52 protein-coding genes, 5 tRNA genes and 1 pseudogene are annotated in these 51,654 nt (G+C 67.7%); 32 read left to right on the top strand and 26 right to left on the bottom strand.

Annotation, left to right across the window (positions count from 1 at the left end):
* Positions 1 to 64: 64 nt before the first annotated feature.
* Positions 65 to 138, bottom strand: a tRNA-Gly gene (locus ABN401_RS14870).
* Positions 139 to 213: 75 nt separating this feature from the next.
* Positions 214 to 297 (bottom strand) — tRNA-Tyr (locus tag ABN401_RS14875).
* A gap of 146 nt (positions 298 to 443) precedes the next feature.
* Between ABN401_RS14875 and rlmB the strand changes: the two genes are divergently transcribed.
* The gene (gene rlmB / locus ABN401_RS14880) at positions 444 to 1,340 is read left to right on the top strand and encodes a 23S rRNA (guanosine(2251)-2'-O)-methyltransferase RlmB (RefSeq protein ID WP_349685654.1); all 897 of its coding nucleotides are present in this window, start codon (positions 444 to 446) and stop codon (positions 1,338 to 1,340) included.
* 4 nt (positions 1,341 to 1,344) lie between these two features.
* Here rlmB and ABN401_RS14885 read toward each other — a convergent pair whose 3' ends face one another.
* Positions 1,345 to 1,800 carry a hypothetical protein gene (locus ABN401_RS14885; protein ID WP_349685655.1) on the bottom strand — a complete coding sequence of 152 codons (456 nt, stop codon included), beginning with the start codon at positions 1,798 to 1,800 and terminating at the stop codon, positions 1,345 to 1,347.
* Between the two features lie 52 nt (positions 1,801 to 1,852).
* Positions 1,853 to 2,101, bottom strand: a complete 249-nt coding sequence (locus ABN401_RS14890) for a hypothetical protein (RefSeq protein WP_349685656.1) — start codon at positions 2,099 to 2,101, stop codon at positions 1,853 to 1,855.
* 163 nt (positions 2,102 to 2,264) lie between these two features.
* Between ABN401_RS14890 and ABN401_RS14895 the strand changes: the two genes are divergently transcribed.
* Entirely contained in the window at positions 2,265 to 3,143 is an 879-nt protein-coding gene (locus tag ABN401_RS14895; protein WP_349685657.1) for a TerC family protein, read from the top strand.
* A 29-nt stretch (positions 3,144 to 3,172) separates the two neighbouring features.
* On the top strand, positions 3,173 to 3,622 hold the full coding sequence (locus ABN401_RS14900; protein WP_349685658.1) for a hypothetical protein: 450 nt from the start codon (positions 3,173 to 3,175) through the stop codon (positions 3,620 to 3,622).
* A 1-nt stretch (position 3,623) separates the two neighbouring features.
* Here the strand turns inward: ABN401_RS14900 and metG are convergent, their stop codons facing one another.
* From metG to ABN401_RS14945, 9 genes are all read right to left on the bottom strand, one after another.
* Positions 3,624 to 5,327, bottom strand: a complete 1,704-nt coding sequence (gene metG / locus ABN401_RS14905; protein WP_349685659.1) for a methionine--tRNA ligase — start codon at positions 5,325 to 5,327, stop codon at positions 3,624 to 3,626.
* 78 nt (positions 5,328 to 5,405) lie between these two features.
* A complete protein-coding gene (locus ABN401_RS14910; protein WP_349685660.1) occupies positions 5,406 to 6,773 on the bottom strand; it encodes an MATE family efflux transporter in 1,368 nt (455 codons plus the stop codon).
* A gap of 131 nt (positions 6,774 to 6,904) precedes the next feature.
* Positions 6,905 to 7,303, bottom strand: a complete 399-nt coding sequence (locus ABN401_RS14915; protein WP_349685661.1) for a DUF1489 family protein — start codon at positions 7,301 to 7,303, stop codon at positions 6,905 to 6,907.
* A 51-nt stretch (positions 7,304 to 7,354) separates the two neighbouring features.
* Complete coding sequence (locus ABN401_RS14920; RefSeq protein WP_349685662.1) at positions 7,355 to 9,250, bottom strand: acetyl/propionyl/methylcrotonyl-CoA carboxylase subunit alpha; 1,896 nt, start codon at positions 9,248 to 9,250, stop codon at positions 7,355 to 7,357.
* Between the two features lie 177 nt (positions 9,251 to 9,427).
* The gene (locus ABN401_RS14925; RefSeq protein WP_349685663.1) at positions 9,428 to 10,324 is read right to left on the bottom strand and encodes an enoyl-CoA hydratase-related protein; all 897 of its coding nucleotides are present in this window, start codon (positions 10,322 to 10,324) and stop codon (positions 9,428 to 9,430) included.
* Between the two features lie 14 nt (positions 10,325 to 10,338).
* The gene (locus ABN401_RS14930; RefSeq protein WP_349685664.1) at positions 10,339 to 11,931 is read right to left on the bottom strand and encodes a carboxyl transferase domain-containing protein; all 1,593 of its coding nucleotides are present in this window, start codon (positions 11,929 to 11,931) and stop codon (positions 10,339 to 10,341) included.
* Between the two features lie 226 nt (positions 11,932 to 12,157).
* Positions 12,158 to 12,577 (bottom strand): J domain-containing protein, encoded by a 420-nt coding sequence (locus ABN401_RS14935; RefSeq protein ID WP_349685665.1) that lies wholly within the window; start codon positions 12,575 to 12,577, stop codon positions 12,158 to 12,160.
* 12 nt (positions 12,578 to 12,589) lie between these two features.
* Positions 12,590 to 13,429 (bottom strand): division plane positioning ATPase MipZ, encoded by an 840-nt coding sequence (locus ABN401_RS14940; protein ID WP_349685666.1) that lies wholly within the window; start codon positions 13,427 to 13,429, stop codon positions 12,590 to 12,592.
* Positions 13,430 to 13,552: 123 nt separating this feature from the next.
* Positions 13,553 to 14,164, bottom strand: a complete 612-nt coding sequence (locus tag ABN401_RS14945) for an SPOR domain-containing protein (protein WP_349685667.1) — start codon at positions 14,162 to 14,164, stop codon at positions 13,553 to 13,555.
* A 91-nt stretch (positions 14,165 to 14,255) separates the two neighbouring features.
* Between ABN401_RS14945 and panC the strand changes: the two genes are divergently transcribed.
* Entirely contained in the window at positions 14,256 to 15,116 is an 861-nt protein-coding gene (panC, locus tag ABN401_RS14950) for a pantoate--beta-alanine ligase (protein WP_349685668.1), read from the top strand.
* Here the strand turns inward: panC and ABN401_RS14955 are convergent.
* Positions 15,113 to 16,297 carry a cation:proton antiporter gene (locus ABN401_RS14955; protein WP_349685669.1) on the bottom strand — a complete coding sequence of 395 codons (1,185 nt, stop codon included), beginning with the start codon at positions 16,295 to 16,297 and terminating at the stop codon, positions 15,113 to 15,115. The two genes, panC and ABN401_RS14955, sit on opposite strands and share 4 nt — an antisense overlap.
* Before the next feature lie 103 nt (positions 16,298 to 16,400).
* Here ABN401_RS14955 and ABN401_RS14960 point away from each other — a divergent pair, with 103 nt between their 5' ends.
* Entirely contained in the window at positions 16,401 to 16,919 is a 519-nt protein-coding gene (locus ABN401_RS14960; protein WP_349685670.1) for a cytochrome C, read from the top strand.
* Here the strand turns inward: ABN401_RS14960 and ABN401_RS14965 are convergent.
* From ABN401_RS14965 to rpiA, 5 genes are all read right to left on the bottom strand, one after another.
* On the bottom strand, positions 16,916 to 17,686 hold the full coding sequence (locus tag ABN401_RS14965) for a chorismate mutase (protein ID WP_349685671.1): 771 nt from the start codon (positions 17,684 to 17,686) through the stop codon (positions 16,916 to 16,918). The two genes, ABN401_RS14960 and ABN401_RS14965, sit on opposite strands and share 4 nt — an antisense overlap.
* A gap of 282 nt (positions 17,687 to 17,968) precedes the next feature.
* On the bottom strand, positions 17,969 to 18,556 hold the full coding sequence (locus ABN401_RS14970) for a prephenate dehydratase domain-containing protein (RefSeq protein ID WP_349685672.1): 588 nt from the start codon (positions 18,554 to 18,556) through the stop codon (positions 17,969 to 17,971).
* Positions 18,553 to 19,923: a class II 3-deoxy-7-phosphoheptulonate synthase gene (locus ABN401_RS14975; RefSeq protein ID WP_349685673.1), complete on the bottom strand. Its 1,371-nt coding sequence runs from the start codon at positions 19,921 to 19,923 to the stop codon at positions 18,553 to 18,555. The genes ABN401_RS14970 and ABN401_RS14975 overlap by 4 nt, the downstream gene beginning before the upstream one ends.
* 52 nt (positions 19,924 to 19,975) lie before the next feature.
* Positions 19,976 to 21,370: a glutathione-disulfide reductase gene (gor, locus tag ABN401_RS14980; protein ID WP_349685674.1), complete on the bottom strand. Its 1,395-nt coding sequence runs from the start codon at positions 21,368 to 21,370 to the stop codon at positions 19,976 to 19,978.
* Between the two features lie 122 nt (positions 21,371 to 21,492).
* Positions 21,493 to 22,176 carry a ribose-5-phosphate isomerase RpiA gene (gene rpiA / locus ABN401_RS14985; protein WP_432763570.1) on the bottom strand — a complete coding sequence of 228 codons (684 nt, stop codon included), beginning with the start codon at positions 22,174 to 22,176 and terminating at the stop codon, positions 21,493 to 21,495.
* A 5-nt stretch (positions 22,177 to 22,181) separates the two neighbouring features.
* Here rpiA and ABN401_RS14990 point away from each other — a divergent pair.
* Positions 22,182 to 22,268: pseudogene (locus ABN401_RS14990) on the top strand (hypothetical protein); the annotation flags it as partial.
* Positions 22,269 to 22,320: 52 nt separating this feature from the next.
* Here ABN401_RS14990 and glmU read toward each other — a convergent pair.
* Positions 22,321 to 23,658, bottom strand: coding sequence for a bifunctional UDP-N-acetylglucosamine diphosphorylase/glucosamine-1-phosphate N-acetyltransferase GlmU (glmU, locus tag ABN401_RS14995; RefSeq protein WP_349685676.1), 1,338 nt, complete (start codon positions 23,656 to 23,658; stop codon positions 22,321 to 22,323).
* Between the two features lie 198 nt (positions 23,659 to 23,856).
* On the opposite strand from glmU, the gene ABN401_RS15000 reads away from it, so the two are divergent.
* The 3 genes from ABN401_RS15000 (at position 23,857) to ABN401_RS15010 (ending at position 26,398) form a co-directional block, all read left to right on the top strand.
* Positions 23,857 to 24,570: an HAD-IA family hydrolase gene (locus ABN401_RS15000; RefSeq protein ID WP_349685677.1), complete on the top strand. Its 714-nt coding sequence runs from the start codon at positions 23,857 to 23,859 to the stop codon at positions 24,568 to 24,570.
* A gap of 56 nt (positions 24,571 to 24,626) precedes the next feature.
* Positions 24,627 to 24,701 (top strand) — tRNA-Val (locus ABN401_RS15005).
* Between the two features lie 101 nt (positions 24,702 to 24,802).
* Entirely contained in the window at positions 24,803 to 26,398 is a 1,596-nt protein-coding gene (locus tag ABN401_RS15010; RefSeq protein WP_349685678.1) for an FAD-dependent oxidoreductase, read from the top strand.
* Positions 26,399 to 26,410: 12 nt separating this feature from the next.
* On the opposite strand, the gene lipB is transcribed toward ABN401_RS15010, so the two are convergent.
* Positions 26,411 to 27,133: a lipoyl(octanoyl) transferase LipB gene (gene lipB, locus ABN401_RS15015; protein ID WP_349685679.1), complete on the bottom strand. Its 723-nt coding sequence runs from the start codon at positions 27,131 to 27,133 to the stop codon at positions 26,411 to 26,413.
* A gap of 31 nt (positions 27,134 to 27,164) precedes the next feature.
* Between lipB and ABN401_RS15020 the strand changes: the two genes are divergently transcribed.
* The 8 genes from ABN401_RS15020 to ABN401_RS15055 all read left to right on the top strand — a co-directional run bounded on the left by ABN401_RS15020 (position 27,165) and on the right by ABN401_RS15055 (position 33,370).
* Positions 27,165 to 27,461: a FliM/FliN family flagellar motor switch protein gene (locus ABN401_RS15020; RefSeq protein WP_349685680.1), complete on the top strand. Its 297-nt coding sequence runs from the start codon at positions 27,165 to 27,167 to the stop codon at positions 27,459 to 27,461.
* Positions 27,462 to 27,518: 57 nt separating this feature from the next.
* Positions 27,519 to 27,977 carry an Xre family toxin-antitoxin system antitoxin gene (locus ABN401_RS15025; RefSeq protein ID WP_349685681.1) on the top strand — a complete coding sequence of 153 codons (459 nt, stop codon included), beginning with the start codon at positions 27,519 to 27,521 and terminating at the stop codon, positions 27,975 to 27,977.
* Positions 27,974 to 28,456, top strand: a complete 483-nt coding sequence (locus ABN401_RS15030) for an RES family NAD+ phosphorylase (protein WP_349685682.1) — start codon at positions 27,974 to 27,976, stop codon at positions 28,454 to 28,456. Before ABN401_RS15025 ends, ABN401_RS15030 begins: the two co-directional genes overlap by 4 nt.
* A gap of 62 nt (positions 28,457 to 28,518) precedes the next feature.
* Positions 28,519 to 28,603, top strand: a tRNA-Leu gene (locus ABN401_RS15035).
* A gap of 203 nt (positions 28,604 to 28,806) precedes the next feature.
* On the top strand, positions 28,807 to 29,055 hold the full coding sequence (locus ABN401_RS15040; protein WP_349685683.1) for a GIY-YIG nuclease family protein: 249 nt from the start codon (positions 28,807 to 28,809) through the stop codon (positions 29,053 to 29,055).
* A 121-nt stretch (positions 29,056 to 29,176) separates the two neighbouring features.
* The gene (gene mgtE, locus ABN401_RS15045) at positions 29,177 to 30,580 is read left to right on the top strand and encodes a magnesium transporter (RefSeq protein ID WP_349685684.1); all 1,404 of its coding nucleotides are present in this window, start codon (positions 29,177 to 29,179) and stop codon (positions 30,578 to 30,580) included.
* Positions 30,581 to 30,658: 78 nt separating this feature from the next.
* Positions 30,659 to 32,158 (top strand): lysozyme, encoded by a 1,500-nt coding sequence (locus ABN401_RS15050; RefSeq protein WP_349685685.1) that lies wholly within the window; start codon positions 30,659 to 30,661, stop codon positions 32,156 to 32,158.
* Between the two features lie 42 nt (positions 32,159 to 32,200).
* Entirely contained in the window at positions 32,201 to 33,370 is a 1,170-nt protein-coding gene (locus tag ABN401_RS15055) for an isovaleryl-CoA dehydrogenase (protein WP_349685686.1), read from the top strand.
* On the opposite strand, the gene ABN401_RS15060 is transcribed toward ABN401_RS15055, so the two are convergent.
* On the bottom strand, positions 33,367 to 34,281 hold the full coding sequence (locus ABN401_RS15060) for a hypothetical protein (protein ID WP_349685687.1): 915 nt from the start codon (positions 34,279 to 34,281) through the stop codon (positions 33,367 to 33,369). The genes ABN401_RS15055 and ABN401_RS15060 overlap by 4 nt on opposite strands.
* Positions 34,282 to 34,368: 87 nt before the next feature.
* Positions 34,369 to 35,469 (bottom strand): OmpA family protein, encoded by a 1,101-nt coding sequence (locus ABN401_RS15065; protein ID WP_349685688.1) that lies wholly within the window; start codon positions 35,467 to 35,469, stop codon positions 34,369 to 34,371.
* Positions 35,470 to 35,594: 125 nt separating this feature from the next.
* On the opposite strand from ABN401_RS15065, the gene ABN401_RS15070 reads away from it, so the two are divergent.
* The 3 genes from ABN401_RS15070 (at position 35,595) to ABN401_RS15080 (ending at position 37,530) form a co-directional block, all read left to right on the top strand.
* Complete coding sequence (locus tag ABN401_RS15070) at positions 35,595 to 36,515, top strand: AraC family transcriptional regulator (protein ID WP_349685689.1); 921 nt, start codon at positions 35,595 to 35,597, stop codon at positions 36,513 to 36,515.
* Positions 36,516 to 36,570: 55 nt separating this feature from the next.
* On the top strand, positions 36,571 to 36,756 hold the full coding sequence (locus ABN401_RS15075) for a DUF3008 family protein (RefSeq protein ID WP_349685690.1): 186 nt from the start codon (positions 36,571 to 36,573) through the stop codon (positions 36,754 to 36,756).
* Positions 36,757 to 36,867: 111 nt separating this feature from the next.
* The gene (locus tag ABN401_RS15080; RefSeq protein ID WP_349685691.1) at positions 36,868 to 37,530 is read left to right on the top strand and encodes an exopolysaccharide biosynthesis protein; all 663 of its coding nucleotides are present in this window, start codon (positions 36,868 to 36,870) and stop codon (positions 37,528 to 37,530) included.
* 571 nt (positions 37,531 to 38,101) lie between these two features.
* Here ABN401_RS15080 and ABN401_RS15085 read toward each other — a convergent pair.
* The 3 genes from ABN401_RS15085 to flbT form a co-directional block, all read right to left on the bottom strand.
* Positions 38,102 to 38,932, bottom strand: a complete 831-nt coding sequence (locus ABN401_RS15085) for a flagellin (RefSeq protein ID WP_349685692.1) — start codon at positions 38,930 to 38,932, stop codon at positions 38,102 to 38,104.
* Between the two features lie 179 nt (positions 38,933 to 39,111).
* Positions 39,112 to 39,480, bottom strand: coding sequence for a flagellar biosynthesis regulator FlaF (gene flaF, locus ABN401_RS15090; RefSeq protein WP_349685704.1), 369 nt, complete (start codon positions 39,478 to 39,480; stop codon positions 39,112 to 39,114).
* A complete protein-coding gene (gene flbT, locus ABN401_RS15095; RefSeq protein WP_349685693.1) occupies positions 39,477 to 39,860 on the bottom strand; it encodes a flagellar biosynthesis repressor FlbT in 384 nt (127 codons plus the stop codon). The genes flaF and flbT overlap by 4 nt, the downstream gene beginning before the upstream one ends.
* Positions 39,861 to 40,000: 140 nt before the next feature.
* On the opposite strand from flbT, the gene ABN401_RS15100 reads away from it, so the two are divergent.
* The 12 genes from ABN401_RS15100 (at position 40,001) to ABN401_RS15155 (ending at position 51,632) form a co-directional block, all read left to right on the top strand.
* A complete protein-coding gene (locus tag ABN401_RS15100) occupies positions 40,001 to 41,809 on the top strand; it encodes a tetratricopeptide repeat protein (protein ID WP_349685694.1) in 1,809 nt (602 codons plus the stop codon).
* 36 nt (positions 41,810 to 41,845) lie between these two features.
* On the top strand, positions 41,846 to 42,289 hold the full coding sequence (locus ABN401_RS15105; protein WP_349685695.1) for a hypothetical protein: 444 nt from the start codon (positions 41,846 to 41,848) through the stop codon (positions 42,287 to 42,289).
* Positions 42,286 to 42,513 (top strand): hypothetical protein, encoded by a 228-nt coding sequence (locus ABN401_RS15110; RefSeq protein ID WP_349685696.1) that lies wholly within the window; start codon positions 42,286 to 42,288, stop codon positions 42,511 to 42,513. Before ABN401_RS15105 ends, ABN401_RS15110 begins: the two co-directional genes overlap by 4 nt.
* A 197-nt stretch (positions 42,514 to 42,710) precedes the next feature.
* Entirely contained in the window at positions 42,711 to 43,583 is an 873-nt protein-coding gene (locus ABN401_RS15115; protein ID WP_349685697.1) for an AAA family ATPase, read from the top strand.
* 122 nt (positions 43,584 to 43,705) lie between these two features.
* Positions 43,706 to 44,566, top strand: coding sequence for a methyltransferase type 11 (locus ABN401_RS15120; RefSeq protein WP_349685698.1), 861 nt, complete (start codon positions 43,706 to 43,708; stop codon positions 44,564 to 44,566).
* A 141-nt stretch (positions 44,567 to 44,707) separates the two neighbouring features.
* A complete protein-coding gene (locus tag ABN401_RS15125; protein ID WP_349685705.1) occupies positions 44,708 to 45,301 on the top strand; it encodes an HD domain-containing protein in 594 nt (197 codons plus the stop codon).
* A gap of 3 nt (positions 45,302 to 45,304) precedes the next feature.
* A complete protein-coding gene (locus ABN401_RS15130; RefSeq protein ID WP_349685699.1) occupies positions 45,305 to 46,246 on the top strand; it encodes an NUDIX hydrolase in 942 nt (313 codons plus the stop codon).
* A 96-nt stretch (positions 46,247 to 46,342) separates the two neighbouring features.
* Positions 46,343 to 46,432, top strand: a tRNA-Ser gene (locus ABN401_RS15135).
* Between the two features lie 92 nt (positions 46,433 to 46,524).
* Positions 46,525 to 48,252 (top strand): site-specific integrase, encoded by a 1,728-nt coding sequence (locus tag ABN401_RS15140; protein WP_349685700.1) that lies wholly within the window; start codon positions 46,525 to 46,527, stop codon positions 48,250 to 48,252.
* A 58-nt stretch (positions 48,253 to 48,310) separates the two neighbouring features.
* On the top strand, positions 48,311 to 49,150 hold the full coding sequence (locus tag ABN401_RS15145) for a hypothetical protein (protein WP_349685701.1): 840 nt from the start codon (positions 48,311 to 48,313) through the stop codon (positions 49,148 to 49,150).
* Positions 49,151 to 49,204: 54 nt separating this feature from the next.
* Positions 49,205 to 49,900, top strand: coding sequence for a recombinase family protein (locus tag ABN401_RS15150; RefSeq protein ID WP_349685702.1), 696 nt, complete (start codon positions 49,205 to 49,207; stop codon positions 49,898 to 49,900).
* Positions 49,901 to 50,258: 358 nt separating this feature from the next.
* Entirely contained in the window at positions 50,259 to 51,632 is a 1,374-nt protein-coding gene (locus ABN401_RS15155) for a transposase (RefSeq protein ID WP_349685703.1), read from the top strand.
* Positions 51,633 to 51,654: the final 22 nt, after the last annotated feature.

A 51,654-nucleotide genomic window follows, 5' to 3' on the forward strand; every position in this document is an offset into this window, starting at 1 on the left:
GGCCAAACTCCTGATGGCCCTGGCCCAGAAGTGGGGAAGCGGGGCGCGTGTGCTGTCAAAAACCTGGAGCGGGTAGACGGAATCGAACCGACATATTCAGCTTGGAAGGCTGCTGTACTACCATTGTACTATACCCGCACGGAGACGGCCTCGGCTGACTTGGCCTCGACCGCCGACCCTCATCGGGGCCCTCAACCGTCGTTCCGAAACGCGTGGTGGGGGAAGCAGGACTCGAACCTGCGAAGCTTACGCAGGGGATTTACAGTCCCCCCCCTTTGCCGCTCGGGACATTCCCCCGCACGCGCTGATCGGACCGTCGGAACGCCCGGAACCGGTCTTTCGACCCATCCCGGAACAAAAGACTTCGGGGTCGGGACACGCCTGCGATACAGGAAGCGTCAGACCCGAAAGCCCTAGGGCTCCAAATCGGAGGGCGTCTTATAGTGTCGAGAATTCCAGAACGCAACGACCGCAAATCGGGCGGAAAACCGGCCGGCGGGCGGGGCTTCAAGCCTCGGTCGGCGGGCCCCACCGGCGGCCCGGCCAAAGGCGGCTGGTCCCCCCGCGCCACCGAAGCCGACCCGACCGCGGCCCCGCGCGCCAGCCGCGGCAAGGTCGATGCGGACACCCTTCTGTGGGGTCGCCATCCGGTGCTCGCCGCCCTGGCCAATCCGGCGAGGAAGGGCATGGGCCGCCTGATGGCCACGCCCGACCGCGCCGCCGAGATCGAGCGCGACGGCCTGGCCCATGGGCACAAGGTCGAGATCGTCGAGCCCCAGCAACTGGAGCGTCTGCTGCCCCAGGGCGCGGTGCATCAGGGCCTCGTCTTCAAGGTCCAGCCGCTCGAGGGCGTGGCGCTCGAAGACATCGCCGAGCCGGCCAAGGGCGTCATCGTCATGCTGGACCAGCTGACCGACCCGCAGAACGTCGGGGCCATCTTCCGCTCCGCCCTGGCGTTCGGCGCGCGCGGGATCGTGGTGCAGGATCGCCATTCGCCCGTGCTGGCCGGGGCCCTGGCCAAGGCGGCGGCCGGGGCGACCGAGCGCCTGCCCTGCGCCCGGGTGACGAATCTGTCCCGCGCGCTCGAGACGCTGGCCGATCTGGGCTGGCGCGCGGTCGGACTGGACGGCGCCTCGGACGAGACGCTGGAAAACGCCCTGGATCACCGGCCGACCGTCCTGGTCATGGGATCGGAGGGCGACGGCATCCGCCGTCTGGTGGCCGAACACTGCGACGTCCTGGCGAAAATCCCCATGCCGGGCGGGTTCGAGAGCCTCAACGTGTCCAACGCCGCCGCGATCGCCCTCTATGAGGCGTCGAAGGCCCGGAGCCGCAGGTAAAGAACTAACCTTGATTCCTTGATGCTTCCACAATTGGGCTGATCTGCTCGCCAGCCCAGATAGCAAGTTGAGGAAACAACCAGAGAACAAGAAGAGAAAACAGAAAAACGCCCAAGGCACCTAGTATCCCAGATGCCATTTGCTTCAAAACGTACCTGACGAATGCTGGAAGAACAAGCCAGACCGCGCCCACAACATACGCAACGATGTAGCGCTTCTTGTAGGCCACCAGCGCGTTCACCGCTCTGACACGCATCTCCTCGAGATCATCTGCAGAATACGCGTCCCAGAGGTGAGCTGTCGTGGGTTCGTCGGCTTCGGTTAGAGGACGTCCTTTCAGGAGCGCATCCTCGGCGTGCCACGAGCAGCGAACATACTCGCCGACCTGAACCAGCCATTTTGCGTAATCGGTCGTGCCGTACTGGCTGACAAAGGTGGCGCGCGCGTCGGGGTAGGCCAAGGTAACTTGACCGTCCGGCTTCGGCCCTTTGCTACCCCCGACTTGCACCTATCTAAAGCAAGGCTTCTGCGTGACGCTGGATGCGCTGCTGTGTTTGCAACTCACGTTCCAGCAAACCCCTGTCACTGAGGAACTGCTTTGACGTTTCGGCCATCTTGAGCATATCCGCATGCTCGCCCGCTTCGATAGAGGCGTAAGTGTCGTCGGGGTCGTTCGCCATTCGCGAGACCCAATAGAGCACAATTCTGCGCGCTAGATCCGACACGGCACCACCAACGACGTCAAAGAACGGAGTTGTCATAGGTGGTCCGCCATCCCTCGATGTCAAGCCTATCCAATGCGACAAGGCGGGCGATTCTACGGCTTCATCGAGTCCCGATTGACCCATGGGACGGCAGCGGACGTTGTAGCTGTGGATGGATCGACGCTTGCCACGCAGACGCCGCCTGCCCTAACAGCGCCCCATGGAATTCCTCAGCTCTCCCGAATTCGCCAGCCAGCTGACCGCGCTCGGTCAGGTGCTGGCCATCGACCTGGTGCTGGCCGGCGACAACGCCGTGGCCGTGGGTCTCGCGGCGGCCGCCCTGCCGACCGAACAACGGCGCAAGGCCATCCTGATCGGCCTGGCCGCCGCCGTCGTCATGCGCATCGGCTTCGCCCTGATCACCGTGCAGCTTCTGGCCATCGTCGGCCTGCTGCTGGCGGGTGGCGTGCTGCTTCTGTGGGTCTGCTGGAAGATGTGGCGCGAGATCCAGGAGCAGAAGACCCACGACCAGGCCGAGGCCCAGGCCGAGCTCGAACTCGCCCTGTCGATCGAACACGGCCATGGACCGTCGCCCGAGGAGCTGGGCCTGAAGCGCAAGACCTTCGGCGCCGCCCTGCTGCAGATCATGATCGCCGACATCACCATGTCGCTGGACAATGTGCTCGCCGTCGCCGGCGCGGCCCATGACCACCCCTGGATCATGGTGTTCGGCCTGGTCCTGTCGATCGCCCTGATGGGTCTGGCCGCCACCTTCATCGCCCGCCTGCTGAACAAGTACCGCTGGATCAGCTACCTCGGCCTGGTGATCGTGCTCTACGTCGCCCTGCACATGATCTGGGACGGCTACCGCTCGGTCGTGGTGCGCACCGACAATGTGGATCAGCACAACGCCGCCGTTCCGGCCTTCCTGGACATTTCCGACAAAGAGGTCGCCAAGCACATGCGGGGCGTCCGGACCGAGGACAGCGAACTGCCGGGCGCGGGCGCGCCACTGACAGAGACTGACGCGGCGACCACGTCCGCTTCCGCCCCGGCACCGGTTGCCGTAGCCTCGCCCGAGGCGCCCACGACGGAATAGGTCCGGACCGGAGCCGCGAAAGATCGAACATGGCTCCTGTTCTTCTGGCCCTGCTGCTCGCCGGCCCCTTGCCCGCGACGGCTGAGCCCCTGGCTCCGGCTGTGGCGATCCAGAGCGCGCCGCGCGACATCGGCGTGGGCGATCCACTTCGCCGTCCTCTGCTGGACGCGCTTCGGCCCGCGATCGAGGATGACCTCGGCCAGCCCGTTCAGTTCATGGTCGATCGGCTGCGCGTTCAGGGCGACTGGGCTTTCTTCGCCGGCTCAGTCCAGCGGCCGGACGGCCGGCCCATCGACTTCAGCCGGACCCGTTACGCCGAGGCCGTGGAAGAAGGCTTCTTCGACGGGCCGGGCACCTACGGCCTGCTTCGCCGCGTGGGCGGTCGGTGGCGGGCCGAGGGCTTCTTCGTCGGCCCGACCGATGCGGCCTATCTATCCTGGCCCGACGAGCAGGGCGCGCCGGCGAGTCTGTTCGAGTAAGTCATCCCGCCCCGCCGAACCGCTCGCTCCACTCGGCGACCTGGCTGTCCTCGATCTTCTTGAACAGGACCTCGGCGGACGCCACCGGTTGACCGCGTGGCAGGCGGTCCAGCAGGGGCTGGTCCGCCGACGGCCACGACAGGTCGATTTCCCCCACCGTCGCGGCGATGGTCGGCGCGGTGAAGGGCATCACCGGCGCGGCGATCCGGGCGAACAGGGCGACCAGGTTCAGCCCCGTGCGCACCCCCACGGCCGATCGCGCGACGTCGGTCTTGAAGGCGGTCCACGGCGCGGCCTCCTGCAGATACTCGTTGCCCAGCACCCACACGGCCCTCAGCGCCTGACAGGCCTTTCGGAACTCCATCGCCTCGAAGGCCTCGGTCGCCTCGGCGATGCCGGCGCGGACGTCGGCCTCCAGCTTCGCCTCCAGCGGCCCCGGCTCGCCGCCGTCGGGCACGACGCCGTCGAACTTGGACTCCGCGAACTTGACAATGCGGTTGACGAAGTTCCCCAACACATCGGCCAGGTCCTTGTTGGTCGTCGACTGGAACTGCTCCCAGGTGAAGGCCGCGTCCGACCCCTCGGGCCCATAGGCGGTCAGGTGCCAGCGCCAGTAGTCGGCGGGCAGCAGTTCCAGCGCCTGGTCCATGAAGACGCCGCGCTTCTGCGACGTCGAGAACTTGCCGCCGTACCAGTTCAGCCAGTTGAAGGCCTTCAGCGTATCCACCGTCTTCCACGGCTCTTCGGACCCCAGCAGGGTCGCGGGGAAGACCACCGAGTGGAAGGCGACATTGTCCTTGCCCATGAACTGGACGTAGCGGACATCATCGGCGCCTTCGTCCAGACGCCACCAGTCGCGCCAGGTCCGGCCCGTGGCCTCGGCCCACTCCTCGGTCGCCCCGATGTATTCGATGGGGGCGTCGAACCAGACGTAGAAGACCTTGCCCTCCATGCCCGGACGCGGCCCGCCGTCGGGGCCCACCACCGGCACGCCCCAGGCCAGGTCCCGCGTGATGCCCCGGTCGATCAGCCCCTCGTCCAGATGTTTCAGCGCGATCGACTTCGCCAGGGTCTGCCAGCCCTCGCGGCTGTCGATCCAGTCCCGGATCCGGCCTTCCAGCCTGGTCTGCAGCAGGTACAGGTGGCGCGTATCGCGGACCTCCAGATGGGTCGATCCCGACACCGCCGAATAGGGCGCGATCAGGTCGGTCGGGTCCAGCAACCGCCCGCAGTTGTCGCACTGATCGCCCCGCGCCCCGACGTGGCCACAGTGCGGGCAGGTCCCCTCGACATAGCGGTCGGGCAGGAAGCGCGCGTCGTCGATCGAATAGATCATCCGATCCACCCGCGCCTCGATGAAGCCGTTCGCTTCCAGTTTCGCCGCGAAATGCTGGGTCAGGCGACGATTGGGAGCGCTCGAGGACCGGCCGAACCAGTCATAGCTCAGGCCGAACGCCTCACCCGCCCGCTTCTGGATCTCGTGCTGCTCGTCGCAATAGGTCCGCACGTCTTGCCCGGCGGCGGCGGCGGCCAGCTCGGCCGGCGTGCCGTGCTCGTCGGTGGCGCAGATATACAGCACCTCGTGGCCCTGCCCCCGCTTGAACCGCGCATAGACGTCGGCCGGCAACATCGACCCGGCCAGATTCCCCAGGTGCTTGATGCCGTTGATGTAGGGCAGCGCCGAGGTGATCAGAATGCGGGACATGGATGGCCGGGGCTGGAGGGTCGAGGGGGTGTTAGTGGCGACGGTTGATCGGCAGGACAAGGGTCACGGACGCGAAAGCTAGGCTGCCCTCGACCCTCGACCCTCGAGCCTCGACCCTCCCAATCGCCTCGCCACCCTGACGAACCGCCCCGTCAGCAGGCTGGCCGAGATCAGGCTGGCCACGATCACCGCCCACACCAGTCCGTCCACGCCGATGCGGTGCGCCAGCCACCAGCCCAGCGGCATCATCACCCCGCCATAGGCCGCGAAATGCATGATGGTCGGCCACCAGACGTCTCCGGCCGCCCGGTTGGCCTGTGACGCCACGACCTGGATCCCGTCGGCCACGAAGAACAAGGTCGCCAGGACCAGGGCGGGCACCGCGATGCCGAACAGGGCCGGGTCGCGATTGTAGGCCCCGATCAGCAGCGGCGCGGTCGGCCACACCACCAGGGCGACGACCAGCGTCAGGGCGGTGACCACGCCGATCCCGACCAGTCCGTTCCTCAGCACCGCGCGCGGATCGCTCGCCCCGTAGGCCCGTCCCACCACCACGGCCGTAGCCGACGACAGTCCCATCGGGATCATGAAGACGATCGCCGAGATGTTCAGCACGATGGCCCAGGCCGCCGTCTCCGCCGCGCCCAGTTGCCCGGCGATGATGGTCATCAGGGCGAACGCCCCCACCTCGATGAAGTAGGACGCGCCCGACCCGGCCCCGATCTTGATCTGCTCGCGCGCCGCGACCGGGTCCCGCTTCGGCTTGGCGAACACGCCCAGCGCCCGCGCCTCGGGCAGGCGCAGGATGTAGATCACCAGGAATACCGCCAAGGACACCCGCGCCGCGAACGTCGCCCAGGCCGAGGCCTCCGCCCCGAGCAGGCCGATCCCCAGCAGATCGGGCACCAGCAGCAGGTTCAGCGCCAGATTGACCCCGTTGGCCACCCACATGGCGATCATGCCGGGCTTGGGCTTGCCCAGCGCCTCCAGGAAGAACTGCGCCGCCACCGAGATCAGATAGGCGGGCATGGACAGGGAGAACACGATCAGGGCGGGCCGCGCCCCCTCGCCCAGCCCGTCGGCCAGGTTCAGCTGCGTGAGCGCCCACGGCCCGAACACGATCAGCGCCAGCATGGAGGCGACACCGATCTGGGCGGCATAGACCAGGCCGCGCCGCAGCACCGCCCCGGCCTCGTCGCGGCGTCCCTCGCCCAGCAGCCGGGCGGTCATGACCTGCACGCCCAGCAGAAGGCCGACCGCCGTCGTCACCACTACGGCCGTCGGTGCCCAGGCCAGCGAATGATAGGCCAGCTCCGTCGCCGAATACCGCCCCACCACGATGGCGTCGGTCAGCCCCATGGTCATGATGCCGATCCGCGCCAGGATCACCGGCCAGGCCAGGCTCAGCAGATCGCGCGTCGCGGTTCGGGTGGCGGGAGACAACATGAGAGGTCTTAGGGTTTAGGGCTTAGGGCTTAGGGCTTGGTCTTGGCTCGACCGGGCCGGTGCCTATAGCGGCTTCCCCGCCGCTCGTCCTGCTTTCCTAAGCCCTAAGCCCTAAGCCCTAAGACCTCAGCTCACCACGCCCCCATCTCCCGCAACTGCTTGGCCAGGTCCGCCGGCATGTCGCCGGTGTCCATGGACGACAGGTCCGGAGGCGCGTCCTTCGGTTCGAGGTATCGCCAGCCCTGGAACGGCCGCCGCGCCTGCGGGGCCGTGCGCACCACCTCGGGCGACAGCTTGATCAGGCACATCGACGCCTTGCCCTCGCCGCGCGTGGAGATATCGACGATCGGCATCCGGCACGTCACCGATCCCTTCATGACCCAATAGATCGAGCCCCCGTCCTCGATCTCTGCCGCGCGCTTGGGCGTCATCCGGGTATTGACCGTCAGCCAGTCGCCCTTAGCCGCCCGCCGTTCCAGCGTCTCGACCTTGGCGACGCCGACGCACAGCTTGATCATGTGAAGGGGCATGGGCCCCTCTAGCCTTTCCGCTCATCCCCGCGAAAGCGGGGATGAGCGGCATCATGAGTTCGCATCCACCACCGCCAGCACCGCATCCGCCGCCACCTGGTCCCCGACCGAGACGCCGACCTCGCCCACCACCCCGTCGAACGGCGCGACGAGGGCGTGCTCCATCTTCATCGCCTCCAGCACCACCACCGGCTGCCCCTTGGTCACCGCGTCCCCGGCCTTCGCCGGCGTCGCCACGATCTTGCCCGGCATGGGCGCGCGGAGGGAGCCGTCGGAGGCGGTGCCGGCGACGGCCGATGCCGAGAACTTCGGCCACTCGAACGCGTGGACGTCGCCTCGCTCAAAGTAGATCCAGCGGTCGCCATCGACGACGGGGTTCGAGATGAAAGCCAGTTCGACGTCCTCGGGGTAGCTGGCGACGACAGGGCTCCCGTTCAGCACCAGCCTGATGTCACGCTGCCTCGGCTGGTTCAGTCGAAAGCCGATGTTGTCGAGCGTGGTCCAGGGCGAAGGCCACTCCACGCCCTGAGCCATTATGCCGAGGTGCGTCAAAGCGGAGGCCTGAGCGTAACCAGATGGCGACGGCACCCTGGCCAGGACGTCCATCTCACTACCGATCAGGCCGGTATCCACATCCCCCGCCACGAACCGCGGATGCTCCAGAGACCGCACCAGGAACCCGGCATTGGTCCGCACCGGCCAGACCTCGACCGACCCGCACGCCTCCGCCAGCCGCTCCGCCGCCGCCTCGCGCGTCTCCGCATGGACGATGAGCTTGGCGATCATCGGGTCATAGAACTGGCTGACCTCGCCGCCCTGCTCCACGCCCGTATCGATCCGCACCCCGTTCGGCAGCACGAAGTGATCCAGCTGCCCGATCGACGGCAGGAACCCGTTCGCCGGGTCCTCGGCATACAGCCGCGCCTCCATCGCCCAGCCGGTGATCGACAGCTGGTCCTGCCGCAGCGGCACGGGCTCGCCCGCCGCCGCGCGGAACTGCCATTCGACCAGGTCGACGCCGGTGATCGCCTCCGTCACCGGGTGCTCGACCTGCAGCCGGGTGTTCATCTCCATGAACCAGATGCGGTCGGCCCGCAGCCCTTCCGTCCCGTCGGCGATAAACTCGATGGTGCCCGCACCGACGTAGTTCACGGCCTTGGCCGCCCGCACCGCCGCCGCCGTCACCGCCTCCCGCGTCGCCGCATCCATGCCCGGTGCCGGGGCCTCCTCGATGACCTTCTGGTGCCGGCGCTGCAGCGAGCAGTCGCGTTCGAACAGGTGGACGACCTCTCCGTGGCTGTCGCCGAACACCTGAACCTCGATGTGGCGGGGCGACAGGATGTATTTCTCGATCAGCACCCGGTCATCGCCGAAGCTGGACGCCGCCTCGCGCTTGCACGACGCCAGGGCCTCCAGGAAGGCTTCGCCCGCATCGACCCGGCGCATCCCCTTGCCGCCCCCACCCGCCACGGCCTTGATCAGGACAGGATAGCCGATGGCGTCCGCCTCGGTCTTCAACCGCTCCGGCGTCTGGTCCTCGCCCAGATAGCCGGGCGTCACGGGCACACCCGCCTCGATCATCAGCTGTTTGGCGGCGTCCTTCAGCCCCATGGCCCGGATCGCCGCCGGCGGCGCGCCGATCCAGACGATCCCCGCCGCCATCACGGCCTCGGCGAACTCGGCGTTCTCGGACAGGAAGCCGTATCCCGGATGGATCGCCTCCGCCCCGGTCGCCTTCGCCGCCGCCAGGACCCTGGCCTGGTCCAGATAGCTCTCGCGCGCCGGGGCCGGCCCGATCAGCACCGCCTCATCGGCCTCGCGAACATGCAGGGCCTGGGCGTCGGCCTCGGAATAGACGGCGATCGTGCGGATCCCCATCCGCTTGGCGGTGCGGAAGACGCGACAGGCGATCTCGCCGCGATTGGCGACCAGGACGGAGGTGAACATGACGCCGGTTTAGTGCGGGCCGATGCGGTTGTCTCCTCCCTGTCCGCCGCTTGGCGGATGGGGAGGTGGATGCGAGCCCTTGCGAGCAGACGGAGGGGTCCTTCGCCGCGTCCAGAGCCCCTCCACCGCTTCGCGGTCCCCCTCCCCATCGCCAAGAGGCGACGGGGAGGAGACAGATCACACCGCCCAGCTGGGATCGCGCTTGTCGAGGAAGGCGCGCACGCCCTCCTGCCCCTCGACGGAGACCCGTGCGCGGGCGATCCGCTTGGCGGTCTCCTCCATCAGGCCCCGGTCGATCTTCTGGCCCACCACGTCGTGGACCAGCCGCTTGGCCTCGCCCATGGCACCGGGCGCGTTGCGGGTCAGGCTGTCGGTCAGCATCGACACGAACTCGTCCATCGACCCCTCGGGCAGGACCATGTCGATGATCCCGGCATGGGCCGCGTAGTCGGCGTCGAAGATGTTGGCGGTCAGGAACAGCTGGCGCGCCCGCCGCGCGCCCACGGCCTCGACGACATAGGGGGCGATGGTCGCCGGGATCAGCCCCAGCTTGACCTCCGAGAAGGCGAAGCGGCTGCCCTCGACCGCCACGGCCATGTCGCAGGCGCAGACGATGCCCGCCCCGCCCCCCATGGCCGATCCCTCGACCAGGGCGACCGTCAGGGCCGGAATGTCGTGCAACGCCTTCAGCATCCTGGCCAGGCTCATGGCGTCGTCGCGATTGTCGCTCTCGGACCAGTCCACGGCGTCACGCATCCAGCCCAGGTCCGCGCCCGCGCTGAACGTCCCGCCCGCGCCCCTCAGGAAGACGACACGCACATGGTCGGCCCCGTGCAGGGTCTCGAACGCCTCGTGCAGGGCCGCGATGGTGGCGGCGTCGAAGGCGTTCTTCTTGGCCGGCCGGTTGATGGTGATGAACACCACCCCGTCGGCGGTGGAATCGATCTGCACCAGATCGTCGTTGGCGTCGGGCCCCGGATCGGCCAGCAAAGGATGCGAGATGGCGTTGATCTCGGCGGCCTCGGCATCGGTGATGTCGAGCGCGTTCAGGTTGGATGTCTTTGGGTCGGTCATAGGGAATTCTCCAATCACATCCGGAACACGCCAAACGTCGTGTCGGCTATGGGGGCGTTCAAACTGGCGCTGATCGCCAGGCCCAGCACGTCGCGCGTCTGGGCCGGGTCAATGACGCCGTCGTCCCACAGGCGGGCGGTGGCGTAGTAGGGGTTGCCCTCGTCCTCGTATTTCTGGCGCACCGGGGCCTTGAAGGCTTCGGCTTGTTCCGGGGTCCAGGTGTCGGCGTCACGGTGGACCGTGGCCAGGACGGCGGCGGCCTGTTCGCCGCCCATGACGCTGATCCGGCTGTTGGGCCAGGTGAACAGGAAGCGCGGTGAATAGGCCCGGCCGCACATGCCGTAGTTCCCGGCGCCGAAGCTGCCGCCGATCAGGACGGTGAACTTGGGCACGTTCGCGCTGGCGACGGCGGTGACCAGCTTGGCGCCGTCCTTGGCGATGCCACCGGCCTCGTATTTCCCGCCGACCATGAAGCCCGAGATGTTCTGCAGGAAGACCAGCGGGATCTTCCGCTTGCAGGCCAGTTCGATGAAGTGGGCCCCCTTCAGCGCGCTCTCGGAAAACAGCACCCCGTTGTTGGCCAGGATGGCGACCGGATAGCCCCAGATGCGGGCGAAGCCACAAACGAGCGTGCCGCCGTACAGGGGCTTGAACTCCTCGAACTCCGAGCCGTCGACCACCCGGGCGATGACCTCGCGCACGTCATAGGGGGCGCGCACGTCATCGGGGATCAGGCCGTAGAGCTCCTCGGCGGCCAGTGCCGGCTCCTTCGGCTCGCGCACGTCCAGATCGACCCGCTTGACGCTGTTCAGATGGCCGACGATGTCGCGGACGATCTCCAGCGCGTGCTCGTCGTTCTCGGCGACATAGTCGACCACGCCGGACTTCCTGCCATGCGTGTCGGCGCCGCCCAGGTCCTCGGCGGAGATGACCTCGCCGGTCGCGGCCTTCACCAGCGGCGGGCCGGCCAGGAAGATGGTGCCCTGGTTTCGGACGATCACCGTCTCGTCTGACATGGCCGGGACATAGGCGCCGCCGGCGGTGCAGCTGCCCATGACGCAGGCGATCTGGGGGATGTTCCGGGCGCTCATCCGCGCCTGGTTGAAGAAAATGCGGCCGAAGTGGTCGCGGTCGGGAAAGACCTCGGCCTGGTGCGGCAGGTTGGCCCCGCCCGAGTCGACCAGATAGACGCAGGGCAGATTGTTCTGCTCGGCGATCTCCTGGGCGCGCAGGTGCTTCTTGACCGTCATGGGGAAGTAGGCCCCGCCCTTCACCGTCGGGTCGTTGGCGACGATCATGACCTCGCGGCCCGAAACGCGCCCGATGCCGCAGATCATGCCGGCGCTGGGCGCCTCGTCGTTGTACATGCCGTTCGCCGCCAGCTGGCCGATCTCCAGGAAGGGCGAGCCGGGGTCCAGCAGCCGCTCGACCCGGTCGCGGGGCAGCAGCTTGCCGCGCGCGACATGGCGGTCGCGACTGGCGTCGGAGCCACCCCGCGCCGCCTTGGCCACCCTGTCGCGCAGCTCGGCGACCAGGGCGGTGTTGTGGGCGTGCAGCGCCCTGAACGACGGGCTGTTCGGATCGACGACGGAGGTCAGCTTCGGCATGGCGGGTGGTTTAGGGGGGAATGAGGCGATCGGGAAGTCAGACGGTTTCCTTCTCCCCTTGCGGGAGAAGGTGGCCGCGAAGCGGACGGATGAGGGGTGCGGCGACGCGACGGCGGTGCCCCGGGGGACGCTCCTCGGCGAAAGCGAGTTTCACCCCTCACCCGTCGGCGCAAGGACGATCGCTGCGCTCTCGTGCGCCGTCTCCCTCTCCCGCAAGGGGAGAGGGTCACTTTCTGAGCAGCCGATCCTTCGCCGCGTTCAGTTTGGCGGCCAGCCCCTCCGTGCCGCCCTGATCCGGGTGGGCCCTCGCCATCAGGCGACGCCAGGCGGCGGTGATGTCCTGGGACGTCGCGCCGACCGGAACGCCTAGCAGGCTGCGCGCCTCGGCGTCGGACAGGCCCCCGGCGCGCGGCGGGACCGCCCGGATGCGCGAGGCCAGCGTGAGCCACAACGCCGCTCCGCAAAGTCCCGCCCCGGTGATCCAGGCTCCGCGTGACAGGGCCAGCGCGCCCCCGGCCAGCATCACGGCAGAGATCAACGTCGCCGCGACCCGCCATTGCCCCCGACGAGGCCCCTCGGTCTGACGACCGAGGCGAACCAGGGCCCAGACGGCGACGCCCGCCAGCACGAGCCAGATCAGGCCCACGCGTTCATCCGATCAGGCGGCGGCATCGAGGGCGGGCAGGCTGACGTCCTCCAGCCCCAGGGACTGCATCAGGTTGCGCATCTCCTGGCGCGCCGCGACATGGGCCAGGGACACGGCGACCGGCCGCACCTCGTTGGACAGGTCCGCCACCGTCAGGCCGAAGGGGAACAGCTCGCGATAGATCACGCGGTCGCGCAGGCCCGGTCCGACGCGGAAACCGACCCGCTTGGCCAGCTTCAGCATGCGCTCTTCCAGACGGCGACGATTGCGCGCCTCGGCCACGGCCAGGCGGTTGGTGACAACGACCCAGTCGATGGCGGCGTGACGGCCTTCCTTGATGGCGCGGTGCTTTCGCGCCTCCCACACGCTCTCGGAATAGGTCGAGGGCTTGAGCAGATCCAGCGTGACCGGATCGACCGTGCCCAGCATGTCGAAATCGACGAAGCTGTCGTTCATGGGGGTCACGATCTGGTCGGCGCGGGCGTGAGCCGCCCGCGACAGAGGTGTGTCGCCGCCGGGCGTATCGATCAGGATGACCTCGGCGCCCGCGCCTTGGGCCTCGGCGAACGCGGCGTCGAAGCGGGCGATCTGCTCGGCCTCGTCGGCCCTGGCCAGCGCCTTGCCGTCCCCCAGATCGGGCTCGACCGGCATGGGCAGAACCACGTTGTTGGCGGCGGTCCAGGCGGCGCGGTGGGCGAAGAAGTGGCTCATCGACCGCTGGCGCAGGTCCAGGTCCAGGATCGCGACCCGCCGCCCGGCGTGCAGCAGGCCGCACACGATATGGATGGCCAGGGTGGACTTGCCCGCCCCGCCTTTTTCGTTGCCGACGACGATGACCTGGGCCTGACCCATGACGCGCTGCCTCGATGCTGCGCGGCCGACTCACATGCAGGCCGCTTCGATCCCAGACTCGCGGGCCCGGTCTTGAACGTCAACGAAAGGTTAAGCGCGATCTGTGGAACGCTTGTTCGCCGATCAGCCGCGACGAAAGCAGCCAAGCTCGGCCGCGTCGGCGGCGCGGCACACGGCGCGCGCGGCCTCGGCGGAGGCGACGACCTTCAGCCGCGTCAGGGTGCGGCCATCGACGGTGACGGCCTCGAAGGCCGGTGTCAGGCCAGAAACCGCGTCACCGGCGCCGGCGATCCGACCCCAGGCTGCCCGGGCGGCCGCCGGGCTGGAGAAGGCCCCGAGCTGCAGGGTCTCGCCACCCATGTCCGGCCGGATCGCCTCGACGCGCGTCGAGACCTGACGGACCATCGCCTCGGCGACCATAGGCGCGGCGGCCTCGACCATGGCGGGTGCCGCGCGTTCGACCGCGCCGCGCAGGCCCGCGTCTCGGGCGTCCCACAGGGCATGGGGGTCCAGCACCTCGATCCGCAGGGCCCCGGGAGAGGCCACCTGCGCGGCCGACACCATGGCCGGGCGTAGGCCGGCCTCGGCGGCGGTCCGCGTCGGCGCGGGACCTCCATCCAGCGGGATTTCGGCCACGGACCGGGCCAGGTTCTCGAACCGGTTGGGATCGCTCTCGACGAAGCCGCACGACGAAGTCGCGAGCCCGATAAGGCCGATCAGGACTGGACGGAGCATTCTGCCGGGCGTCATAAGCCGACCCTTAGCGCGGCACCTTTTGAAGCCCCGTGCACGAACACGCTTAAGTCGAAGGGTTAATCCGGTAAGCATGAACAGGCCCTCTCCCCTGCCTATCGCGCGAACCGCCGATGCGTTGCGCGAGACCGTGCGCGGATGGCGTCGTCAGGGACTGACCGTGTCCTTCGTGCCGACCATGGGCGCCCTGCACGAGGGGCACCTGACCCTGGTTCGCGAGGCGGGCCGGAGAGCCGACCGCGTCGTCGCCAGCGTCTTCGTCAACCCGACCCAGTTCGCCGCCCACGAGGACCTGGGCACCTATCCCCGCCGCGAGGCCGAGGATGCAGAGCTGCTCGCCGCCGCAGGTTGTCAGTTGCTGTTCGTCCCGACCGTTGAAGAGATGTATCCGGACGGCTTCACCACCAGCGTCAGCGTCGGCGGCCCGTCGCAGGGGCTGGAGACGGACTTTCGCCCGCACTTTTTCGGCGGGGTCGCGGTGGTGGTGGCCAAGCTGCTGAACCAGGTCCAGGCCGACGTCGCGGTTTTCGGGGAGAAGGATTATCAGCAGTTGCTGGTCGTCCGTCGGCTGGCCCGCGACCTCGACATCCCGACCGAGATCGTGGGGTCGCCGACCGAGCGGGACGGCCATGGCCTCGCCCTGTCATCGCGCAACGCCTACCTGTCCGACGACGACCTGGCGAGGGCCCGGCGGCTGAATGGCGTCCTGGCTGAGGCGGCCGTCAAGGCGGCGGACCGTCGGCCCCTCGCCGCAGTTGAACGTGCGGCCTACGCCGAACTTCTCAAGGCCGGGTTCGAGCGGGTCGACTATGTCGCCGTTCGCCGCGCCGAGGACCTCGCGGTGTTCGCCAACGGGGTGATGGACGCGCCCGCCCGCATCCTGGCCGCAGCGTGGCTGGGCAAGACGCGGCTGATCGACAACATGGCGGTCTAGGACGCCGCCAGCCGCGCCAGCCGCGGCTTGACCATCGGAACGGTCAGCATCGTCGAACCCACGGCCATGAGAAGCAGCGCCGTGAAGGTCTCGTTGGTGATGATCGCCTTGTCGAGCAGGATGTTGGCGAAGATGATCATGATGAGCGCCTTGGTCTGCAGCAGCCATCCGATCACGGCCGCCTCCCCCTTTGGCCACTTCAGGATGCGCCCGGCGAGGTGAACCCCGGCCAACTTGCCCGCGACCGCCGCGACCAGCAGCAGGGCGGCCGCGCCGAAGACGGCCACACCACCGACATCCCACTGGGTGCGCAGGCCCGTCGACAGGAAGAAGACCGGCATGATGGTCATCAGGACGATGTGGCGGAAGCTGTCCATCTGGCGCTCCTCGAACAGGTCCTTGTCCAGGACCACGCCCGCCAGAAAGGCGCCGACCATGTAGTGCAGCCCCGCCCAGTCGCCGACGAAGCCCATCGCCGCCAGCCAGATCAGGCCGACGTACCACCGGTCCGTCTGGGGGACGCGGCGCATCAGGGCGCGTATGGCGATCGAGGCGATGGGGAAGCCGACGAGGAAGGCGGCCTGCCGCCCCAGCCGGTCCCAGTCGAGGATGATCAGGGCGAGAACACCCCAGATGGCGATGTCGTCCAGGCTGGCGTAGCGCAGGACGCGCTGGCCGAGGTCGCTCCTGAGCACGCCCAGCTTGTCGAGGAACAGGACGAGGATCGGCAGCGCCGTGACCGCGCAAGCCATGCCCATACCCGCCAGCACCTGCCAGCTCTGGCCGCGCTCGCCCACCCAGCCGGGAAACTGGAGGAGCACTGCAGCGGCGGCGCAGCCGAACAGCAGAGGCGTGACAAGCGCCAGGCCCGCCGTCACCCCGGTCTCGGCGCGATTGGCCCAGGCGGCCTTCAGGTCGAGCTCGATGCCCGCCAGCCAGACGAAGATCATCACTGCCCACCAGGCGACACCGTTGAGGGACTGGATGACCTCGGGCCGGAAGACGAAGGCGTAGTAATCCGGGAACACCGCGCCCAGCACGCCCGGTCCCAGCAGGATGCCGCCGATGATCTGAACCACCACCAGCGGCGCGTAGTGATCCGTCCGGAACAGCCGCCAGACCAGATACGGGACGCTGAAGATGATCAGCATCGCGATGAGAAAGATCTCGGTCGTGTTCATGCCGGCCCCGGAAGCATCGCCCAGAGCATAGGCGATTCCGGCCAGGCTTGACCAAACATGGAGACTCCCCTTCCCTGCCGCTGGGATAACGGGGGACTGTCAAATGAACAGATCAATGACGGCGCTCGCCTGCGCGGGCTTGGCGATGCTGCTGGCGGCGTGTGACGGCAGCGTCACCAAGACCGACAGCGCGACGGCAGAGGTAGGCGCGACGCCGATGGTGCTGGCCGCCAGCGACATAGAGGCGGGGCGGTATCTGGTGCTGATCGGCGGCTGTAACGACTGCCACACGCCTCAGTACGCCATGACGAACGGGGCCCAGCCGCCGGAAACCGAGTGGCTGAAGGGCTCGACGGAGGGCCACACCGGGCCGTGGGGCACGACCTATGGCAAGAACCTGAGGCTGACGACGCAGCGGCTGAGCGAGGACCAGTGGGTGGAGTTGCTGGCCACCGGCTCCAGCCTGCCGCCCATGCCGTGGCCGAGCGTGCGCGCCATGTCGGAGGCCGATAAGCGGGCAATGTATCGCTACATCCGCCAGCTGCCGGGCGATGCCGGTGAGCAGGCACCGGAGCCCCTGCCGCCGGGTGCCCCGCCCGCTCCTGCCGCGCCGGCCGCCTAGGCGATCGCGCCGACGCAGCCCTCGGCGTCGCCGGGGGTCAGCCGGGCATCGGTCAGGGCCAGGGTCCAGCCGTGGTGGGTGTTGAGCCCCCAGCGGCGCGCACCGCCGCCGTCGCCTGCGTCGCCACCGGCAGTGACGATGACGCTGCGGCCGGTCGGAAGGGCGGCAGGGTCGATCTTGCCGACGGCCAGTGAGCTCGGCTGGCCGCCCGCCTGGCCGAAGCCGTCGAAGACGCTGAGGCTGGACCAGTCGCGACGCAGACCGACCCACCACGGATCGTCCGTGTTCACGGCCAGGACCGCGACGCCTCGGCCCTCGGCGGCGAAGGCGAGCGCGGCCTGGGGATCACGCACCATGCGGATGGACGCTGCCGTGCCGAAGCGATGGCGGGCCCCGTCGAAGGCGCGGGTGGGGTCCACCGGGGCCCAGACATGGACCTGAAGCTGGCCCTGCTGGGCCAGACCCCAGCCCACGATCTCGCGCCACAGCCCCTCGACGGCTGCGACCTTGTCGGGATCGGCGCGGGCGAGGACGCGGCTGAGGACCGTCTGCTCACGGTCGGGGCGCAGCTTGGTGTGAGGGCCGTGCGGCGCGTCCTTGGCCAGGCCCACCTTGGCGGCGATGGCCAGGCGCGTCTGGAACAGGGCCAGCATCTGGTCGTCGATGAGATCGATCTCGTGGCGCAGGGCGGCGAGCGCCATCTGCTCGGGAGACATCTCGGCGGGGTTCATCTCGGGCCAGACGGGCTGGAGGATGGATTTCGACATGGGATCAGGGCTTTCGATACGGTCATTTCGATGAGGGGTGCAAGAGCGCGCCGCCGCCCTGGATCAGGGCGGTCGCCGGCGAGGCTGTCAGGTGCGAAGGAGCGCGCCTGGCCTCAGCCGGCGTATCGAAAGCCGTAGAAGCGGTAGCCGAAATAGAGCGAGCCGGCCGCGCGCGAACGGGGCGAAAGGGCACGAAGGCAAGCGCGCGGGGACATGATCAGGCTCTGTTCGCGGGCCATGGGCGGCCCGTATCGCCCTAATTCACGCAAGGATCGTGCGTCGTCAACCCGGTTCGTGCGCGAGCAGAACAAAGCGCGTGCGGTTCTCGTCGGAATCCTGAAGGTCGTTGCGCAGAATCGACAGGCCGTAGACCTCTGCCGCGGCGACCGGGGCGAGCGCCGCCCGGGTACGGTCGCCGAGTTCGGAGACTTCGCGGGCGGCACCGGCGGTGTCGAAGGCCTCCACGACCTCCAGCCCCAGGCCGGCCAGCTTTCCGGTGCATTGCCGCAGGGCGACCGGGTGGCTGTGGACGGTGCGCAGGTGAGACAGTTCGGCACCCGCGACGGCCATCAGGGCGATCTGGATCTTGCGCCAGACCTCCGCGACCACGGGAAGGCCGGCCGAGGCGACCAGGGTCGCGGCGGGTTCGACCACGCCGATCGTCGAGTTCTCGACCGGGATGAGGGCGCAATCGCAGGCCCCCGATTTTACGGCGTCGATCGCCTCGGCGAAGGTGGCGAAAGGGACATGCTCGTCCCAGGGACGCAGCTCGACGCAAGCTTCGTGGCTGAAGGCACCGGGCGCGCCCTGGAAGGCCGTGCGCCCTGCCCGGCGATCGCCCTCTGGTCGACCGATGCCGTCCGTGGTCACGCCGCCGCCGAACGCGCCAGACGGCCGGTCTTCAGTCGCTCGGCGATCAGAAAGGCCAGCTCCAGCGCCTGGTCCGCGTTCAGACGGGGGTCGCAGTGGGTGTGATAGCGGCTGGACAGGTCGTCCTCGGTCACGGCCTGGGCCCCGCCGATGCATTCGGTGACGTTCTGGCCGGTCATCTCCAGATGGACGCCGCCGGGGTGGACGCCCTCGGCCTCGGCCACGTCGACGAAACCCTTCACCTCGCCGATGATCCGGTCGAAGGGACGGGTCTTGTAGCCGCTCTGCGCCATCAGGGTGTTGCCGTGCATCGGGTCGATCGACCAGATCACCCGCTTGCCGTGGGCCTTCACCGCCTTCATCAGGCGCGGCAGGCGGTCGTGGACCTTGTCGTGACCGAAGCGGCCGATCAGCGTCAGGCGCCCGGGCGTGTTGTCCGGGTTGAGGGCGTCGATCAGGGGCAGCAGGTCGTCCGGCTCCATCGAGGGGCCGCACTTGACCCCGATGGGGTTCTTGATGCCGCGCATGAACTCGACATGGGCTCCGTCCAGCTGACGGGTGCGCTCGCCGATCCACAGCATGTGGGCCGAGGTGTCGAACCACTCGCCCGTCGCCCCGTCCAGCCGCGTCAAAGCGCTCTCGACGTTCAGCAGCAGGGCCTCGTGCGAGGTGAACACCTCGACGCGGCTGAGGTCCGGGTGCGTCTCTGGCGTGACGCCGACGGCTTCCATGAAGGCCAGGGCCTCGGCGATCTTGTCGGCAAGCTCGCGATACTGGGTGCCCACCCCCTGGTCGGCGAAGCCCTGGGTCCAGCGATGGATGTTGTAGAGGTCCGCATAGCCGCCGCCCGCGAAGGCCCGCAGCAGGTTCAGCGTCGAGGCCGACTGATTGTAGGCGCGCAGCAGCCGCTGAGGATCGGGGGTCCGCTCTTCCGGGGTGAAGGCCGAGCCGTTGATGTTGTCGCCGCGATAGCTGGGCAGGGTGACGCCGTCGATCGTCTCGATCGGGGCCGAGCGGGGCTTGGCGAACTGGCCGGCGATGCGACCGACCTTCACCACGGGCTTCCTGCCCGCGAAGGTCAGGACCACCGCCATCTGCAGCATCAGGCGGAAGGTGTCGCGGATGTTGTCAGTCGAAAATTCCTTGAAGCTTTCGGCGCAGTCACCCCCCTGGAGCAGGAAGGCGTCGCCCGCCTCCACCGCCGCGAGCCGGTCCTTGAGCCGTCGCGCCTCACCGGCGAACACCAGGGGCGGCAGGGCTCGCAGCTCGTCCTCGACAGCCTGAAGCGCGCGCGCGTCCGGATAGTCGGCCGGCATGTGCAGGCCGGGCCTGGTTTTCCAGCTCTCGGGCGTCCAGCGGTTGGTCATTGCGTCAAGATAGTCGTCTCGCGCTTGCGAGACAATGAATGTGCGCTCGCAGTCATCCAGCGTTCGTCTCCGCCGTCTGTTTGACCTTCAGCGTCACCAGCTCTTCGGCCATGGTGGGGTGGACGGCGCAGGTGGCGTCCCACTGGGCCTTCGTCAGGCCGGCCTTGACGGCGATGGCGGCCAGCTGGATCATCTCCGGAGCCTCCGGCCCGACGATATGCACGCCGACCACGCGGTCGGTCCCGGCGTGGACCACCAGCTTCATCAGCATGCGCTCGTCCGAGCCGGTGAAGGCGTATTTCATCGGCCGGAAGCGGGTGACGTAGACATCGACGGCACCTTCGAAGGCGCGGCGCGCCTCGTTCTCACTCAGGCCCACGACCCCGACCGGCGGCTGGCTGAACACGGCGGTGGCGACCGCCTCGTAGTCGAAGGCCTGGGGGTTGTCGCGATAGACGGTCTCGTGGAAGGCCACGGCCTCGCGGATGGCGACGGGCGTCAGGTTCATGCGATCGGTGACGTCGCCGATGGCCCAGATGTTCTCTGCCGTCGTGCGGGACAGATCGTCGACCTTGATCGCGCCGTCGTCATCGAGCTCGACACCCGCCGCCTCCAGCCCCAGACCCTTGACGTGCGGCGTCCGGCCGGTGGCGAACATGACGACGTCGGTTTCCAGCTCCATGCCGTTCTCGAGCACGTTCAGCAGGCCGCTCTCCGTCTGGCGGATTTCGGTATGCTGGCAGCCCAGGATGACCTTGATGCCGCGCTTCTCGATCTCGCCGGCCAGATGGGCGCGCACGTCGTCGTCGAAGCCGCGCAGGATGTTCGGGCCGCGATAGATCAGCGTCGTCTCGACGCCGAGGCCGGCGAAGATGCCGGCGAACTCGACCGCGATGTAGCCCCCGCCCGCGATCAGGATGCGCTTGGGAAGCGCCGGCAGGTGGAAGGCCTCTTCGGAGGTGATGGCGTGCTCGATGCCGGGCAGGCTCTCGGGCATCCAGGGACGGCCGCCCGTGGCGATCAGGATTTTCTCGGCCGTGACGGTCAGATCGCCGCCGTCCTCGCCCTTGCCGGCAATCACGACGGTGTGGGCGTCCTTCAGGACGGCGCGACCGTGGATCAGCTCGACGCCGGCCTTGCCCAGATTGGCGACGTAGATGCCCGACAGGCGGGCGATCTCGACGTCCTTGGTTTCGATGAATTTGGGCCAGTCGAAGCGGGCGTCGATGGTCCAGCCATAGCCCTCGGCGATCTCGAAGGCATGGGCGAAGTCCGAGGCCATGACCATGAACTTCTTGGGCACGCAGCCCCGGATCACGCAGGTGCCGCCGACGCGGTGCTCTTCGGCCACCGCCACCCGCTTGCCGCCCAGCGCCGTCAGACGCGCGGCCCGGACACCGCCGGAACCGGCGCCGATGACGAAGAGATCGTAGTCATAGGTCGTCATGGCGGGCTCCGCATTTCAGACGTCGCAAACAGAGTCTGAATAGTCTGAAACGGCTGAAATCCCGTTCTCAAACAAGGCTTGGGGTCGGTGGAGGTAGGGACCAGAAAGGCTCGCGGCAAGGCTTAGGGGGTCAACAATTCCACGCCGTCGGCCCCCCCGATGATCGCCTCGTCGGCGAGGTCGAGGAACAGGCCGTGCTCGACGACACCGGTGATCAGCTTCAGGTCGTCGGCCAGGCGGACGGGGTCGTGGATGGCCTGGCATTTCGCATCGTAGATCACATTGCCGCCGTCGGTGCGGACCACGCCGCGATCGGCCTGGCGCAGGCGGGCGGGCATGGCGATCTCGTGATCGATCAGCACGTCCATGATGCGGTTGGCGGTCGCCTTGTGCCCGAAGGCGACGACCTCGATCGGCAGGGGAAAGGCCCCCAGCACGGGCACCACCTTGGCCGCGTCGGCGATGACGAGGCAGCGGTCCGACGCCTCCCACACCAGTTTCTCGCGAAGCAGGGCCGCCCCGCCGCCCTTGATGAGGGCCAGCCCGGGCCCGACCTCGTCGGCGCCGTCGACGGTCAGGTCGATGCGGGAGACGTCCTCCAGCGTGGTCAGGGGCAGACCGAGCTCGCGGGCGAGGTCGGCGGTCTTCTCTGACGTCGGGACGCAGCGCAGGTCGGTCAGGCCGCGCGCCGCCAGCGCCTTGACGAACCAGGCGGCGGTGGAGCCGGTGCCGAGGCCGACGACCATGCCGGGCTCGACGCGCAGTGCGGCGGCCTCTCCGGCGAGGCGTTTCTGGAGGTCAGACACGGACAATCCTCCCTCGCGAAGCGGGGGAGGGGGACCGCGAAGCGGTGGAGGGGGCAAGCCGCGCACGCCGGCGTCTGGGGCCGCCCCCTCCACCACCCTGCGGGCGGTCCCCCTCCCCCGCTGCGCTGCGCTTGCTGGGGAGGATCATCGTCTAGACTCCTTCTTCGCCCTGGCCTTCTCGCGGAACACCGCGCCCGCCCCGTCCTTGACCACCTGCCGCGCCCGCCCGAACGCCATGGCATCGGCCGGAACGTCTTCGGTTATGACCGAGCCCGATCCGACGATCGCCCCCGCCCCGATCGAGACCGGCGCCACCAGCGCGCTGTTGGAGCCGATAAAGGCCCCCTCGCCCACCTCGGTGCGGGCCTTGTTGAAGCCGTCGTAGTTGCAAAAGATCGTGCCCGCACCGACGTTGGCCCCCGCACCGACCGAGCCGTCGCCCAGATAGGACAGGTGGTTGGCCTTGGCGCCCCGCTCCATCCGCACCGCCTTCACCTCCACGAAGTTGCCGACCTTGACGTCCTCGGCCAGGTCCGCGCCGGGGCGCAGGCGGGCGTAGGGACCGACCTCGGCGCCCGAGGCCACCGTCGCGCCCTCGATGTGGGAGAAGCTGCGGATGCGGGCCCCCTCGGCGATCCTCGCGCCCGGGCCGAAGACGACATAGGGCTCGATCACCGTTCCCGCGCCGATCTGGGTGTCCCAGGCGAAATGGACGGTGTCGGGCGCGCTCATGGTCACGCCGGCGGCCAGGAAGGCGTCGCGCTGGACCTGCTGGAACAGAGCCTCGGCCTGGGCCAGTTCTCCTTGCGCGTTCACGCCCATGACGGCGTCCTCAGCGGCCATGACGGCGCGGGTCAGGGCCCCCTGGCCGCGCGCGAGGGCGACGACGTCGGTCAGATAGTATTCGCCCTTGGCGTTGTCGTTGGTGACGCGGCCCAGCAGCTCGAACAACAGCCGGGCGGGCGCGGCCGTGACGCCGGAGTTGCAGGTGGTGAGCGCCAGGACCTGAGGCGACGCCTCCTTGGCCTCGGTGATGGCGGCCAGGGTGTCACCCTCCATGACCAGACGGCCATAGGCGCCGGGGTCGCGGGCCTCAAAACCGATCACGGTTACCCCCTCGCCGCCGAACACCGGCGCGATGTCGGCGGCGCGCAGCAGGGGCACGTCGCCGTAAGTCACGACCACCTCGCCGTCGAAATCGGCCAGCAGGGCCTCGGCGGCGCGGACGGCGTGGCCGGTGCCGAGCGGCGGGTCCTGGACGGCGATGGCGTGGGCGCCCAGACGACGCTCGACGTGGGCGCGAACCTCGGGCGAGTGGGTGCCGACCACGACGATGATCCGCTCGCACCCCAGCCCCTCGGCGGCGTCGATGGCATGGTCCAGCATGGCCCGGTGGCCGACGGGGTGCAGCACCTTGGGCAGGGGCGACCTCATGCGCGTGCCCTGGCCGGCGGCGAGGATGATGGCGGCGCGTCTGGTCATGAATCGGTCCGGCTGAGCGTTACGCGTCGTCTACAATGCGCGCACCGTCATTAGAACCGTCATCCTCGAGCTTGACCCGAGGATCGGACGCCGTGCAACGCAGGCGCCGGCAGCCGAGACGCGTTCGCGACGCTCCGAAGAACGGTGTGGCTGATGGTCCGATCCTCGGGTCAAGCCCGAGGATGACGAGGTGAATCGATGATCGAACAGGACCTGATCGGCTGGACCATCGGCTTCGACCTGGACGGCACCCTGGTCGAGACGCACGAGGACCTGATCGGCACGCTGAACCGGATGCTGGCCATGAAGGGCCTGCCGCCCTGCGCGGTCGAGGGCGCGCGCGACCTGATCGGGGCGGGGGCCACGGCCCTGCTGGTCCACGGCTTCGAACGCGCGGGGGCCTCGGTCGAGGCGGCGCGCGACCCGGCGCTGCTGGAGGCCTTCCTCGCCGACTATGTGGAGCATATCGCCGACCACTCCGTGCCCTATGACGGCGTCGTCGAGACGCTGGAGACCCTGGCGGCGCGCGGCGCGACCCTGGTGGTCGTGACCAACAAGCGGTCGGACCTGTCGGAGTTGCTGCTGGGCAAGATCGACCTGACCCGTCATTTCGCCGCCATCGTCGGCCCCGACCGGGTCAGCGCCAGAAAGCCCTCGGGCGCGCATCTGGTCGAGGCGGTCAAAAAGGTCGGCGGCGATCCGGCCCGCGCCATCATGGTCGGCGACGCCGCGCCCGACGTCGGCACGGCCCGCGACGCGGGCTGTCCGGTGATCGGCGTCACCTTCGGCTACACCCCCGTGCCGATGGAGGACCTGGAGCCCGACGTCATCGTCGACGCCTTCGAGGACATCGAAGAGGCGATCGACATGCTGGTGGTCGACCACTACGTCCTGAAGGCGATGGCGGGCTGACGAGGCGCTTGCCACCCCGGACCGCGCGGGCTATGTCCCCGCCTCCCCGATGGCATGGATGCGTAGCTCAGCGGGAGAGCACCTCGTTCACACCGAGGGGGTCACAGGTTCAATCCCTGTCGCATCCACCATTCCCGGCCCTAACGAAGCGCCGCCCCCTTGCATCACGGCCAAGCTGGCCGCTCTATCGCGTCTCGCGTGCCTCCCCACGCGAGCCAGCGAGGACCCGCACATGGAAAGTTCCGCCGTCGATCTGACGACCTATGTCCGCACGCCCCTGGCCCCCAGCCATGTCGCCAAGCTGCGCGAGGTCGGCGAGGTCGTGCGGTTCGAGGCAGGCGAAAACCTGGTCACCTATGGCGCGACGAACGACGCGGTCTTCTACATCCTGGAAGGCGAGGCGGTGGCCTGGGACGAGGTCAGCGGGACCCAGTACGGCAACGCCAGCCTGGGGCCCACCCAGTTCACGGGCGAGATGAGCGTGCTGAACGGGGGCGCGGCCCAGCTGACCAACCGGGCGGTCACGCCCCTGACGGCCATCCGGGTTCCGCGCGCCGCCCTGCTCCAGGCCATGGCCGACATTCCCGAGATGGGCGACCTGATCGTCACCGTCTTCGCCGCGCGGCGGCGGCGCCTGATCGAAAGCGGCCAGGCGGGGCTGACCCTGCTGGGGCCCGAGGCGGACCGCGACATCGCCCGGATCGAGGCCTTCGCCGCTCAGAACCGGCTGCCGTATCGCGCCTATGCCCTCGACAGCGTCGAGGCACAGGCTCTGGCCGCGCGCTGCGGCATTCCCGCGGGCCAAGGCGTGGTGGTGCTGGGCGAGCGCACTGTGCTCGATGATCCTACGCCAAGGGGCGTGGCGAGACGGCTGGGCCTCGATCTGGCGGTCGAGGAAGGCGCGAAGTTCGATGTGATCATCGTCGGAGCCGGGCCGGCGGGACTGGCGGCGGGGGTCTATGCTGGGGCCGAGGGGCTGAAGGCGCTGGTGATCGACGAACTGGCGGTCGGCGGCCAGGCGGCGACCTCGTCGCGGATCGAGAATTACATGGGGTTCCCGACGGGAATCTCGGGGTCGGACCTGTGCGCGCGCGGCGAGATCCAGGCCCTGAAGTTCGGCACACGGTTCGCCGTGCCGCGCCGGGTCACCCGCGTCGATCGCCGCGACGGCTGGTTCGACATCTGCCTGGACGACGGCGTCCTGGTCTGCGCGCGGGCCATCGTCGTGGCCACCGGGGTCCAGTACCGGCGGCTGCCGCTGGAGCGTCTGGAGGCGTTCGAGGGCGCGGGCGTCTCCTATGCCGCGACGGAGCTGGAGGCGCGGTATCTGGCGGGACGGCAGGCGGTGGTGATCGGCGGCGGCAATTCGGCGGGCCAGGCGGCCATGTTCCTGAGCCGGCGAGCGGAGCATGTGCATCTGGTGGTGCGAGGCAAATCCCTGGCCGCCTCCATGTCCGACTATCTGATCGAGCGGATCCAGAAAAACGGGGCCATCACCATCCAGTTCGAGGCCGAGGTGACGGCCCTGCATGGTGACGAGCGGCTGGACGCCGTGACCCTGAGGCGCGCGGGCGAGGAGAGCGTAGTTCCCGTCGGGGGACTGTTCATCATGGTGGGGGCCGCGCCGCGCACAGGCTGGCTGGCCGACCTGGTCCAGCTGGACGACAAGGGGTTCGTGGTCACGCGGGACGGGCACGCCACGTCCTGTCCCGGTGTGTTCGCCGTCGGCGACGTCCGGGCTGGATCGGTCAAGCGGGTCGCCTCGGCGGTAGGCGAGGGCTCGGTGGTGATCTCGAAGGTGTGGGAGCACGTCGCGCCGCACGGGTGAGCGCGCCAGGCCTCAGCCCTCGACGGGGCCGAACACCTGCCGGAAGCTGGTCTTCAGCGCGGCGTCGGCCTCGTCCATGGTCGCGAGCACGCCGAGATCGACCAGGCTGGTGACCCCGTGCTCGGCGATGCCGCAGGGCACGATGCCTGCGAAATGATCCAGGTCGGGTTCGACGTTCAGGCTGATGCCGTGGAAGCTGACCCACTTGCGGACCTTGACCCCGATGGCGGCGATCTTGTCCTCGCGGCTCCAGCCGGGGCCCGTCGTCATCCTCCGGCCGAGCGGACGTTCGACCCAGACGCCGACGCGGCCCTCACGCACGTCGGCCTCGACGCCGAACTGGGCCAGGGCCCCGATCAGCCAGGCCTCGAGCCCGCGCACGAAGCCGCGCACGTCGCGGCCCCGCTGGTTCAGGTCCAGCATGACATAGGCCACCCGCTGGCCCGGCCCGTGATAGGTGAACTGCCCGCCCCGCCCCGTGCGGTGGACCGGGAACCGGTCGGGGGCCAGGAGGTCGTCGTCGCGTGCCGAAACGCCGGCGGTGTAGAGCGGCGGATGTTCCAAGAGCCAGACCCGCTCGGCCGCCTCCCCCGCCGCGATCGCCGCGACGCGCGCCTCCATCTCGGCCACGGCGTCGTCATAAGGGACGAGCCCCGGGGCCACGACCCATTCGACCGGGCGGCCGTCGGGACGAATCAGCGAGGAAACGGCGGCGCTTAACGGCTCGGCAAGCATGATCGCTCCAATGTGAGCCCGAGGGCCGCCAATGCAAGATCAGTCGCCAGTACCCTCCAGCGTATCCGGAGTCTCCATGAGCCAGGTCGAGGCCGTCGACGTCGAACTGTCCGTCGTGCTGGGCCGATCGGTGCTGCCTATGTCGCAACTGCTGAAGATGGGCCGGGGCGCGGTCATTCCGCTGGACGCCACCGAGCACGACGAGGTCTGGATCCTGGCCAACAACCACCCCGTCGCGCGGGGCCAGATCGAGATCCGCGAGGACCGCATCGCCATCACCGTGACCCGCGCGGCGGATGTCTACGACTTCATGGCCGGAGCGGCGTAGGGCCGCCCTTGAACCCGACGATCAAATGATCCATCTTGATTGCTCAAAGGAGCAATCATGTCCGCGGAGCCTCTGACCTTCGAACTGGAGCCAGACTACGTCACCGTCTATCGATCCACCCCGATGGAACGCATCAGCCTGGTCAAGCGCGGCGTGTCAGCCGTCTATGCGAGGCGGGTCATGGCTGCCCTGTGGGACAGGCGGGACGCCGGATACGAGGCCCTGAACCTGGCGCCCGCCACCATGAACCGAAAGGTTGCGCGACAGCAGGCCTTGTCTCCAGACGAAGGAGAGCGCGTGCTAGGCCTGGCCAAGTTGATCGGCCAAGTCGAGGCGATTGTGAGCGAGTCGGGAAGTTCGCCCGACTTCGACGCCTCCGCCTGGTTGTCGGAATGGCTCAACGAGCCTGTGGCCGCCTTGGGAGGACGCAAGCCCGTCGAACTTCTCGACACACTGGAAGGTCAGGCTCTGGTATCGGATACCCTGGGCCGCATGCAGAGCGGAGCCTATGCTTGAGCGACACGACGGTCTGGCGGATCGCGGCTGACACGCCGACCTACGAAGCCGACGACCTGACTGGTGCGGGAGCCAAGGCGACCGGCGGACGCTGGAACAGCAAGGGTCTGGCGATGGTCTATGCGTCGCAGGCCCGCGCACTCGCCTGTCTCGAAACCATGGCGCACCTTGGCAAGACTCTGCCGCTCAATCGCTACCTCGTCGCTATCACGATACCCGCCTCGGTCTGGAAGCAGGCCCGTCGGGAAACAGTCGGGAGCGTCCCGGTCGGGTGGGACGCCGAACCGGCGGGTCGTGCCAGCATCGGCCTCGGCGACCTGTGGCTCCGGTCCGGCACCTCAGCGCTTCTAATCGTCCCGTCGGTGATCGTGCCGGAGGAAGCGAACATCCTGATCAACCCGGGCCACGCTCAGTCCAGTGGGATCAAGGCCGTGAAGGTGCGCCGATGGCTGTATGATCCACGACAGAGGGCCGCTTGATCGGTCGCACGAGCCCCTTCCCTTCCCGGACAACCTCCGCTACAGCCCCCGCTCCGATGCGAGCGGTCGTGGCGGAATTGGTAGACGCGCAGCGTTGAGGTCGCTGTGGGGCAACCCGTGGAAGTTCGAGTCTTCTCGACCGCACCATCCTGCTTCGCCCTGACGGGCTTCGCAGGACAAGTCCTGCGGAGCTCGAAAGGGCAGAAGCAGGATGCCCTGCGAAGCCTTGGCGAAGCAGGGCTATAGCAGCGAGGCCCTTACCAGGCTTCGCGGGATTGATCGCTCTAGAAGGCGTAAGCAGGATGTCTGTGAAGCCTTGATCGTGCAGGGCTACTCAGGGGCTAGCCGCCTTGCATTACGTCTATCTTCTCGAGAGCGTGGACGACCCTTCGCGCCGGTACATCGGCGTGACGTCGGACCTCAAGACTCGCCTTGCGGAGCACAACGGCGGCAAGTCCAGTCACACGGCCAAGTACCGGCCATGGCGTCTGGTCACCTACATCGCCTTCTCGGAGCGGACGCAGGCCGCTGCGTTTGAAAGATATCTGAAATCCGGCTCGGGCCATGCCTTCGCCAACAAGCGCCTCTGGCCCGCTTGACCGCCGGTCCGGCTTGGCCGACAGACGCCCCATGAACGGCGCTCCGCGATGGACCCGCCGAACCGTCCAGGACGCTCGCATCGGCGACAGCTGATCGACATCGAGAGAGGGAGGCCCCCGCGTGAGCGAACAGACCGCCACTCTCGACCCCCAGGTCAGCGAAGATCACGAAGCGCTGGACGACGACTATGTCCTGACCGCAGGCTTCGTCGAGAAGGTCGTCGACGCCGCCGACGACGGCGACGGCCTGCGGCTACGGGCGCTGCTGGAGGACCTGCACCCCGCCGACGTCGCCGATCTGATGGGTTTCCTGACGGCCGAGCACCGGGCGGTCGTCGTCCTGTGGCTGCCGCCGGAGCTGCTGGCCGAGACCCTGCCGGAGCTGGATGACGGCATCCGCGAGGAGGTGCTGGAGCGCGTCGCCCCGGGCACCCTGGCCGAGGCGCTGCAGGAGCTGGATTCCGACGATGCCGCCGCCGTGGTCGAGGACCTGGAGGACGATCAGCGCGAGAAGGTCCTGGCCGCCATGCCGGCCGTCGACCGGGCCGCCATCGAGAACTCCCTGGGCTATGCCGAGGACACCGCCGGCCGCCTGATGCAGCGCGAGGTCATGGCCGCGCCCCTGTTCTGGACCGTCGGCGACACCATCGACCACGTCCGGGCCCAGGGCGAGGACCTGCCCGAGCTGTTCTTCGACATCTATGTCGTCGATCCGGTGAACCGGCCGGTCGGGGGCATTCCGATCAGCGGCCTGCTGAGGGCGGCGCGGACGGTGAAGCTGTCCGATCTGATGGAGCCGGTCACCGCCATCGCGGCCGACACCGATCAGGAAGAGGTCGCCTACATCTTCGAGAAATACCACCTGATCTCGGCGCCGGTCGTGGACGCGGGCGGGCGGCTGGTGGGCCAGATCACCGTCGACGACATCGTCAACATCATCCAGGAAGAGAACCGCGAGGATATCCTGCGCCTGGCCGGCGTGTCCGACGAGAGCCGGGGCGCGGGCGTGTTCGGCGTGGTCCGCTCGCGCATCCCGTGGCTGGTGGTGAACCTTGGCACGGCGGTCTTCGCCTCTCTGGTGATCGGACAGTTCGCCGACGAACTGGAGGCCCTGGTCTATCTGGCGATCCTGATGCCGATCGTGGCCTCGATCGGCGGCAATGCGGGGACCCAGGCCCTGACCGTCGCGGTGCGGTCGCTGGCCTCGCGCGAACTGACCTCGGCCAATACGCCGCGCATCCTGGGTCGCGAGATCATGGTGGGCCTGTTCAACGGAGCCGCCGTGGGCATCCTGCTGGCCGGGATCGCCTGGGTCTGGTTCCGGGAGCCCTTGCTGTCGCTGACGATCGGTCTGGCCGTGGTGATCAATCTGCTGGCCGCGGCCCTGGCCGGGACGCTGGTGCCGCTGCTGCTGGAACGGCTGGACCGGGACCCCGCTGTTTCCTCGCCAGTGTTCGTCAGCTGGATCACGGACACGATCGGTTTTCTGTCCTTCCTCGGACTCGCCGGCGTCATTCTGTTGTAGGACGACCGGGACGGCCCGGGCCTTGCGAGAGGATCGGCGAGGCCAAGCCGTCCTGTCTCGATTTGGGTCAATTCTCCGGTGTCCGACGCATCCACCCCCGTCAGAAAGATCTCCCGCGAAGGGATCGTCCTGATCAAGAGCTTCGAGGGTTTTCGCCCCCGCGCCGTCCAGCGCGCGGAAGGCGGCTGGATCATCGGCTACGGCCACACCCTGTCGGCGCGCGAGGGCGCGACGGTGTCGGAGACCGATGCCGAACTGCTGCTGCGCTACGATCTGTTGCCGATCGAGAAGAGCGTGAACGACGCCGCGCCCGGGGGCGTCAACCAGCACCAGTTCGACGCCCTGGTGAGCTTCGGCTTCTCCGTCGGCCGCGAGCGGTTCGAGAGCTCCGACGTCCTGGCCCGTCTCATCGGCGGCGCCCCCGGCGAGGCCGCCGAAGCCATGATGGCCTGGCCCGCCGCAGACGTGCCCTCGGCCGGACTGCGCCGCCGCGCCGCCGAGCGGGCGCTGTTCGGCGCCGATCCGTCACGCGCGATCTCGCTCGCCGAACTGCTGACCGCGCCCGTTGCCGAGCCGGAAGCCCCGGCCGAAGTGATCGCGCCCGAACCCCCGTCTTCTGCCGATGTCGCACCCGAGACCGTCGAGGCGACCGAACCCGTCGACAGCCGGGGCGCGGCCCTCGCGGCCCTGCTGGGCGAGCCTGAGGCCATCGTGCCGAACTTCGCCCCAGGCCCGGTCACTTCTGAACCCGTCGCCGTCGATCAGGCCGCGCCGCCGACGGACTCCAGTGACCTTTCGGTCGCGGCGGAAGACTTCCACGCCGCGCCCTCCGTCGGCGTCGCGGCCAACGACACCGGGGCCGACGTGGAGCCCGCCGACACATCGGCGCTCCCCGACGAGCCCTTCCACGGCGCGACAGAGCCCCCCTCCGAGACACTGTCCATGGAGCCCCGTCCGGCGGTCGCCGCGGACGACGCCATCGTCGGCGAAGCGGCGGCCCCCGCCGAGGCGCCCGCCCTGGACGTGGCCGCTTTCAGCGCCCAGCGCTATGCGCCCTATGGCACGCCGATCATCGGCCCCCTGCCCTTCCTGCAGCCCGCGTCCGCGCCGGTGCAGGAGATCACAGAGACCGCTCCCGCCGCCGCCGAGGCCGCGAGCCCGGCCGAGACCCTGGTCCTGACCTCGCCGGAGGACGCGCCGCCGACCGTCTTCGCCCGCCCGTCGTGGACCGCCGACGAGCGTCAGGAGGCCGAGGCCATCGCCCAGCCCGAGGCCGGACTGTTCGGCGACGACCTGGCCCTGACGCAGGGTGGCCAGCCCCTGGGACGCGCGGATTTCGAGGGCGAGCCGCCCGAACGCTTCGACTGGAGCGAGACCGGCGCCTTCGTCATCATGGGGGCCGTGGGCCTGACCGCCTTCGGGGCCTCGATGGCGGCCTTCCGCCTGGCGTCCGAACACGGCGGCGGCGACGAGACCGGCATCATCGGCTGGGTCCTCGCGGTGATCGGCGTGGCCTGCGTCGGCGTGTCGTCACTGAATCTGTATCGTCGCTTCGGCCTGCCGGGGGGCGACCGCTAGGCCTCTCCCCTCGCGGCCGCGGATCATGCTAGGGCGCAAGGCATGAGCATTCCCAACGCCCCCCAATCGATGGAATTCGGCCTCGGCGAGACAGCCGACGCCATTCGCGACACCACCGCACGCTGGGCCGCCGACCGGCTGGCCCCCCTCGCCGCCGAGATCGACGAGACCAACACCTTCCGCCGCGACCTGTGGCCCGAGATGGGCGACCTGGGGCTGCACGGCATCACGGTCGAAGAGGAATGGGGGGGCCTCGGCCTCGGCTACCTCGAGCACGTCGTGGCGATGGAGGAGGTCTCGCGCGCCTCGGCCTCGATCGGCCTGAGCTACGGGGCCCACTCCAACCTGTGCGTCAACCAGATCCGTCGCTGGGGCACCGATGAGCAGAAGCGCCGCTATCTGCCCAAGCTGATCTCGGGCGAGCATGTCGGGTCGCTGGCCATGTCGGAGGCCGGATCGGGCTCGGACGTCATCTCCATGCGGACCGAGGCGAAGAAGGTCGGCGATCGCTACGTCCTGAACGGCACCAAGTTCTGGATCACCAACGCCCCCTCGGCCGACACCCTGGTCGTCTATGCCAAGTCCGACCCGGCGGCGGGTTCGCGCGGCGTCACCGCCTTTCTGATCGAGCGGGGCATGAAGGGGTTCAGCGTCTCCAAGAAGCTGGACAAGATGGGCATGCGCGGGTCCGACACCGCCGAACTGGTGTTCGAGGACTGCGAGGTTCCGGAGGAGAACGTCATGGGCCCGGTCGGCGGCGGGGCGGCGGTGCTGATGAGCGGGCTGGACTATGAGCGGGCGGTGCTGGCGGCGGGCCCGCTGGGCATCATGCAGGCCGCGCTGGACGTGGTCCTGCCCTACGTCCGCGACAGGAAGCAGTTCGGCAAGCCGGTCGGATCGTTCCAGCTGATGCAGGGCAAGATCGCCGACATGTACGTCGCCCTGAACTCGGCCCGGACCTATGTCTATGCCGTGGCCAAGGCCTGCGACGCCGGGCTGACCACGCGCTATGACGCGGCGGGGGCGATCCTGCTGGCCTCGGAAAACGCGGTGAAGGTGTCGCTGGAGGCCGTCCAGGCCCTGGGCGGCGCGGGCTACACCAGGGACTGGCCGGTCGAACGTCTGGTGCGCGACGCCAAGCTGTACGACATCGGCGCGGGGACCAACGAGATCCGTCGGTTCCTGATCGGGCGCGAGCTGCTGGGGTCTTAATCCGGCACGGGCAGCCCACGGTCGCGGCCCCACGCGCGCACCTGGTCCTCGAAGGCCTGTCGCTCGGCGCGGATGCGTTCCCGGTGGCTGGCCCGGCAGTTGCGCGCGACCTCCGCGCCCCCGCAGGCGTCGAGCCCTTCCTCGAGCGCCCGAAGCCGCCGCTGGTGTTCCTCGATCTGCACCGGAAAGGCCGCGGCTGATCTGAGGGCGTCCTCGCCGAAGGCCGAGACCATACCGTAGCGGCCGGTGTCGAAGGAGCGACTGGCCGGCCGGACGTCCACGAGCCGAAAGAACAGGTCATCGCCGTCGCGCCCGGCACCCTCGATGCGGGACTGTCGAACGATCCGGTTGGTGTTGGTACGGTAGTCCTTCACGAGTCCGACGCCGAAACCGAGGAAGGGCCTTTGGGTCGCGATGCCGCTGGACCTGGGCGACAGCCACAGGGTCGCCCGATGCTCGCCGAACATGCCCGTGACGGGCAGATGGTCTGAGGGCCCTTCGCCTTCCAGCGCCTGCTGCGGGGTCGTGACCTCGCTTTCGAAGAATCCCATGACCGCTTCCTGCTCCCAGTGGAAGCTGACGATGGGATCCTGATAGAGGATGCCCCCGGCCTGAATGCAGGCGTCGCCGTGCTGTTCATGGCGGCCGCAGACCAGGCTGCTGCCACCCGGCCGCTTGAACCCGAAATGGAGGGTCGTCTGGGGAATCTCGGGCGCGCCGAAGACCCAGCGGGCCAGTTCCGGGTCCAGGACGGCCATGGTTCCGTCCCTGGAGTTCACGAACAGGGAGAAGTCGCCGCGTGTGCCGCCCTGCCAAAGCTCGATGCGCATCTCGAGGTCGAAGCGGTGGACGGCCGGTTCGTAGAGCGAGTTGGCGGGAAACCGGCTGTCGGCGTCGAAGCTCTGGGCCACGGCCGGAACCGTGGCACGACAGCGACGCTGTCAGGGCCATCGCCCCGATCAGGCCGGCCAACAGACGGTCGAGGATCAGGCGGGCCGTCATTGCCGCACCAGCTCGACCCGACGGTTCAAGGCGCGCCCCTGCTCCGTCCCGTTGTCGGCCACCGGCCGAGACGAGCCATAGCCAATCGCACCCAGCCGTTCGGCCGCGACGCCATAGCGGGTGACGATGGCGTCGCGCACCCGGTCGGCCCGACGCTGGGACAGGGTCCGGTTGACCTCTGCGGAACCGGTGGAGTCGGTATGGCCCTCCACCGTTAGACGCAGGCCCGGCTGATCTCGCATCAACAAGCCGACCTGGTGCAGGGCGGCGTCGGACTCCGGCCGCAGCGTGTCCTGACCTGTGTCGAAATAGACGCCCTCGAGCGTGACGCGACCCGTGCGATCGAGCTCACCCGCCAGGGCCGTGGCGTCGACGGAGACCTGGCCCGTCTGCATCCGGGTGGCCTCGACGATGTGGACGCGGGTCTGCTGAGGCGTCGCGCCGATCGAGACGAAGGTCTGGGCGTCGCCTTGGGTCAACCGCCCAGTCAGGTAGTGGACGCTGGACCCGACCCCCAGGTTCATGCCGTTGACCCCGTTCCAGCCGCGTCCGCCGCCGTGCCGGGCGGTGCTGCCACAGGCGGCGCGCGATCCGCACTCCCAGTCGGTCCGGAACCCCTGATCCTCCAGGGCGCGCTGGTAGTTGCGGACGATCTCGAGCGGGGAGCGACCCGCCGGATTGTCGTAGGTCAGCCGCGTCAACTCGCCCTCGACGGTCTCAAGCGCGATGTCGCCGCGCTGGAAGCCGACGATCCGGGGATAGCTGGCGTAGCCGACGTCCTCGCGCTCGCGCAGGCGCGAGCCCGCATAGGGCGTGATGAGCCGGTGATCGCCTTGCGTGCCCATCGCTTGGGTGGGCTCATCATCGACGACGACCTCGTCTCCCCGGCGTTCCGCCTCGCGTCGGCACCGGCTATCGCCCATGGCGCAGCGCGTGATCCTGCGGGCTTCCCGGTCGACGCGGCTGCGGATCTCGCCAGTGACCGCCCGTTCGACTGTGTCGCCGAGCATCCGCCCGAGATTCTGGGCCGAGGCCGGAGAACCGACGACGAAGAGGAGTGCCGCAGCCCCAAGCGCCAAGCCCTTCAGAACATTCATACAGACCTCCCACGCCGCAACACCGGACACCTGTGGCAGGGTTCTCAATCCGGCCGCGCGAGGCCACCGCAAAAACCTGTGCTATCCTGCCAAGACCTGTGATTTCAGACTGGCCCGGAGTGCCGATGACGCATCTGGACCCGCCCGTGTCGGACGCGGCGCGCGACGCGCGTTATCAGGCGCCCCTCGACGGGCGCATCATGACGCATGATCTCGACCAGGGCATGGTGTGCGAGAGAGTGACGTTCGGGGAAGGCTTGGCCGTATGTCGCGCCTCGGGAGCCTGCGCCCGCGACACGACGTTCGCCGCTCCCGACGACGCTGGGCCCCGGCTACATCTGCAGGTCATCACGCGTGGGCGCTGCGTCTTCACCGAGCGCTCGCGAGAGCGACCTTTGCCAGAACGCCGGGTGGCGGTGATCCAGGCGGATGGCCAGGACGCGGCGTGGACCATCACCTCGACCGAGCCGGTTTCGGTTCTGAGCATCGACATTTCCGAGCATCGCCTCAACGACTGGCTGGGCGACGCGAAGGGTGGCGGCTGGCGCGATCGCCTCGCCAATGCCGCCACCCTCGGAGATGTGAGCTACCGGAACCTGGTGGAACTGATGCATCTCCTGCAGCGGAAGTCCGTCGGTCGGCTTGCGCTTGAAGCAAGAGTTCTCAATGCGGTCTGGCAGAGCCTTCGACCGTTCGAAGCCGATGACCGGTCAGGACCGGCGATCGACGATCTCGCGGATCGACTCGAACAGGTGCGAGCTCTGATCGAGCGGGGCGGTCAACAAGCGCGGTCCATGTCGGCCCTTTCCGAACTCTCGGGCATGGGCGTCCGGCGACTGAATCGCGCCTATCGGGAGGCGTTCGGCGTCACCCTGTTCCAAGCCGTGCTCAACGCCAGACTCGACCGGGCATTCGCGGAGTTAAGGCAGGGAGGTCGGCCCATCAAACAGGTCGCGTGGCAGGCGGGCTATGAGCATCCGACCAGCTTCACCCATGCCTTCCGTCGCCGCTTCGGCATCGCTCCGAACGCGGTCAGGCCCCGCTAGCCGCGGAACGCGGACCGGCTATCGGGACTTTCATCCGGTGGAAGGAGACCACACCATGCCCGCCAAGTCCGCCGCCCAACAGAAAGCCGCCGGCGCCGCCCTTTCGGCCAAGCGCGGCGAGACGCCCAAGTCCAAGCTCAAGGGTGCGTCGAAGTCGATGGTCGAAACGATGAGCGAAAAGCAGCTCGAGGAGTTCGCCGCCACCAAACACAAGGGCAAGCCCGAGCACGTCGAAGATTGAAGCGATCCACCGGCCGATGTCACGGTGTCGTCGTCTGTCGGAATGTTAAGTGGCGGCAGGCTCGGCTCGGGCCTAGATCACGAGCATAAAGCCCTTCCGGACCCGTCGCAGATGCCCGACTACGACTACCAGAGCGACGTCCGGCCCTTCTCGCGGGTGCTGGAAGACATCGGGGCCAAGGAAGACGAAAAGCTGTATCTGGGCGAACTGGTCAACGCCTTCGGCGAGCGCGGCTTCGGTGCGCTGATGGTGTTCTTCGGCCTGGTCAACGCCATCGCCTCGCCCATCCCCGGATCGACGACCGTTCTGGGCGCGCCCATGCTGCTGATCTGCCTTCAGGTGGCGTTTCGGCGGGATCAACTCTGGATGCCGAAATGGGCCCTGCGCTCCAGCCTGCCGCGCGAGAATTTCCGGGGGGTGGTGGCGCGGGTCAGAAAGCCTCTGGGCATCATCGAGCGCCTGTCGAAGCCCCGGCTCGGCTTCATGTCGAGCGAAGCGGCTGAGGTTCTGATCGGGGTTACGGCGTCGATCCTGAGCATCCTGGTCATGCTGCCCCTGTTCGGCGCGAACCTGTTCCCGTCCCTGTTCATCGCCCTGTTCGGCTTCGGCTTGATGCAGCGCGACGGCGTGGCGATCGGCGTCGCCTGGGTCGGAGTCGCGGGGTTCGGCGTCTTCGTCTGGGTGGCGTGGGAGCTGATCTCGCGCCTGTTCCTGGCCAGCACGGGCATGTGGCAATCCGCCTGGCAGTGGGTCGTCGCCCTGTTCGGCGGCTGATGCGCGCAAGCCGCGAGCCGCGCGGCAGCGCCCCGACCCCGCGCTCGAGCGGCGAGCGACCGCATCACGAGCGTTGGCGCGCGGGGCGCTCCCGGCAAAAAGGGCCGCCGGATCGCTCCGACGGCCCTCATTGTCTGACCGCGATACGGTCGACCTTAGCCTTGTCTGAAAGGATTCAGACCCGGACCTCGCCAGAGGACCAGCAACCGGTCACCGCACGGGTATGGGACAATGAGATCACTGGATCACCTCCTTTCGACTGTTGAACAGGGACGGCGAAGGTAGGGGTGCTTCGGTCGCTTCGCAAAGCCCCCATGCCGACTTCGTGATCGGCCCTCCCCGCGCTCAAGCAGCGGGCGACCGCGTCGCGAGCGATAGCGCCACAACCCGGCGCTCAAGCAGCGAGGCTCCGCGAGCCGAGCGATAGCGCCCCCATCCCGCGCTCAAGCAGCGAGGCTCCGCGAGCCGAGCGGTAGCGCCCCAACCCCGCGCTCAAGCAGCGAGGCTCCGCGAGCCGAGCGATAGCGCCACAAACAAGAACGCCCGGGGCGAACCCCGGGCGTCCCTACGCTTACTGCCGGAACAACGACAGAAGGATCTGCGGCGACTGGTTGGCGATGCCCAACGCCTGGACCCCGAGCTGCTGCTTGGTCTGCAGCGACTGGAGCTTGGCGCTCTCCTTCGCCAGGTCGGCGTCCACCAGATTGCCCACCCCGGATTCCAGCGCGTCCGTCAGTTTCCCGACGAAGGTGCGATGGGTCTCCAGGGCCTTCGCCTTGGTGCCCAGCCGCGCGAGCGCGCCCGAGACCAGGTCGATGGAGGCGTTCACCAGACCCAGGGCGGTGGTCGCCAGGGTCGAGGTGCCGATGGTCGTGGTCGCCGTGACGGTGACGTTCGCGGACCCCAGGGCCAGGACTTCCGCCTGGACCGTGATGGAGGCCGTGCCCGCCGCGTTGGCCAGGGCCGCGAAACCGGTCGCGCCGGTCTCAAGCAGGTTGACCCCGTTGAATTCGGCGTTGTTGGTCACGGTCGTGATCTGGTCGCGAATGGCCTTGAAGTCCTCGTTCAGGGCGGCCCGAGCCGCCGTCTGCAGCGACCGATCCGTGGCCGCCAGCGCCTTCTCCTTCAACTGCAGCAAGAGGTCAGAGACGCTCTCGCCGGCCGCCAGGCTGACGTCGACCGCCGATATGCCGCGGTCGAGCGATGATTTGACCGCCCCCAGGGCGCCGATATCGGCCCGTTGACCCTGGGCGATGGCCCAGATGGCCCCGTTGTCCTTGGCTGTGGCCACCTTTTTTCCGGTGTTGATCCGGGTCTGGGTGGCCGCCAGTTCGACGTTGGTGGCGTTCAGGTTCTGCAGCGCGATGAGCGCGCCGAGGTTGGTGTTGACCGAGTTGGCCATGAGACAGTCCTTCCATTCTGGTCGGGGGATACGGCCTTCTGGCCGTTGAACCGGTTCTGGTCCTGCGCGCGCACACGCAAGGACCGGGCCGGGCCGATCCGATTGAAAGGATTAGGAAAGTCCTTGGGATCTGGAGGCGGGTCGGCAATTTCTCGCCGGCAGTTCCAGACCGTGCCTAGTCAGGCCGCCTGCTGCCCGCCCTGGGGGGCGAGGCCCTGCATCACGGCCCTGTTGATATCGATCAACGGTTCGAAGCCTTCCTCGCCACGCATGACGGCCGAGGAATGCCGGCCCACGAACAGACTCAGCGAGATGATCTGGGCCCGCACCGGGTTGTTCAGCTGGTTCGAGGGATCGGCGCAGTCGGTGGCGAGCACCGACCAGAGGCGGCGGTTCCAGTCGAGGGCGTCGATCCGCGTCTTCACATCGGACGGGTCGACCGAGGCGGCGTGCATCAGGGCGCGGGTCACCTGGCCGAACAGGCGGTATTCCATCTCGCGCGGGGTCTCGGTGCGCGTCGATGCCTGGGAATAGGCCGAAAGCATCAGGTCAGGCTTTCCTCGTAGTCGACGATCTTCCGGGCGCTCATCAGCGCCTTGTAGTATTCGCGCGCCATGACGTGCTTGGATGTCGCCACACAGTCGGCCATCACGGCGGGATTGCGCGTCGCGCTCATGAATTCGGTCAGCCGGGTGACGAACTCGTCATAGACCTTGGGGGCCGAGGTCTCGTCCAGATACATCATCATGACGGGGAAATAGATGCGCTTGGCCGGGGTCGTGACCTCCGCCAGCTGCATGATGTCCTTCTCGCGCAGGACCGAGGCCTTGTTCTGAAGGATCAGCACCCCGCGACGGTCGCCGTTCTGCACGACGGCCCCGTTCAGGACGAATTTCTCGCCGGGTTTCAACGACAGCTTCAGCGGCATCGGCGGGCCCTCCTCGCGACACCCACGGTCCTGACTAGCCGTGCGGTGACTGAGAGACGTTAAACGGCCGTGGTTAACCATGTGTTCTGGCAATGATGGCCAAGCTGGGCTCGCCCGCAGCCGTCCGTTGAGTCAGTCCCATGTCCATGATCGCCACCGCCGAAGACGCGACGCCCTCGGAGATCGCGCTCGGTCACATGCCGATGGCCCAGGGGACGGCGGGCGACGCCGCCTCTCCGGCCGCGATCCGGCGGCTGTCGCATGCCCTGGCCGACACGCGCGGGCCTAATGCCAAGGCCCAGAAGAAGGCCGTAGAGCAGTTGAAGGCCGCGGTCGCCTCGATCCGCGTCGGCGATTATCAGGCGGCGTCCAGACGGGCCCTGGCCATCCTTCAGACGGACGAGCGCAACGGCCTGGCCTGGCACGTTCTGGCCATCGCGCGCGAGAAGGCCGGAGCCCTGTCCGAGGCGCTGAACGCCTATGATGCGGCCCTGCGCATCCTGCCCGAAGACGCCAACATCGCCCACGACCTGGCGCGCCTGGCCCAGCGGCTGGGGCACCTGGACATCGCCGAGAAGCTGTTGCTGAAGTTCCTGTCGGTGGAGCCGGGACATATCGAGGGCACCAACAACCTGGCCTGCGTGCTGCGCGACCAGAAACGCTATGACGAGGCGATCGACCGGCTGCGCGACCTGATCGGCATCGAGCCGACCAGCCCGACCCTGTGGAACACGCTCGGCACCGTCCTGTCGGACCAGGGGCGGATGGGCGAAAGCCTGCCCTTTTTCGACGAGGCGCTGAGGCTGGATGAAGGCTTTGCCAAGGCCCGCTACAATCGCGCGAATGTGCTCCAGCCGCTGGGCGAGCCCGAGCGCGCCCTCGCCGACCTCGATCAGGCCTTGCCGGGGGCGGAGACGCCCTATGAGACGGCCATGATGCGGATGGCGCGGGCCATGCTGCTGATGGGCATGGGGCGGCTGAAGGAAGGCTTCGAGGACTATGAGGTCCGGCTGGATCCAGAAATGCCCGAGGCCATGCGGGTAGTGGTCGACGCCCCGCGTTGGGACCCGACGACGCAGGACATCCGCGGCAAGCGCCTGTTGGTCGTCGGTGAACAGGGCATCGCCGACGAGATGGTGTTCGGCACCTGCCTGCCCGATGTGATCCAGGCCGTCGGTCCCGAAGGCAAGGTCTTCATCGCGGTCGAGCCCCGGCTGATCGACCTGTATCAGCGCAGCTTTCCCACGGCGGTCGTCGGCGGCCACCGCGCGGTACGGATCGAGGGCCGACTGCACCGCTACTGCCCCTTTATGGAGGAGGTCGCGGAGCGAGACGGCAAGGCGGACGCCTGGGTCCCGATGGCGGCGCTGCTGGCCCAGTATCGCGGCGAGTTGTCGGCCTTCCCCGACCGCGACGGCTATCTGACGCCCGATCCGGAGAAGGTGGCGCGGTGGAAGGGCGAGCTGGAGGCGTTGGGACCGGGTTTCAAGGTCGGGCTGCACTGGAAGAGCCTGATCCTGACCGGGGTCCGCGCGCGCTACTTCTCCAGCTTCGAGCGGTGGAAGCCGGTGCTGACCGCGCCCGGCTGTGTCATGGTGAACCTGCAGTGCGGCGACGTGTCCGAGGACCTGGCGGCGGCCGAGGCGGCCGGTGTGCGCATCTGGACGCCGCCGATGAACCTGAAGGACGATCTGGACGATCTGGCGGCCCTGTCCTGCGCGCTTGATCTGGTGATCGGGCCGGGCATCGCGGGGACCAATATCGCGGCGGCCGTGGGGGCCCGGACCTGGCTGATCCACGCGCCGGATGACTGGCACCTGCTGGGGACCGACCGCTATCCCTTCTATCCACAAACGCGGACCTTCGCGACCGGCGGCTTCGACGGTTGGCCCCGGGCCATCGCGGCGATGCGAGCGGCGCTGGAGGCGGAGACCGGGAACGTCGGCTGATGGCGGCGCGTTGCCTTCCCACACAGGGAGGCGACCATGCCCGATATCGAAAGCTCCGCCGACGAGCAGGATCAATCCGAGCTGTTCGACGAAGACAACGCCGACGCCAGCGAGAGCGGCGGCGTGACCAACGAGTACAAGACCTTCGAGGACATGCCCGACGTCCTGGACGTCACCTCCGCCGAAGGCGACGCGGATGAGGAGGCTTTCGACGAGGACGAGCAGGACCTCGACAACGACCTGTCACTCGACGGCGTCGAACCGGAGGCCGACCCCCTGTTCGGAGCGGATGCGGCCCGGGTGAGCGATCAGGACCTGGGGGTCGACGAGCCCGGCCAGGGAGAGATCGAACTCGTCTATTCCGGCCTGATGGAAGACGTGAAGGGCGCACAGGCCAGCGCGGCCCACTGGGAAGCCAAACGCCTGTCCGACGACGACATCGAAGACCTGGGCTATGCGCCCGACGGAGACGACAAATGACCGATCCGAACACGTTCGACGAGACCACCGACCGCAGCGCGGGCAAGGACGACCACGACGTCGATGGCGACCACGCCCGCAAGGCCGCGCCTCTGGGCGAAGGCAAGCACGACCACCTGACCGAGAAGACGGACGCCGAAGACCGCCAGGAGGCCCTGGTCGACGAAGGGGTGGAGGAGACCTTCCCCGCCAGCGATCCGGTTTCGGCCAAGCGCATCACCTGAGCCGGCGACAAACTGATCGTTGTTAACCGGCCGCGTCATCGGCTAGACCTTGATCAGCTGAGGAGGAATCGCTTCGCGATTCCGCCGATGCTGTGAATCAAGGTCCAGCGGTTTCCTGGGGCCTGATCCGACCGGAAAACCGCTCACACTTTTCCGGATCAGGCCTTAGGCGTGCCTGGACATCTCCGGAGCAGACGATGACGCGGCCGACCGACCGGTTCGAAGGCACCTCGAACTATATCGCCACCCAGGACCTGAAGATCGCGGTCAATGCCGCCGTGGCCCTGGAACGGCCCCTGCTGATCAAGGGCGAGCCCGGCACCGGCAAGACCGTCCTGGCCTACGAGATGGCCAAGGCCCTGAACGCGCCCCTCATCACCTGGCACATCAAGTCGACCACCAAGGCCCACAACGGCCTTTATGAATACGACGCCGTCAGCCGCCTGCGCGACAGCCAGTTGGGCGACGAGCGGGTCCATGACGTCCGCAACTATCTGAAGCCCGGCAAGCTTTGGGAGGCCTTCACCAGCCCCGTGCGTCCCGTTCTGCTGATCGACGAGATCGACAAGGCCGACATCGAGTTCCCGAACGACCTGCTTCAGGAACTCGACCGGATGGAGTTCTTCGTCCAGGAGACGGGCGAGACGATCACCGCCGCCGTCCGCCCGGTGGTCGTCATCACCTCCAACAACGAGAAGGAACTGCCCGACGCCTTCCTGCGTCGCTGCTTCTTCCACTACATCCGCTTCCCCGACGACGGGACCATGAAGGCGATCGTCGAGGTCCACTTCCCGGGCATCAAGCCGCGCCTGGTCGCGGCCGCGCTGAAGACCTTCTACGAGATCCGCGACACGCCGGGCCTGAAGAAGAAGCCTTCGACCTCCGAACTGCTGGACTGGCTGAAGCTGCTGATGGTCGACGACGTCCAGCCCGAGACCCTGCGCGAGACCTCGCCCAACAAGCTGATCCCGCCGCTTCACGGGGCCCTGTTGAAGAACGAGCAGGACGTTCATCTGTTCGAACGGCTGGCCTTCCTCAATCGACGCGAGGGCGCGCGGCCGGGCGGCTAGAGCGAGCGTAGAAACGCCGCGTTCTGAACACCCTGCGAACAGATATCGTCAGCCCGGTTACCGCGATTTCACTGGAACAGATGGTGTTTTTGTTCGAAATGAAGGGCGAAAGGACCGCCAGAATGCGTCTCGTCGCCGCCACCCCTCTCTGTATCGCCGCCCTGATGGTGGCCGCCTGCGACGGCGACAACTCCGTGCGCATCTCGTCGACGACCAGCGAGACGGAGGCCAAGGGCGTGCTGAAGGTCATCGAGACCCTCCAGTGCCCCGAGACGATCGGCGTCCTGACCCGCAAGGGCTCGGCCCACGCCGGTGGCGACGTCTGCGTCTATTCGGGCCCGCGGGGCGCCGAGGTGTCCCTGCATCTGATCAAGCTGGACGACGAGAACGCAGACGGCGTCCTGGACCGTTTCGAGCAGGAACTGTCCCGTTCGATGCCTCATACCGCGGCCGCGCTCGCCGCCGCGCAGGAGGCCTCCGAGGCGCGCGCCGAAGCCGACGCCGCTTCGGCCCAGGCCGACAGCGCCCGGGCCGAGGCATCCGCCGCCTCCGGTGATCGCGCCAGCGTCCGGATGCCGGGGCTGTCGATCGAGGCCGAGGGCGAGCGCGCCGACGTCCGCCTGCCCGGCCTGACCGTCGAGGCTGAGGGCGACACAGCCAATGTCCGGTTCGGCAATTTCTCCATCCAGGCCGATGACGCCAACCAGACCGTCGATGTCCGTTCCGACGACGAGAGCGTCAGCGTCCAGGCCCGCGACGACGCCGCCGAGATCCGCACCCGGGCGCCCGGCGACACCGTGCGGACCACCTATATCCTGACCGACAACCGCCCGGCCGAGGAAGGTTGGCGTCTGGTCGGCTTCGAGGCGCGCGGCCCCGAGGGCGGCCCGATCGTCGTCGCGACCGTGCGGGCCAAGGACCGCGACAGTGACGGCGTGTTCGACTCGGCCAAGGATCTGGTGACGCTGAACGTCGGCGAATAGGCCCGTCGCGCTTGATCCGCGCGGCCGGATGGGTCACCTGACCTGCCGCCCGACAGGATCACCGCCTTGGACGCCACGCCCATTCGCCCCTCCTCACGCGCCCGCGCCAGTCGCAAGCCCGCGCCGCGCGCCTGGCAGAGGATGCTGTCGGGCCGCCGGCTGGACCTGCTGGACCCCTCGCCGTTCGACATCGAGATCGAGGACATCGCCCACGGCCTGGCCCGTGTCGCCCGCTGGAACGGCCAGACGACCGGCGAGCATGCCTTTTCGGTGGCCCAGCATTCCTGCATCGTCGAGGAGATCGCGGCCCACATCAAACCAGGGCTGGAGCCCAAATGGCGGCTGGCAGCCCTGCTGCACGACGCGTCCGAATACGTCATCGGCGACATGATCTCGCCGTTCAAGGCGGCGCTCGGCGTCAGCTACAAGGCGTTCGAGGCGCGGCTGGAGGACGCGATCCACGTCCGCTTCGGCCTGCCGCCCAAGACGCCGGTCCCGATCAAGAAGCTGATCAAGTCGGCCGACAAGGCCTGCGCCTTCTTCGAGGCGACGCAACTGGCGGGGTTCAACGAGGCCGAGGCCCTGGGCTTCTTCGGGGCTCCGCCACCGGCATACGACCTGGTCATCGACCCCCTGCCCCCGGCCCAGGCCCAGGCCCGCTATGTCGAACGCTACCGCGTGCTGTCCGAGGCTATCGGCGTCCTGCCCGGGCCCGACGCCTGGCATACGGAGTAGGCCGTGAGCTGGGGCGGGGAACACGGCGTGCGCATCGGCCTGTCGGCCGTGGTCATGGCGCTCCACTCCGGCCGGCTCTGCGTCCTGACCACCCAGACCGCCGAGGGCGCGCTGGCCCTGCCGTCGGGCCCGTTCGACCCCGCCCGCGACCGCACCTTCGAGCTGGCGCTCCGGGACTTCGTGACGGCCCAGACCGGCTTCGGCCTGGGCTTCGTCGAGCAGCTCTATACCTTCGGCGACGCGGGGCGCGATGCGCCGCGCGCCACGCCCGGGCCCGACCAGCGCCGTGAGATTTCGGTCGGCTATCTGGCCCTGACCGCAGACGCCGTCGACATGACCCCGCCCGGCGCGCGCTGGACCCCGGTGCTGGACCTGTTCCCGTGGGAGGACCGGCGCGGCACCGGCGACGCCGCCGCGACGGCCATCCGCGCGGCCCTGGTCCCGTGGGCGGCCGACGACCCGCGCCGTCTGTCGCGCGTCGAGGCCCTGTTCCCCGCCGGCCCGACCCACCGCTGGGACGAGGCCCGGGTGCTGGAACGGTTCGAGCTCCTCTACGAGGCCGGGTTGGTGGCCGAGGCGGCGCGCGATCGCGACGATGCGACCCCCCTGCCGCTCGGCGACCGCAGCATGGCGTCCGACCACCGCCGCATCCTGGCGACGGGGCTGGGGCGGCTCCGCAGCAAGCTGCGCTACCGGCCGGTGCTGTTCGAGCTGACGTCGGACACCTTCACCCTGTCGGCCCTGCAGACGGCGGCCGAGGCGGTCGTGGGCCTGAGCCTGCACAAACAGAACTTCAGACGCGGGGTCGAGCGCACCGGTCTGGTGGCCCCCACCGGCCGGCTGTCGACTGGCACGGGCGGCCGCCCGGCCGAGCTGTTTCGCTATACCGGCACGACCAATGCGGACGGTCAGGCCCCGGGTCTGGCCCTGCCCGCCCTGCGCTGAGGGCCGGCGTCACCGGAACCGAGATTCCGGCTTGCGATGGTCAGGCCGTGCCATTAGAGAAGCCGCTCGCTTTCGACCGAGCGTCTACGGCCCCGCGGAGAGGTGGCAGAGTGGTCGAATGTACCGCACTCGAAATGCGGCGTGCCTTTACGGGTACCGTGGGTTCGAATCCCACCCTCTCCGCCACCGCCCTTTCAACCTCCTGATTAGGCGAAAGATACTGGCAAACAAGGGGTTTCCGGCTTCCAGGTGGTACAAAACCACCGTACAGTGGAGCTATGGAAGACGTGGCCAAGCCACCCCACCTGCAGCGTCGAAAGTACGCCTTCTATTACCGGCGGGCAGTCCCGGCCGAGCTTCGACCGGCGTTGAACCGAGCAGAGTTTGTCGTCTCACTTAAGACCTTAAGCTTCGCCGAGGCGAAGCGCAGGTATGCTGAACTTCATGCAGAGGTAGAGCGTCAGCTTGAGCGTGCACGGGCCGGGCTTGGCGGGCCTGGAGTTCAGGCGGTGACTAACGGACTTGGGCTCCAAACGGGTGTCGATGCCTTCATCCGTATGGCTTCAGAAGCCCGGCTGGCAGACCTCGAACGGGCTGACGGCATCGCTCTTGCCTCGTCCTGGCCTTCCGACTTAGCGACCGCCCTTGATGAGATCGAACGCGAAGCTGACCACTATGCGAATCCAGACACCGAGTGGCGTCATGTTCAGGTGGCGGCCAACCAGATAATCCAAGAGACTGGCTTCCAGATCGAACGAGGCTCAGCCGCCTTTTGGTCTCTGTGCCAGGCCCTAAACAACGCTCAGCTGGAGCATCTGAAGCGACACTTCGTCCGTCTTTGTGGAAAGCGTGCACCGTTCGCCCATCGGCCCACTGGATTTGAAACCGTTTCAATTTCCCAGAGGGTCACCGGTCAAGCCAGCGCAGCGTTGTCGGCCGACGTGGTCACTGTCGCCGAACTAGTCGCTCGCTTCGAGGCCGACCCACGGAGAGCGAGCGTCCGACAGAAAACAAAAGACAGTGCGTACGCTCCGGCGAAAAAACTCCTCCTAGAGGTATGCGGAGCCGATACCCGTGCGGAACAGGTGAAACGGTCGGATCTTCAGCGCGTGCGCTCAGTTCTTATGGACCTCCCTCCCAGGGTCGCTCAGCGTTATCGAGGCGCGACGCTAATCGAAGCGGCAAAGCTGGCCAGGGCCAATGGCGAAGACCGGCTAAGCCCGAAAACTATCGACAATCAGCTGATCTGGGTGACGGCCTTCTTCAACTTTGCTGAGCGGGAGCAACTGATCCAGTCCAACCCAGCTCGGCAACTCACGCTGGGAAGCGCCGGAACCCGTTCTCAGCGTCCGGCTTGGACGGTGGCCGAGCTAAATCTGCTCTTCTCAGCCCCGGTGTTCGCGGGTTGCGTTGATGACGAAAGACACTGGAACGCGCCAGGTACCAGCCGACCTAAGCGAGGCCGATATTGGGTTCCACTGTTGGCCTTATTCCAGGGCCTTCGGATGAACGAGGCATGTCAGCTCTTCACCGACGACGTGTTCAGCGATGACGGGGTCATGGTCCTTAGAGTGGCGTCAAACGCCTCTCGAGGGCAGCAGACCAAGAAGAATGACGTCCGCCTGGTGCCGCTCCATCCAACGTTGGTCGCACTAGGCTTCGCTTCTGGCAGTCCGATGGAGGCCACGGCCGTTCCCATGTTCCCGGAACTGACTAGGGACAAGCATGGCTCGGCGACCAATGCCTTCTCCAAATGGTTCGCTCGGCTCCAGCGGGAGTTGGGAATTACACGGAAAGGTGTCGTGTTTCATTCCCTGCGTCACAACTTTGCGGACGCCATGCGTCGGGCCGACATCTCACCCGAACGCAGTGATGCTCTCGGCGGATGGGCAACGCCGTCAAGTGCCCGTCGGGGATATGGCCACGGCCTGCGTCCCGCAGACCTGGCGTCGGATATTGCAAAGGTGGAATACCCAGGCTTGAATATCGACCATCTAGAATTGTGAAAGGCGCGATCGCGTTCCTATCTAATCTCCATCGCGCGTTTGGAAAATCGATAGGTACATGCCGGAGAACGAAGCTGAGGGCCGTGGTCGGGACTTCCATGCAGACCTCGAGACGATGTCAGCAATGGACTTGCGCCACACGTATCCGGCGACGGCGGAGAATCACAAGGCAATGATGCGCCGACGGGTGACCGAGGGAGCCATCGTCGCGCCAGAGTTTCGTAAGTTCCGAGATTTCCTCCGTCATGTGGGCCCCCGTCCGAGGCCAGACCTGTCCATCGATCGGTTAGACTGGGCAAACCCGACCTACGGACCCGGTCTGGTAAAGTGGCAAACCAAGCGAGGTCAGGCCAATAACCGTCGGACGACGGTTTGGCTTGAACTATACGGAGACAGACAGCCGATCACGGTGTGGGCTGAGCGCACCCGCCAGAAGCCTGACACCATGCGTAAGCGGAAGCGCGATGGCTGGTCAGACAGAGAGATTATAGCTGGCAAGCAAGACACCCACGACCGAACGGTGTTTGGGATCGATCCGCGCGAGTTCGACCCTTGGCCAACGTTGTTCCCTGACATGCCGGAGGTCCAGCGGGATTGGGAAGCGTTGTATCGTAAGGAACGGAGATCGATTTCTCGGATAGAGTTTGCTGATCTTGAGATCACAGAACGGAGGGACGCGTTCTTAGCTGATTTGCAAGGGTTCGACTCGGCTGGCCCTGGCCACGATCAGTCTTATCGCGACGCGCTCTTAGCCGAACTTGGGCACATTACTCCCTTCCAACAGTTAGCCAGGAAACTCCGGATAAGTTGGCGGCGAGCCGTTATAAACTACTATCCGAACGGCAAGCCGGCCCGTAACAAGGATGATGACCCGTTAATTGATATGGATGAATGGTAGACTTCCTCGTTACTTAGTGTATCGTTTCATCAAACGGTCGTTTGGAAACGTAACATGTCCAGTGAAACCAGGTTCATCGTCTACGCCCGTGTCAGCACCGACAAGCAGGGTCGGTCTGGCCTGGGCTTGGAAGCGCAATTTGAAACCGTTTCAAAATACGCGGCCGACCACGGCGGACTGATCGTCGGCCAATACGTCGAAGTTGAAAGCGGCAAGCGAAATGACCGACCCCAGCTGGCGGCAGCGTTGGCAGCTTGTCGATCGGAGCGGGCCGTTCTCCTGATAGCGAAGCTCGACCGGCTGGCGCGAAACGCTCGCTTCCTGCTCACCGTCGTCGAAGGCGCTGGAGATGCCGGCGTTATCTTCTGCGACATGCCCTCCGTGCCTCCTGGGCCCGTTGGGAAGTTCATGCTCACCCAACTTGCGGCCGTTGCCGAATTGGAAGCTGGATTGATCAGCCAGCGCACAAAAGCGGCCCTGGCAGCAGCCAAGGAACGGGGAACACGGCTGGGAAATCCTTCCCTTCGCCGCGGCAACCACGAAACCGCCCGAGCTGCCACCCTGGCCCGTCAGACCCGGGCCGATACGACCGCACACGATGTCCTTACTTACATCGAAGCTGCGAAGCGAGCCGGGGCAATATCTCTTCGTGACATCGCCGGCTCGCTAGAGGCCAGGGGGATTAGGACGCCATCGGGCAGCACCGCGTGGAGTGCTACTCAGGTCAGCCGAGTTCTCGCCCGTGCCTAGACAAAGGGGGTGGTCTTCCGAATCCCAGGAGGGCTCCTAGGACCGAATATCTTCCGGGCGCAGACCGGCTGAGACCCGTCGTGGAAACAGCTTGACCAAGCATCGATATCGACGGGGTCGAGTGCCGACTAAACGGTTCTGGCCGTGCTCAAACCTCGGCCACGGGCCTGTCTGGCAAGGGCCGCCAGTGTTAGCGCATATTCCGATGTCGGCTTGAGGCTCTCGCTGGCCGTGGCGGCCTTTCGGCCTGATGGGAGGGTCGTCTTTCGACCGATTTCGTTGAAAAAGGCGGCCCGCAGCAATTGGCATGAGGGCGATGCGCTGATTCACTCAGGTCGTTGAGGCCAGAGGTGCAGTGATGATGGGCGAACGGCGGGTCGATCAATCGGCCCTGTTCTATGAGTTTTCGCTGGATCGGCACGTGCCAGGCGACCACTTGCTGCGGGCCATCGACCGCTTCGTGGAGCTGGATGGGCTGAGGGCGCATCTTGCGCCGTTCTACAGCACCATCGGCCGGCCATCGGTCGATCCGGAACTGCTGATCCGGATGCTGCTGGTGGGCTACTGCTTCGGCATTCGGTCCGAGCGTCGGCTTTGCGAGGAGGTACACCTCAACCTGGCCTATCGCTGGTTTTGCCGCCTGGGTCTGGACGGCGACGTGCCGGATCATTCGACCTTCTCCAAGAACCGCCACGGTCGCTTCCGCGAGAGCGACCTGCTTCGCGAGCTGTTCGCGACGGTGCTGCGCCGCTGTATCGCCGAGGGCCTCGTGGGCGGCGAGGGCTTTGCGGTCGATGCCAGCCTGATCAAGGCCGACTGCAATCGCCAGCGGTGCGTGCCCGGTGAAGAGGGTCTGCCGCCCGAGGCCACCAGCCGTGCCATCGACGAGTATCTGGCCGTGCTGGACGATGCGGCCTTCGGCGGAGCCACGCCGGTGACGCCCAAGTTCATCTCCCCGGCAGACCCTGCTTCGCGCTGGACCGGGGCGAACAAGGGCCTGGCCTTCTTCGCCTATGCGACCAACTACCTGATCGATCTGGACCACGCGATCATCGTCGACGTCGAGCCGTCCACGGCGGTGCGGCAAGCCGAGTTGACGGCGGCCCGCACCATGATCGAGCGAGCACGCGAGGATCATGACCTGTGGCCTGCGCGGCTGGCAGCCGACAGCGCATATGGATCAGCGGAGATGCTCGACTGGCTGGTCCACGACCAGGGGATCGAGCCCCACATTCCAGTGATCGACAAATCCGAACGGATCGACGGCACCTTCTCGCGCAGCGACTTCGTCTACGACCACGGCGCGGACCTGTACCGTTGCCCGGGCGGCAAGACCCTCGTGCATGGGCGCCGGACCTTCTCGACGCCGCGAACGGGTGCGCCACCTGACGACACGCTGCGCTACCGCGCCAGCAAGGCCGACTGTCAGGCCTGCACCCTCAAGTCCCGCTGCTGCCCAAACACCCCGATGCGCAAGGTGACCCGCTCCATCCATGAGGGCGCACGGGACTTCGCCCGCGACATCGCCAAGACCGACGCCTACGTCGTCTCCAGGCGTGAGCGGAAGAAGGTCGAGATGCTCTTCGCCCACCTCAAGCGCATCCTGAAGCTGGATCGCCTGCGCCTCAGAGGGCCCAACGGCGCCAAAGACGAGTTCCTCCTCGCAGCGACGGCCCAGAACCTACGCAAACTGGCCAAGCTGATCCCACCGTCGACGCTGGCACCAGCGTGAGGTCGGAGCGAGTCAGCGCGTC

It is taken from the genome of Brevundimonas aurifodinae (assembly GCF_040195595.1).
GTDB lineage: Bacteria > Pseudomonadota > Alphaproteobacteria > Caulobacterales > Caulobacteraceae > Brevundimonas > Brevundimonas aurifodinae.

Bases quoted from the DNA above. Each gene is read 5' to 3' on its own strand.
- ABN401_RS15020 (WP_349685680.1), top strand. From the start codon at position 27,165: ATGCAAGATCAGTCGCCAGTACCCTCCAGCGTATCCGGAGTCTCCATG.
- ABN401_RS14895 (WP_349685657.1), top strand. From the start codon at position 2,265: ATGGAATTCCTCAGCTCTCCCGAATTCGCCAGCCAGCTGACCGCGCTC.
- panC (WP_349685668.1), top strand. From the start codon at position 14,256: ATGAACAGGCCCTCTCCCCTGCCTATCGCGCGAACCGCCGATGCGTTG.
- ABN401_RS14960 (WP_349685670.1), top strand. From the start codon at position 16,401: ATGAACAGATCAATGACGGCGCTCGCCTGCGCGGGCTTGGCGATGCTG.
- ABN401_RS15100 (WP_349685694.1), top strand. From the start codon at position 40,001: ATGTCCATGATCGCCACCGCCGAAGACGCGACGCCCTCGGAGATCGCG.
- gor (WP_349685674.1), bottom strand. From the start codon at position 21,370: ATGACGACCTATGACTACGATCTCTTCGTCATCGGCGCCGGTTCCGGC.
- ABN401_RS15115 (WP_349685697.1), top strand. From the start codon at position 42,711: ATGACGCGGCCGACCGACCGGTTCGAAGGCACCTCGAACTATATCGCC.
- ABN401_RS14925 (WP_349685663.1), bottom strand. From the start codon at position 10,324: ATGACCGACCCAAAGACATCCAACCTGAACGCGCTCGACATCACCGAT.
- ABN401_RS15150 (WP_349685702.1), top strand. From the start codon at position 49,205: ATGTCCAGTGAAACCAGGTTCATCGTCTACGCCCGTGTCAGCACCGAC.
- ABN401_RS15140 (WP_349685700.1), top strand. From the start codon at position 46,525: ATGGAAGACGTGGCCAAGCCACCCCACCTGCAGCGTCGAAAGTACGCC.
- ABN401_RS14945 (WP_349685667.1), bottom strand. From the start codon at position 14,164: ATGCTCCGTCCAGTCCTGATCGGCCTTATCGGGCTCGCGACTTCGTCG.
- ABN401_RS15145 (WP_349685701.1), top strand. From the start codon at position 48,311: ATGCCGGAGAACGAAGCTGAGGGCCGTGGTCGGGACTTCCATGCAGAC.
- glmU (WP_349685676.1), bottom strand. From the start codon at position 23,658: ATGACCAGACGCGCCGCCATCATCCTCGCCGCCGGCCAGGGCACGCGC.
- ABN401_RS14975 (WP_349685673.1), bottom strand. From the start codon at position 19,923: ATGACCAACCGCTGGACGCCCGAGAGCTGGAAAACCAGGCCCGGCCTG.
- ABN401_RS15110 (WP_349685696.1), top strand. From the start codon at position 42,286: ATGACCGATCCGAACACGTTCGACGAGACCACCGACCGCAGCGCGGGC.
- ABN401_RS14920 (WP_349685662.1), bottom strand. From the start codon at position 9,250: ATGTTCACCTCCGTCCTGGTCGCCAATCGCGGCGAGATCGCCTGTCGC.
- ABN401_RS14965 (WP_349685671.1), bottom strand. From the start codon at position 17,686: ATGTCGAAATCCATCCTCCAGCCCGTCTGGCCCGAGATGAACCCCGCC.
- ABN401_RS15055 (WP_349685686.1), top strand. From the start codon at position 32,201: ATGAGCATTCCCAACGCCCCCCAATCGATGGAATTCGGCCTCGGCGAG.
- flbT (WP_349685693.1), bottom strand. From the start codon at position 39,860: ATGCCGCTGAAGCTGTCGTTGAAACCCGGCGAGAAATTCGTCCTGAAC.
- ABN401_RS15070 (WP_349685689.1), top strand. From the start codon at position 35,595: ATGACGCATCTGGACCCGCCCGTGTCGGACGCGGCGCGCGACGCGCGT.
- ABN401_RS15010 (WP_349685678.1), top strand. From the start codon at position 24,803: ATGGAAAGTTCCGCCGTCGATCTGACGACCTATGTCCGCACGCCCCTG.
- ABN401_RS15000 (WP_349685677.1), top strand. From the start codon at position 23,857: ATGATCGAACAGGACCTGATCGGCTGGACCATCGGCTTCGACCTGGAC.
- ABN401_RS15125 (WP_349685705.1), top strand. From the start codon at position 44,708: ATGCTGTCGGGCCGCCGGCTGGACCTGCTGGACCCCTCGCCGTTCGAC.
- ABN401_RS15155 (WP_349685703.1), top strand. From the start codon at position 50,259: ATGATGGGCGAACGGCGGGTCGATCAATCGGCCCTGTTCTATGAGTTT.
- ABN401_RS14930 (WP_349685664.1), bottom strand. From the start codon at position 11,931: ATGCCGAAGCTGACCTCCGTCGTCGATCCGAACAGCCCGTCGTTCAGG.
- lipB (WP_349685679.1), bottom strand. From the start codon at position 27,133: ATGCTTGCCGAGCCGTTAAGCGCCGCCGTTTCCTCGCTGATTCGTCCC.
- ABN401_RS14915 (WP_349685661.1), bottom strand. From the start codon at position 7,303: ATGCCCCTTCACATGATCAAGCTGTGCGTCGGCGTCGCCAAGGTCGAG.
- metG (WP_349685659.1), bottom strand. From the start codon at position 5,327: ATGTCCCGCATTCTGATCACCTCGGCGCTGCCCTACATCAACGGCATC.
- ABN401_RS14890 (WP_349685656.1), bottom strand. From the start codon at position 2,101: ATGACAACTCCGTTCTTTGACGTCGTTGGTGGTGCCGTGTCGGATCTA.
- ABN401_RS14910 (WP_349685660.1), bottom strand. From the start codon at position 6,773: ATGTTGTCTCCCGCCACCCGAACCGCGACGCGCGATCTGCTGAGCCTG.
- ABN401_RS14900 (WP_349685658.1), top strand. From the start codon at position 3,173: ATGGCTCCTGTTCTTCTGGCCCTGCTGCTCGCCGGCCCCTTGCCCGCG.
- ABN401_RS15080 (WP_349685691.1), top strand. From the start codon at position 36,868: ATGCCCGACTACGACTACCAGAGCGACGTCCGGCCCTTCTCGCGGGTG.
- ABN401_RS14955 (WP_349685669.1), bottom strand. From the start codon at position 16,297: ATGAACACGACCGAGATCTTTCTCATCGCGATGCTGATCATCTTCAGC.
- ABN401_RS15025 (WP_349685681.1), top strand. From the start codon at position 27,519: ATGTCCGCGGAGCCTCTGACCTTCGAACTGGAGCCAGACTACGTCACC.
- ABN401_RS15085 (WP_349685692.1), bottom strand. From the start codon at position 38,932: ATGGCCAACTCGGTCAACACCAACCTCGGCGCGCTCATCGCGCTGCAG.
- ABN401_RS14940 (WP_349685666.1), bottom strand. From the start codon at position 13,429: ATGGGTCAGGCCCAGGTCATCGTCGTCGGCAACGAAAAAGGCGGGGCG.
- ABN401_RS15075 (WP_349685690.1), top strand. From the start codon at position 36,571: ATGCCCGCCAAGTCCGCCGCCCAACAGAAAGCCGCCGGCGCCGCCCTT.
- ABN401_RS15105 (WP_349685695.1), top strand. From the start codon at position 41,846: ATGCCCGATATCGAAAGCTCCGCCGACGAGCAGGATCAATCCGAGCTG.
- ABN401_RS15065 (WP_349685688.1), bottom strand. From the start codon at position 35,469: ATGAATGTTCTGAAGGGCTTGGCGCTTGGGGCTGCGGCACTCCTCTTC.
- ABN401_RS15120 (WP_349685698.1), top strand. From the start codon at position 43,706: ATGCGTCTCGTCGCCGCCACCCCTCTCTGTATCGCCGCCCTGATGGTG.